35 protein-coding genes are annotated in these 43,152 nt (G+C 41.4%); 8 read left to right on the top strand and 27 right to left on the bottom strand.

The features are described from left to right. Window positions 1-166: 166 nt before the first annotated feature. Window positions 167-2,242: a Cna B-type domain-containing protein gene (locus BU200_RS05340; protein ID WP_075099190.1), complete on the bottom strand. Its 2,076-nt coding sequence runs from the start codon at window positions 2,240-2,242 to the stop codon at window positions 167-169. A 1,766-nt stretch (window positions 2,243-4,008) separates the two neighbouring features. On the opposite strand from BU200_RS05340, the gene BU200_RS05335 reads away from it, so the two are divergent. The 8 genes from BU200_RS05335 to BU200_RS05300 all read left to right on the top strand — a co-directional run bounded on the left by BU200_RS05335 (window position 4,009) and on the right by BU200_RS05300 (window position 11,974). Beyond that, on the top strand, window positions 4,009-4,821 hold the full coding sequence (locus BU200_RS05335; RefSeq protein ID WP_075099189.1) for a Cof-type HAD-IIB family hydrolase: 813 nt from the start codon (window positions 4,009-4,011) through the stop codon (window positions 4,819-4,821). Between the two features lie 42 nt (window positions 4,822-4,863). Then, window positions 4,864-6,084, top strand: coding sequence for a peptidase T (gene pepT, locus BU200_RS05330; RefSeq protein WP_075099188.1), 1,221 nt, complete (start codon window positions 4,864-4,866; stop codon window positions 6,082-6,084). A 448-nt stretch (window positions 6,085-6,532) separates the two neighbouring features. Next, window positions 6,533-7,171 (top strand): helix-turn-helix domain-containing protein, encoded by a 639-nt coding sequence (locus BU200_RS05325; RefSeq protein WP_075099187.1) that lies wholly within the window; start codon window positions 6,533-6,535, stop codon window positions 7,169-7,171. Between the two features lie 129 nt (window positions 7,172-7,300). Continuing rightward, on the top strand, window positions 7,301-7,618 hold the full coding sequence (locus BU200_RS05320) for a PadR family transcriptional regulator (RefSeq protein WP_075099186.1): 318 nt from the start codon (window positions 7,301-7,303) through the stop codon (window positions 7,616-7,618). Next, the gene (locus BU200_RS05315) at window positions 7,615-8,199 is read left to right on the top strand and encodes a DUF1700 domain-containing protein (protein ID WP_075099185.1); all 585 of its coding nucleotides are present in this window, start codon (window positions 7,615-7,617) and stop codon (window positions 8,197-8,199) included. The genes BU200_RS05320 and BU200_RS05315 overlap by 4 nt, the downstream gene beginning before the upstream one ends. Continuing rightward, window positions 8,186-9,025 carry a DUF4097 family beta strand repeat-containing protein gene (locus BU200_RS05310; protein ID WP_075099184.1) on the top strand — a complete coding sequence of 280 codons (840 nt, stop codon included), beginning with the start codon at window positions 8,186-8,188 and terminating at the stop codon, window positions 9,023-9,025. Before BU200_RS05315 ends, BU200_RS05310 begins: the two co-directional genes overlap by 14 nt. A gap of 9 nt (window positions 9,026-9,034) precedes the next feature. After that, window positions 9,035-9,829 (top strand): CPBP family intramembrane glutamic endopeptidase, encoded by a 795-nt coding sequence (locus tag BU200_RS05305; RefSeq protein WP_075099183.1) that lies wholly within the window; start codon window positions 9,035-9,037, stop codon window positions 9,827-9,829. A 954-nt stretch (window positions 9,830-10,783) separates the two neighbouring features. After that, window positions 10,784-11,974 (top strand): cation diffusion facilitator family transporter, encoded by a 1,191-nt coding sequence (locus BU200_RS05300; protein ID WP_075099182.1) that lies wholly within the window; start codon window positions 10,784-10,786, stop codon window positions 11,972-11,974. Between the two features lie 307 nt (window positions 11,975-12,281). On the opposite strand, the gene BU200_RS05295 is transcribed toward BU200_RS05300, so the two are convergent. The 26 genes from BU200_RS05295 to BU200_RS05170 form a co-directional block, all read right to left on the bottom strand. Beyond that, a complete protein-coding gene (locus BU200_RS05295) occupies window positions 12,282-13,424 on the bottom strand; it encodes a mannitol-1-phosphate 5-dehydrogenase (RefSeq protein WP_075099192.1) in 1,143 nt (380 codons plus the stop codon). A gap of 16 nt (window positions 13,425-13,440) precedes the next feature. After that, on the bottom strand, window positions 13,441-13,878 hold the full coding sequence (locus tag BU200_RS05290) for a PTS mannitol transporter subunit IIA (protein ID WP_075099181.1): 438 nt from the start codon (window positions 13,876-13,878) through the stop codon (window positions 13,441-13,443). Between the two features lies 1 nt (window position 13,879). Continuing rightward, window positions 13,880-15,832: a BglG family transcription antiterminator gene (locus tag BU200_RS05285; RefSeq protein ID WP_075099180.1), complete on the bottom strand. Its 1,953-nt coding sequence runs from the start codon at window positions 15,830-15,832 to the stop codon at window positions 13,880-13,882. A gap of 38 nt (window positions 15,833-15,870) precedes the next feature. After that, window positions 15,871-17,634: a PTS mannitol transporter subunit IIBC gene (locus tag BU200_RS05280; RefSeq protein ID WP_075099179.1), complete on the bottom strand. Its 1,764-nt coding sequence runs from the start codon at window positions 17,632-17,634 to the stop codon at window positions 15,871-15,873. Window positions 17,635-18,016: 382 nt separating this feature from the next. Beyond that, window positions 18,017-18,850 carry an amino acid ABC transporter substrate-binding protein gene (locus BU200_RS05275; RefSeq protein ID WP_425329001.1) on the bottom strand — a complete coding sequence of 278 codons (834 nt, stop codon included), beginning with the start codon at window positions 18,848-18,850 and terminating at the stop codon, window positions 18,017-18,019. Window positions 18,851-18,886: 36 nt separating this feature from the next. Continuing rightward, a complete protein-coding gene (locus BU200_RS05270; protein WP_075099177.1) occupies window positions 18,887-19,519 on the bottom strand; it encodes an amino acid ABC transporter ATP-binding protein in 633 nt (210 codons plus the stop codon). Between the two features lie 8 nt (window positions 19,520-19,527). Beyond that, complete coding sequence (locus BU200_RS05265) at window positions 19,528-20,169, bottom strand: amino acid ABC transporter permease (RefSeq protein ID WP_075099176.1); 642 nt, start codon at window positions 20,167-20,169, stop codon at window positions 19,528-19,530. Window positions 20,170-20,631: 462 nt separating this feature from the next. Then, window positions 20,632-21,870, bottom strand: coding sequence for a cytidylyltransferase domain-containing protein (locus BU200_RS05260; protein ID WP_075099175.1), 1,239 nt, complete (start codon window positions 21,868-21,870; stop codon window positions 20,632-20,634). A gap of 11 nt (window positions 21,871-21,881) precedes the next feature. Next, the gene (locus BU200_RS05255) at window positions 21,882-22,511 is read right to left on the bottom strand and encodes an acetyltransferase (RefSeq protein WP_075099174.1); all 630 of its coding nucleotides are present in this window, start codon (window positions 22,509-22,511) and stop codon (window positions 21,882-21,884) included. Between the two features lie 10 nt (window positions 22,512-22,521). Beyond that, window positions 22,522-23,655: a UDP-N-acetylglucosamine 2-epimerase gene (gene neuC, locus BU200_RS05250; RefSeq protein WP_075099173.1), complete on the bottom strand. Its 1,134-nt coding sequence runs from the start codon at window positions 23,653-23,655 to the stop codon at window positions 22,522-22,524. Window positions 23,656-23,657: 2 nt separating this feature from the next. After that, complete coding sequence (neuB, locus tag BU200_RS05245; RefSeq protein ID WP_075099172.1) at window positions 23,658-24,674, bottom strand: N-acetylneuraminate synthase; 1,017 nt, start codon at window positions 24,672-24,674, stop codon at window positions 23,658-23,660. After that, window positions 24,674-26,071 carry an oligosaccharide flippase family protein gene (locus BU200_RS05240; RefSeq protein ID WP_075099171.1) on the bottom strand — a complete coding sequence of 466 codons (1,398 nt, stop codon included), beginning with the start codon at window positions 26,069-26,071 and terminating at the stop codon, window positions 24,674-24,676. The genes neuB and BU200_RS05240 overlap by 1 nt, the downstream gene beginning before the upstream one ends. Continuing rightward, the gene (locus BU200_RS05235; protein ID WP_075099170.1) at window positions 26,061-26,972 is read right to left on the bottom strand and encodes a glycosyltransferase family 52; all 912 of its coding nucleotides are present in this window, start codon (window positions 26,970-26,972) and stop codon (window positions 26,061-26,063) included. The genes BU200_RS05240 and BU200_RS05235 overlap by 11 nt, the downstream gene beginning before the upstream one ends. Before the next feature lie 40 nt (window positions 26,973-27,012). Further along, the gene (locus BU200_RS05230) at window positions 27,013-28,173 is read right to left on the bottom strand and encodes an O-antigen ligase family protein (protein ID WP_075099169.1); all 1,161 of its coding nucleotides are present in this window, start codon (window positions 28,171-28,173) and stop codon (window positions 27,013-27,015) included. Between the two features lies 1 nt (window position 28,174). Beyond that, entirely contained in the window at window positions 28,175-29,143 is a 969-nt protein-coding gene (locus BU200_RS05225) for a glycosyltransferase family 2 protein (protein WP_075099168.1), read from the bottom strand. Next, window positions 29,144-30,097 carry a glycosyltransferase gene (locus tag BU200_RS05220; protein ID WP_075099167.1) on the bottom strand — a complete coding sequence of 318 codons (954 nt, stop codon included), beginning with the start codon at window positions 30,095-30,097 and terminating at the stop codon, window positions 29,144-29,146. It lies immediately after the preceding gene. Further along, window positions 30,088-30,543 (bottom strand): acyltransferase, encoded by a 456-nt coding sequence (locus BU200_RS05215; protein WP_158015105.1) that lies wholly within the window; start codon window positions 30,541-30,543, stop codon window positions 30,088-30,090. The genes BU200_RS05220 and BU200_RS05215 overlap by 10 nt, the downstream gene beginning before the upstream one ends. An 89-nt stretch (window positions 30,544-30,632) precedes the next feature. After that, window positions 30,633-31,478 carry a glycosyltransferase gene (locus tag BU200_RS05210; RefSeq protein ID WP_075099165.1) on the bottom strand — a complete coding sequence of 282 codons (846 nt, stop codon included), beginning with the start codon at window positions 31,476-31,478 and terminating at the stop codon, window positions 30,633-30,635. Continuing rightward, window positions 31,475-32,695 carry a DegT/DnrJ/EryC1/StrS family aminotransferase gene (locus BU200_RS05205; protein WP_075099164.1) on the bottom strand — a complete coding sequence of 407 codons (1,221 nt, stop codon included), beginning with the start codon at window positions 32,693-32,695 and terminating at the stop codon, window positions 31,475-31,477. Before BU200_RS05205 ends, BU200_RS05210 begins: the two co-directional genes overlap by 4 nt. An 8-nt stretch (window positions 32,696-32,703) precedes the next feature. After that, window positions 32,704-33,393, bottom strand: a complete 690-nt coding sequence (locus tag BU200_RS05200) for a sugar transferase (protein WP_209307160.1) — start codon at window positions 33,391-33,393, stop codon at window positions 32,704-32,706. A gap of 2 nt (window positions 33,394-33,395) precedes the next feature. Next, a complete protein-coding gene (locus tag BU200_RS05195; protein ID WP_075099163.1) occupies window positions 33,396-35,198 on the bottom strand; it encodes a polysaccharide biosynthesis protein in 1,803 nt (600 codons plus the stop codon). Window positions 35,199-35,664: 466 nt separating this feature from the next. Next, window positions 35,665-37,122, bottom strand: a complete 1,458-nt coding sequence (gene cpsA / locus BU200_RS05190) for an LCP family glycopolymer transferase CpsA (RefSeq protein ID WP_075099162.1) — start codon at window positions 37,120-37,122, stop codon at window positions 35,665-35,667. Between the two features lie 223 nt (window positions 37,123-37,345). Continuing rightward, window positions 37,346-38,764 (bottom strand): alginate O-acetyltransferase AlgX-related protein, encoded by a 1,419-nt coding sequence (locus tag BU200_RS05185; protein ID WP_075099161.1) that lies wholly within the window; start codon window positions 38,762-38,764, stop codon window positions 37,346-37,348. Window positions 38,765-38,781: 17 nt separating this feature from the next. Next, complete coding sequence (locus BU200_RS05180) at window positions 38,782-40,224, bottom strand: MBOAT family O-acyltransferase (RefSeq protein ID WP_158015103.1); 1,443 nt, start codon at window positions 40,222-40,224, stop codon at window positions 38,782-38,784. Window positions 40,225-40,660: 436 nt separating this feature from the next. Further along, window positions 40,661-42,649 carry an excinuclease ABC subunit UvrB gene (uvrB, locus tag BU200_RS05175; RefSeq protein WP_075099159.1) on the bottom strand — a complete coding sequence of 663 codons (1,989 nt, stop codon included), beginning with the start codon at window positions 42,647-42,649 and terminating at the stop codon, window positions 40,661-40,663. Window positions 42,650-43,017: 368 nt separating this feature from the next. Continuing rightward, window positions 43,018-43,152 (bottom strand): transposase (locus BU200_RS05170; protein ID WP_211268957.1); only part of this gene is annotated, 135 nt, incomplete at its 5' end.

Genomic DNA, 43,152 nt, shown 5'->3' with positions numbered 1-43,152 from the left:
CCAATGTGACCTTAACCAACTTACTCTACAATATCTGTCGTTTTGAGCAAATCAAACGACTGGGATTGCCATCATGGGCTTAGTGCGCCCAAAAATAGGAAAATAAGCAAAAAGTAAGCTTCGAAAGTGAAGCTTACTGGAATTAATGCTTACAAATAGGGCTTACTTAACAACTACTTGAAGTTTTTAGAGGTGCCCGAATATATCTTATTTTAGCAAATCTATCATCATCATATTCACTATCTTCTATTTCAATGTTAGAAAGATAGCCCGGCACCGTCAGTTCTTTCACTGTATAGTCAATTGGTTGCCCATTTTCATAAATGGGAAGATCTGTCCAGTTATATCGCCAGTAGTTCTGTTCATTTAATGTTTGAGGAGATCCAAGAGGAACACCGTTCGCGTATAATTGCACTTGAATGCTTTGTAGTCGTTTGTTTGACACATTAAAGAGTGCTGGCATGGCGTCCAAATTTGTAGGGATTGCACCAGTATTCTCACCGTCATTCCATGTTTTATACACCATAACATCCATACGGTCAATGGCATTTGTAACGGTAAATCCTTGTGCCATATTTCCTGAAATCGTACTTGTATATTCAGGAACGCTTACTTCTTGAACGGAATAGTTGATTTCTGCTCCGTTATCATCATATTTATTTAAGTTTTCAAAAGTATCTGTCCAATGATTGCCAGCATGAAGCATCAAGGTTTTGTTTGCAACCGCGACTCCATTTGCCAATAATTGAATCACAACATTTTCTGGACGTTTACCGCCCTGATCATCACTGTCATCCCATACTTTGGTGACGGGGATAGAAATCTTTTCTTTCGTATTCTTAATGGTACGAATGACACCATTTTGTCCGACCGTCACTTCGATCGGTGTTTTGTCTAGGGCATAGCCCTTGGGTGCCTTGACCTCAACAATGGTGAATTTCCCCTTGGCTACTTCGTCAGCTGAATAAACCTTGGATTGACCAACACCATCTTTTTCGATTTTAACGATCTCTTTCTGACCACTTGGTGAAGTGATTTCAAATTCCGCTCCGTTCAGCAAGGCTCCTGTTTCTGCATCTTGCTTATACAGAGTGATACAGTAACCAGTTTCTAATTGGATCGTCCCTCCTGTTGTGATTTTCGTTGAACGTGTCACACGGTGGACTGTATTTTGTCTTTCCGTACTCGTTGTGAGATCTGTTTCTCCACCTTTCATGGATAATTCATTGATGACATCTGTTCCATTTGCAGGTGAGCTTGTTGAATAGTAGACGTTATAAGCAGCTGGTTTCCCGTTTTTAGCCATTCTGCTAGCAGTATTCAATAATTTCAAGGTATAAGTCGTATAGGCACTGTTATAGTCGATTGTATAATCTTTTCCTGCTTCAAGTACAGTTGACTCCGTCAAATTCAAGTTCGCATTAAAATAGCCTGCCAAAACCTTCACCTTTTCAGGAATAAATTGCATAGGTGCAGAATCATCTGGGATCGTATCCTTTAGGGTGATTGTCTCATAACTCGATTGATTGGTATTGACCCGTAAAACCCAGTTATGGATATAGTCACCACTTTTGCCTAGGGTCTGCGAGGTCCATGACTCTTTCGTCATCACTCCGCCAATCTTAACAAAATTTTCTTTTTTTATCCCTTCTGTATAGTCATGTGATGTTCGTTCTTTCACTGAAATAGAATGGGTAATGGTTTTATTGGTCTCCGTAGACGGATAGGTGAGCGTTTGTCCGTCAATTAGTTGGCTCACTTTGAAATCGGTATAAAAGGTTCCCTTTACTCCTTGGACTTGGCTACCACCTTTCTTTTTGAGGTATTCTTGTAGATCTTTGAGAGTAACTCTCACTGTTCCACCCTGTCCTTCTCCATTTGAAGTTACAAGGGCTGTTCCGACAGCAACATCTGTCTCCTTATCTTTCAAATCAAAGTTAGTGTTGTCAATGGTGATGGGTGCAGGTATCGTGAATGTAAAATAATCTCCATCTGCTAGATTTCCATCATACTTTGATAAATCAAAATTGGTCTCAAATCGGTAGGTGACATCTTTTATCAGCTGATAAGAATCTGAACCACCTATCCTAAGATGTTCTCCATTATTGATATCCCATAACTTAATATCTGTTAGTACATTTTGTAGTTCTTTTGCTTGAACGGCCGTCGCACTTGCCCCAATACCTAATAATGTGACAAGGGTAGCTAAAAGCAGGACGAACCACTTCTTACATTTATCCATTTTTGTCCTTTCTATTTATAAATCATTCGCTGATTTATAACTTATACTCTTCGAAAATCAAAATGAAACGTTTTTAAAAGTCGTGATGAATGACCTTCAACCCCTTGTGAAAAAGGGACATAGCTGTTCTAGTTCCACTAGTTACAGATCTGGCTCCCTTTAGGGGGACATAGCTGTTCTAGTTTCCACTAGTTACAGATCTGGCTCCCTTTAGGGAGACATAGCTGTTGCAACTTTAGTTGCTTATGGGTCTTTTTGATTTTCATTGAGCGTTCTCATTTTTTCGTAGACCGGCATGCCTCCAATAACGGCGGCTACAAATACCACTACAAAACACCGTTCGCCTATCGAGAGTGCCCTTTTCCGTCACCACTTGACGCCCACATCTTTTGCAGGTAAACGTACGGCTTTCATAAAAATCAATTCGTTTTTCCATGACTACTTTACCTCCCTTTGCTGAACACTTCCTCTCTAAATGATGAGCATCTTAACTCCTTTTCAATCGCTGGCTTTCTTGCTTCTAGCCTGCTTGCTCTGATTCTAAAAACTTCTACGCTCTTAGATCCGAGAAAAAACGAGATACACGACAGTCTCAATCTTCGGAAAATCTACCCACCATCCCAGCCCTTGTCCGCTATCGCTTCGCTCAAGAAAATTTGAAGATGAACATTCGTTCGCTCATGCAGCATTCTTTTCCCTCCCTTCTAAATCTATCACACTAACAAGCTCTCTTTTATATAGATATATGGTCTATACCAAAGAATAATTTATTTTTATATGCATTATTATTTTTGGTATTTCTAATTCTTTATCAAAAGACTATTAGTATAAGGTTTGACTTGTAGTCAAACCTTTGATATACGTAGTATATCAAAGACATTTATATTGATGTTCTTCCTTTTATCTTTCTTGAACCAAAGAAAGGTGGATGCTTCTTTCTATTTTCATAGAAATCAATCATAGACTAGGTTCGCAAAGGGCAATCAAGAGATAAGGTTCCTTAAAAACTCAAAGTCTACCCAAGGATGCTGTTTCTGTAATCAGCTAAGATCATCTCTTTTTTCAGCTTTTATTCTGGTTGCAGTTTACAGAGGCAGATTGTTATAGTTGTTTGGCTTACGTTTATACTAGACAACGAGTTAAAGGTAGTAATGGAGTACCTCAAGACAAGTTAACGAAATAATGAAAATAAACGAAACAACTATACAGTAGTATTTTGAGCTTCCAAGTGCATAAGGGCAAAGAGAAAAGGGATGGATTATCGAAACTATTCTGCATGACGAAATACCGTTTCTTACCAAACCTTTGTCTCATATATTTAGAATATCTAATATATAGCATTTGTAAAGGTCTTTACTCTAATTTGTAGATATTCTTTACACTAATCTTGGAAAAATCTAGGTACAAGCACAACTAAATTCTTGAAGTAAGTCCACATAAAATAGTAGAAACATGCTTGCTGCTTCGCTAGATCCCTAGAAACTGCATCAGCGTCACCTCGGTGTACATCAATCAATGCAGCCCGTTAAAACTCACAGCCATCATGAGTAAGATTGTCGCAACTTATGGATTGCCTCGCTAGACCATTTTCTAGCTCGGGAAAAAACAAGACACTGGATTGTCGCCTCGCTATCTCATTTCTTGACGCGGGAAAAAATAAAACACTGGATTGTTGCCTCGCTAGACCGTTTCATGGATCGAGAAAAACAATCCAGTGTTTTGTTTTTTTATGCTATACTAGTCATAGAACACTTGAGGAGGAATCTATGATAAAATTACTTGCCCTTGATATGGATGGGACTTTGCTCAATAGTCAGAAGGAGCTGACAAAGCCACAAATTGAAGCCATTCATAAGGCTGTTGAAAATGGTGTCAAGCTAGTTCTTTGTACTGGTCGGATGTTGACTGGGGTGAGACCCTACTTTGACCAACTGGGACTTGATGCAGAAAATGAATACGTCATTGTCAATAATGGCTGTTCGACCCACCAGACCAGCGATTGGAAGCTCATTGACTGGGCAGAGCTATCGCCTGAACAAATCAAGTACCTTGCAACTTTCTTGCCAGAAAGTGCCATGCAATTAACCCTATTTGACGAGGACCACTACTATGTCCTTGAAGACGAACCCAACCAATACTCACGCGCAGATGCCAGTCTCGTCAGTGTCGAACCTACCATTTTAAGTATGGAAGATGCGACCAATCAGAGCCGTCACCTTTTCCAAGCCATGTTTGTCGGCACAGAGGAGGCAACCGAAGCCTTTGAACGCAAGCATGCCGCAACACTTCGCAAGGATTTTGATGTCGTCCGCTCTCAAGATGTCCTGCTGGAAATCTTGCCAACAGGTACCAATAAGGCTTCTGCCCTGAAAACACTAGCAGAGCGTTTGCAGATTTTACCAGAGGAGATTATGGCTATCGGCGATGCCAACAATGATATTGAAATGCTTGAATTTGCAGGTCTTAGTATCGCGATGGGCAATGCCAGTGACCGGATCAAGTCTCTAGCAGACGACATTACCGATACCAATGACCAAGACGGTGTAGCCAAAGCTATTTACAAACATATCATCCATTAAAGGTCTTGAAAGAATCAACTATTATACTATAAGGAGAAACACATGAAATACCCCACTCTTTTAGATCGCTTCCTTGTCTATGTGAAAGAAAATACACGTTCAGACGAAAACTCAACAACGACACCTAGTACGCAGAACCAGGTAGACTTTGCCAAAAATATCCTGCTTCCTGAAATGGAACGGATCGGACTTCAAAATGTCCACTACCTACCAAATGGATTTGCAATCGGAACTCTACCTGCCAACGATCCTAGCTTAACCCGCAAGATTGGCTTTATCGCCCACATGGATACAGCTGACTTCAACGCTGAAGGTGTCAGCCCACAAATCATTGAAAACTATGACGGCAAGCCAATCGCTCTTGGTACATCTGGTTTTGAACTGCATCCAAAAGATTTCCCACAGCTAAACCATTACCATGGGCAAACCTTGATTACGACAGATGGGACAACCCTGCTGGGTTCTGATGACAAGTCAGGAATCGCTGAAATTATGACAGCTATCGAATACTTGGTCGCACATCCTGAAATACGTCATTGCGAAATTCGAGTTGGATTTGGTCCTGATGAGGAAATCGGGGTCGGTGCCGACAAATTTGATGTGGAGGACTTTGATGTAGACTTTGCCTATACCATGGACGGTGGTCCCCTAGGTGAACTTCAATATGAAACCTTTAGCGCTGCTGCTGCCAAGATTGACTTTATTGGGCGCAACGTTCATCCAGGCTCTGCCAAGGATCAAATGATCAATGCTTTCCAACTCGCAATTGACTTCCACAATGCCCTACCAGAAGCGGATCGTCCTGAAAAAACAGAAGGTTCCCAAGGCTTCTTCCACCTGATGGATCTGGCTGGAAGCGTGGATCAAGCCCACAGCTCTTATATCATTCGTGACTTTGAAGAAGCTGATTTTAATGCCCGTAAACAACTGATGCTGGATATTGCCGAAAAGATGAACCAAGAGTTTGACACACCACGTGTCATTGTTGATCTCCACGACCAGTATTTTAATATGAAGAAAATTATTGAAAAAGACATGACACCGATTACTATTGCAAAAGAGGTCATGGAAGATCTTGGCATCCAGCCGATTATTGAGCCAGTCCGTGGTGGAACAGATGGCTCTAAGATTTCTTTCATGGGCATTCCGACACCTAATATCTTTGCGGGCGGTGAAAATATGCACGGACGTTTTGAATTTGTCAGCCTTGAAACCATGGAAAAAGCCGTTGATGTTATTTTAGGGATTGTTGGACATCAATAAATAACCATACAATCCTTTATCCCACCAAATATCAAAATGGACGCGAGTTATCCCTTTTGGACATCTACAAAGTCCATTATAGTCATTTAGTTTATATTTTTATTACTTCGTTAACTCGTCTTGCTGTACCCCAGTACTACCTGCGACTCGTTGCCTAGTACTAAAAATAAACTAAACGGCTATAAAAACTCAAAGCGTACCCATCTGTACAACGAGCAGGCTCGTACAGCTACGGCAAACTAGGAAAGCTGACGCAGAAACTAGCTAAAGCTAGAACACCTGCGTCTCTTTTTACACAGCTCTTAGCCCGAGTTCAAATATAAAAGATAAAGGCAACAACTATACCGCCTGTTTTCCTCACTTTGCAACCAAGAGTAGCAAGATGTAAAGGAGGCTTTCTTGGCAAGAATCCCTCCATTTGCTAGAGTATAGATAAGGAGGTGACGCCATGTTACTGCATGAAAAAATTCGTCTCATTCGGAACATTCATCAATTATCACAGGAACAATTCGCTGAAGGATTTAGCGTTAGTCGTCAATCTGTCTCCAAGTGGGAAAATGGCACTGCCATTCCAGATCTTCAAACCCTCATCCGAATCGCTGACTTTGCAGACATCAGTTTGGATCAACTGGTCAGAGAGGAGATTGATTTCCCGATCCAGCAGGAGGCAGGACAAATACCCGCAGAAAGCAAGGAGCCGTCAGATACTACTTCTTCTATCCAATCCTATCTAGGGAAGGTCTGCGATGTCTCCCTCAATACTATCTGGTATCAGGTCTTACGAAATGTCAAGATCGTTGGGATCTACCAAAAGATGGTTTGCTTTGAGAAACACCAACGCTACGGCTACTTTCATCTCGATCGCTGTCTGGATATTCTCGTCAAAAATGAAGAAGCCTATACGCCCTGCAACCAGATCTTCCTCGGAAAATGCAAGGTCTACACTAATACCAATCAATTCTGGGGCGGCAATCACTATCTCTTTAGTCAAGTGACTGCCGTCAACGAAACCGGTATCGAACTCCAAACAAGAAATTTTACTACTGCCATTCCCTTTGATAAACTGGTCGTTCTGATGATGAAATAGCCTACCAAGCACTTTTTTCGGTGCTTGGTTTTTATTATGTAAAAAATTTATATATAATACTTGACATTGGTTCTTGATATGTATATAATTTATATATAAAAAATTTACACATGAACGAGGTGAAGAGTTATGTACTATCCTGTTTCCTCTGTCTTAATTGAATTTCTAATTCTATCCATTGTAGAAAGACAGGATTCCTACGGGTATGAGATTAGTCAGACCATTAAGATTGTAGCTGACATCAAGGAATCAACCCTGTATCCAATTTTGAAAAAACTTGGAAAATCAGGCTTTGTGACCACTTATTCTCAAGAATTTCAGGGGCGCAAACGGAAGTATTATAAGATTACCGACCACGGTCGTAGGCAAATCATCTTTTTGCAGACGGAATGGACGGAATACAAGAACAATATTGACGGCATTATAGAAGGGAATCTACGAAAATGACACGCAACGAATACCTCGCACATCTGCAAAGATATCTCAAACGCCTACCGGCAGAAGACTATCAAGACGCAATGGAGCATTTCAATGAGTACTTTAATGAGGCAGGACCTGAACATGAGATGCAGGTCATTGCTGAACTAGGAAGTCCTAAGCAGGCAGCACGGGAAATCCTTGACCAACTCTATGAAAAAAAGACCGAGACGGGCACTGCTACACCGCACAACACCATTCTCATTGTTGTCCTTAGTATCCTAGCAGCTCCGATGGCATTTCCTCTGGCAATTACCCTGCTCTCCCTCTTTTTTACAGCTATTCTCGTGATATTCAGCCTCCTGTTAGCAATGATCTCTGTATGGATCAGTGCTCTTGCTGTGGGCTTAAGCTTTGTCATTTCTGCCTTTCAGATTTTCTCACTCTCTTGGACCAGCTCCCTCCTCTCTGTTGGACTAGGACTGGTCGCAATCGCGCTGGGGCTACTGGGCGTACAGATAACAATCGTCCTTGGCAAAAAGGCTCTATTTGCCCTCATTCGCTTCATTCAAGAAAAAGTTATTAGGAGGAACCGCTATGACATCATTTAATCGCTTTACCAAAATCTGCCTAACAGTTCTATTTATCGGGCTTAGTCTAGCAGGAATCGGATTCTTACTCGGAGGTTGGACAGATCTGAAGCACCAAGCCACTGCCAATCATAAGCTTGAAACCATTGACTTTGACAAAGTGGATACACTCGATATCCAAAGCAATCTTATGATTGTTCCCTCAAAAGATGATCAATTTCACTTGCATTACCATCAGGAGGGCAGAAATCGAACTGCTCCACTTAGCTACCAGCTAGACGGGAAAAAACTAACGATTCGCGATCATCAGTCCAAGTCTTCCATCAATGTGAATAGTCTCTTTGATCTTCTGCTTCACCTTAGCCAGCAGAATTTGATAGAAGACCGTATTCCCCGTCTTGAAGTCCCAAGGAAAGCAATCCTAAAAGAAGTGCGGGGAATGGTGGATATCGGAGAACTAGACTTAGAAGGGGTACAGATTGACCGAGCGCAATTAGAGATGAATGTGGGTTCGGTAAGGCTAAGCAATGTTCACATTAAAACGCTCCATTTAGAGCTTGATACAGGAGACGTTCAGCTGACCGACGTCAGCCTAACTCCTGAAAATGAAGAAGGTTCTGTTCGGCTGAATCTTGGAACGCTTACTGCTAACAACCTCAGTCTAAGAGGGAAAAACAGCATCTTTACTGACCTAGGCAACATTGACCTCCAGCTCAATCCCAAAACAGCCATCACCATTGAAGCAGATACAGATCTCGGAAGCGTGTCAAATACCTTTAAGTCCCAAGCCAACTCCCAAGGTCTCCTTGTCCTTGAAACCAGTACAGGCGATATTCGGGTGGAATAGAGGTGACTGATGAAAAAAGTAATCTCTGGAACCTTGCTGGCTATCCTAGCGCTTGTCATCAGTCAGGCAGCTGCCTTCCTCCTCTCTCGTCCGTTTCATCAGCCTATCGTTCAACAAGTAATCATGGGGCTGCTGTATCTAGCCACTTGCCTCTTTCTGGTACAAATCCTATCCAGATCTTATTTCCAAAAGGATCTTTCTTTTCTCTTGGGACACCGAAGAAGACTTCAACCAATCTGGCTGCTAGTGGGGATTCTTTTGCCAACAGGTGTCTTGCTTTTCTATCTCCTAATCGGAGCTAGTATCCACTTCAACCAGGATATTGCCATTGGCGATTCGCTCGTCAACGCTATCCTTCTAGGAGGTGGCGCTGTGGCATTTGCTGAGGAGCTTGTTTTTAGAGGATTTCTGCAAACACTCTTCCAAGAACACTTTGGAAAATGGACAGCTTGTTGGCTCCCATCTCTCATCTTTGCAGCACTTCACCTCCTCAATGGTAACCTCACCCTCGGAACAGCCCTCCTCTTATTGGTCGCTGGAACCAGTGTCGGTAGCATGTTTGCCCTTGTTAGGATAGAAAGCCACTCCCTCCTCAATAGTTGGATCTTGCACGCTATCTGGAACACTATCACCAGTCTAGTAGCCCTCGATACTAGCAGCAATACAGAGGCTCTTGCAAGACTGATTATTCCATCTTCTAATCCCCTCCTTACAGGAGGACACTATGGGATTGATATTGGTCTACCAGCCATAGGTGGCTACCTCCTTGTAGCAGGGCTCGTCTGGAGAAACATACTGATATAGTCATTTAGTTTATATTTTTATTACTTCGTTCACTCGTCTTGTATAACTGAACTCTGACTAAGCACTGGGTGAAAAAGAGACGCAACTGTTGCAACTTTAGTTGCTTACAGGTGTGGCTCCCTTTAGGGATAAATACTCCTAGCTCTAAAGGTATAGTATACCTTTAGAGGCGGAAGATAGAAGTTTGCGAAGCAAACTCTCTCTAATCTCTTCGTCATGTTTCCTAATTTTCGGTCGCTTTTTTAACGTCCTCGTATCTTGGGTAATTGAGTTCAGCCTAAAACCTCGGAAAAAAGATAGACTTCCTTGTGTTCATCGAACACCTCGTCAGTCTCCTATTTTTCGTTCGGTTTTTTAACGGCTTCACATCTTGTTTAACTGAACTAGGGCTACGAGCTGTGCGAAAAAAGAGACATGACTGTTTCAGCTTTAGCTGATGATGGTTCTTTAGGAAATAGACTGAAAACCTCCACTGGAGCTTTTCACTCGTCAAAACTCCTATTTTGCCGTAGCTGTTACGAGCTTGCTCGTTGTACAGATACGGTATTAACAGTCAGGGAAGTGACTGTTAATACATAAATGGGGTATGCCTTTGCTCGCTTCAACAGTCTAGGAATAGACTGTTTTGATGAAAACTTCCTTTTCTTTATTTCCCACCTCAAACAGTCTCTCCCCAGACTGGTTTGACGAAAACGTCGTTTTCTTTATTTCCCACCTCAAACAGTCTCTCCCCAGACTGTTTGAGCTAGTACTAAAAATAAACTAAACGGCTATAAAAGGAGAGGGAATTTCACAATTGAGATGGGAAGAGGCGTAGAAATTAAGAAAGCCAAGAACTCATGGAGTGGGGAGAGTCGAGACCTCAAGATCACGACCTCCGAGCCACTCCTCTTTTTCTACCCTTGAAAAATCCTGCCCATTCTGCTACAATGAAGCCATTACAAAGGAGAGATTATGAACCAACAAGCATACAATTTAAAGCTGGCTGAACGTGGTGCCATCTTATCAATTATCGCCTACCTACTCTTATCTGGTGTCAAGCTAGCGGCAGGCTCCCTCTTTCATTCAGATGCCCTTACTGCAGACGCTTTTAATAATATTTCAGATATTATCGGAAATATCGCGGTACTGATTGGACTGAAAATGGCGCAAAAGCCTGCGGATACTGATCATAAATTTGGCCACTGGAAAATGGAAGATCTGGCAAGCCTCATTACCTCATTTATCATGTTTGTCGTTGGTTTCCAAGTCCTCCATAGCACTATTCAAAAACTCTTCAGCAAGGAAGTCGTCGCAATTGACATCATGGGGGCAACTATCGGAATCATTTCTGCGGTCGTCATGTTTGCCGTCTATCTCTATAATAAACGCTTGGCAAAAAAAGTTCGCTCCAAAGCCTTAGAAGCAACAGCCAAGGACAATCTCTCTGATGCCGTGACCTCTATCGGAACCTCTATTGCCGTCCTTGCAGCAGCCTTTCAATTTCCGATAATGGATAAGATTGCTGCTATCATTATCACCTTCTTTATTTTAAAAACAGCCTACGGGATTTTCATGGAGAGTTTCTTCACTCTGTCGGACGGCTTTGATGAGGAATTGCTCCATAAATACGAGTTGGATATTCTCAAATTGCCCAAGATTAGTGCGGTCAAGTCCCAACGAGGTCGCACCTACGGAGCCAATATCTACCTTGATATCGTCCTTGAAATGAATCCTGACCTATCCGTCTATGAGAGCCATGAGGTGACCGAGCAGGTCGAGCAACTCTTGATTTTAAAGCATGGTGTCTTTGATGTGGACATCCATGTTGAGCCATCTGAACTGCCTCATGATGAGATGTATGAGCATGTCTTTGACAAGCTCTACCGTTTTGAGGCTGAAATTCAAGCCCACGAAAAAGGCTATCAAGATTTAATCGGGGACAACTACCTGCTAATTGATGAACATGGACACTGCCTCAATAAGGAGCAGATGTTACAGGCGCACCCTGTCCAATCAACCTATCTGACCAACTTCCAAATGGTCTCTGTCAGTCAGAAATCAAAACTGGTCACGTTTGAAATAGGCGACCAGATCCATACTTCCCTCTGGCGCCGTCATGAAGTCTGGCAGGTCGTCTTTCACCAGATTACAAAACGGAACTAGCTGATTGCTTCCATTCAAAAGAATGTTTTTAAGAATTTGTCTTACATCATAGCCAAGGATAGGATTGCCTTTGAAACTCCAAGCCAATATTAGCCTGCCTTGCTCTACTATAAGAAAAGTAACTACTTTTCTTACCTAGCACTTGAAGTGTTTATCAACTAAACAAGTGCCTGTGACTTTTGATGAAAACCAACGACTATAAGACAATAAAAAAATCGGGAACTCTTACCAGTTTCCAATTTTTTATATTCAATGAACATCAAAAAGTAACAAAGTATTCTTTTGATGTTCGTAGAGTATTATTTTGCTATCCTTCTACTGCTGCAAGGAGTTCTGCGACAAGGCTAGGGTCTGTTACTCCTGTCACCTTTTGGACCACAGTGGCAAGTGGTTCTTGAGCCAGCAGCTCTTGCAGTTCAACCGATTGGGCATCTGTCTCATCCCTGTATTCAAAGATATAGCGAACGGTTTCGAGGAGGGCTGCGTAGCTCAAACCGCGCTCACGCAATTCCCGAATAGGACGAATAAAGCGCTCATCATAGCCAAGTTTACGGATTGGAGTTCGGGCAACGCGCGCCACATCATCTACAATAAATGGATTTTCAAAGCGGCTGATGATAATCTTATGGTAGTCTTCCAATGCTGCTTCCTCAAAGCCCCATTTGGCAATAAGGAGGCTACGAATTTCAGCAAGCACAGCTTCAACTTTTGTCTTGACCGCTGGATTTTCAAGAGCTTCCAAAATCGTTTTGGCTCCGAAGTGCGCTCCTATATAAGCTGACGTTGCGTGTCCAGAGTTTACAGAGAATAATTTCCGTTCGATAAACGGTTCAAGGTCTGCTTCATAGTGGACTTTTGCTAACTTCAAATCAGGATTTTTCATGGCATGGGTTTCAACGACCCACTCATTGAAAGGCTCCACCACGACAAAGAGAGGATCTTCGTGACTTTGGGCAGGAACAATACGGTCTACTGCAACATTTGGAAACCCGATATACTCTCCAGCAAATGCCAAACCTGCTTCAGACAAGTGTTTCTGCACTTCTTCATAGAGGAAGCGAGAAGCACCAATCATATTTTCACAAGCAAGGATATCAAGTGGTTGGGTGTTGCCCGCTACCTGACGTGCTTCAATCCCTTGCGCTATTAAGCCTGCAATAAAGGGAAGAATGTTGGGACCGATAGCTGTGGTCACCAAGTCAGCCTCTACAATGGCTGCCACCACTTCCTCGGGGTGGGTGCCATTGTTGATCCCACGTACGCCTGAAACGCGAATATGGCGCTGACCTTCTTCTGCTATCTCGATTTCGTAACTATTACGTTGATTAAGGGCATTGATAATCTTTTCATTGACATCAACAAAGGCGATTTCAAAATCATTTTCAAATAGGATCTCACCGATAAACCCTCGCCCGATATTGCCTGCACCAAAGTGAACTGCTTTTTTCATCATTCTACCTTCTTTCTTATCCAACACTGTTTAAGAGAGTGATCACTTCTTCTTTTGAAGCTGCATCTGCTAGTTTGACCACATTGTCTACGTCTGCACAGAAGACGGAGATTTTTTGGATGATGTCTAAGTGGTCTTCTCCAAGACCCGCTATCCCAAAGAGGATAGTCGCAATTTTCGGATCAGCTTCTGTTCCAAAATTCACCCCTGCTGGCACTTGAACAATCGTAATTCCTGATGAAAGAACCTCTTTTTTGGCTGCGTCGGTTCCGTGTGGAATGGCAATAAAGTTGCCCATATAGACAGATAATTCTGCATTGCGCTCAATCATAGCCTCAATATAGGCTTCCTTGACGTGTCCGGCATCTACTAATTGACGACCGCAAAAGCGAATCGCTTCTTCTTTTGTCTCAAATGCTTGCTTGAGTTGAATCAATTCTTGTTGAAGTTCCATGTTAATTCTCCCATTGTTTGATTTTTTCATTAAAAATTGAATTCAGGAGCTGGTAAATAATTTCCTGATTTCCTGTACGATAAATTTCTGTATAAAGGTTGTTTTCGATAATAGACTGGCTGATGGCTGTCATCAGTTCTCGGATTTCTTCCTGCTCACCTAGCTTGGTCAACATGACCAAGACCCGCTGAATGGTTTCGGGCTGATTGTTCATGGACAGGGCAGTAACTGGCTGATGTAGGGCAACGATTTGAAATTGGCTCTGGTTTACCTGACTGGACTGGGTATGGATCAGTGCCAGATTGGTATTTGGAATAGCAAGAGGGCTCATCTCAAAGCGTGAGATCAACTTTTTCGCCAAATAATGCCGATCCTTGACAAAGGACAACTGATCGACAATCTGCATGACCGTTTCTTCAAAACTTGGTCGATTCTCTAAGTCGTAGAGGGTGAAATGTTCCAGCAAATGACTGCTCCCTTTCAGATAGGCCTGTAAATCATAGTGCTGATTGACCACGATCTCCTCACGAACCGCCACTGTCCGGTACTCTTGAATCAGCTGCAATCTCTCCTGTAATTCCAAAATTTCCTTGGTATTGGGGAAGGTCGAGATCACCTCAATATCCATCTGTGGAATCGGCTTCGTTGCAAGGCAGTAATCATACTGCTCAAGGTTTAACTGTCCAAGCTTGGTCGTACTCTGTACATCTATCCAACCTACAAAGGGGGCTACGCTTTTAATCTTGGATACAAGAACGCTCGTCGTCAAGGGGCGCTCATCTGTCACCAATAGTAGCCGAATGGGGTAGATGTCAGGACTGCGCCTAAGGCTCGAAGCAAAGTGGAGCGTCACCAGTTCATATTCATATTCATTGTGGATATAGCTTGGGAACAGATCCTGCACGACCAGACTTACAACACTATGCAAGAAAGGATTTTTCTGGGTCGCCAGATAGGCGATATTGGTCGTTGTACGGTCTGGAAAAAGGACAGGTAGAGCCAAGCTCAAACGAATATGGTGAAACAGTAAGGGAAAGAGCAGGCGATCTTTCACAAAGTCGATCTTGGTAAAGCGTGACACACTGTCTACCAATTGGGATATACTGTAATAAAAACCGCTGTCAAAACTCTCACTGAATAAGGGTACTTCCTGCCGCTTGATAATGACCTCATCCAAGATGGCAGCAAAATAGATGATTTCCTGAATGCTGTAAAATTGCTTGCTTTCCTTGGCTAGGTCTGTAAAGACTTTTTGAGCAAAATCAAGCGCCACCTTAGACACACTGACCTGCTGGGTCAACTCTCCTTGATTATCTGCTAGCCCTAGCAGGATCATCAGAAATTCCTTGAGTTTTGCATCTAAATCCCCCAGCAAACCTTGGTGGCGTTCAAAAACCTGCCGTACCTGCCCTATCCGATCCACCTGTAAAATTGGAAAGTCGGGATAGTGATCCGCCCAAAAATCTTGAATCGAAATGGTATTGGCTAGCAAAATAGCTAAAAAGCGTCGCTTCTGACTGGACGAACTGTCTATCCGATACCCACGCTGACGCACCAACTGTAAGCCAAAGATCGTCAGTCGCCGTTCAATTTCTGCAATATCTTGGATCACAGTAACATTGGATACCAAAAATTGCTCTTGAAATTGCTCATTGGTCACAACTTCCTTACTGGTCAATAATTGATAGGCCATCAAGGTCTGGCGCTGATTGGGAGCATAAGCCGTATCTGCCTGATAATCACTCAAGGCAGAAAGGTTTCCCGAAAGGTAGTATTTCTTGCCATCCTTGATCAATTGAATCTGTTCTCCGGCAAGACTTTCTGTCAAGTCTGACAAGGTCCGATAGACTGTCCGTGAAGAGACCTGCAAAATATCAGCCATTTCCTTTAAGGAAAGCTTTCCTACCTGGAGGAAAGCTTTCATCAGTTGTTCTTCTCGTTTGGTTAGTAACATATATTCATTATACTATAACTATTGTGAATGATGGAGTATTATTTGCGAAGGCTAGCTACCAATTTGTCATATTCTGGTGTTGTGACAAGGCTATCAACAACCAAGAGTTGCGCATGTGGTGCAAGAGCCTGTACTCTCGCTTGTTCAACCACAGTTGTTACAATCAGACTGGTCTGAGCGTTGGAATCGGATAAGTCGGCATAGGATAGGCTGACAACTGGTATCTCAATCCCCTTATTTTTGAAGATGGCACTCAAGGTTGCCTGCCCCATGGTTGCTGATCCTTGAGCAGCCCCATAAGCAAAAATGACCTTTTCTACATTACTCAAATCTGGTGCCAAACCTTGAACTTGAGCTTCTACTTGTGCTGAAGCATGTGGCGCTGTTTGGTTGGTCAATTGGGCAATGATTTCATCATATTTAGGTGAGGTCAGAAAATTATCTACCGCTACATGGAGGGCACGAGGTGTGCGTTGTGCTGCACGTTCTGCCAGCTCTTCTTGCGTGATAATCAGCGTGTGGTCTGTATCTTGGAGATTCGCAATCGCTTTATTGGTCACAGGGATATTCAAGCCTGCCTTTTTCACCTTATCACGGAGCAAGGACGCCCCCATAGCAGAACTTCCCATACCTGCATCACAAGCAAAGATGATTTGGTGGACATTATCTGTTGTGACATCACTTGATAGGGGAACCTGAGCTTGACCTTTTGCGACAGCCTTTGCAGCTTTAGTAGCTGCTTGTGCTGATTCAAGTGAAGCTCCTTCTGATTTGTCGGCTTTCAAGATGATAGAGGCAACGAGGAAGGAAGCGATCGCTCCTGCAAATACACCACCCCACACAGCTAAAAGATTGGCAAAGTAGTTTCCTTCTTTTGGTACAAGACCCGTAATAGCAATAATGGAACCCGGCGAAGATGCCCCTACAAGACCTGCATTTAACAATTGGAAAGTAAAGGTACCAGACACACCCCCTGCAATCGCAGCTAGGAAGAGGGCTGGTTTCATCATCACGTATGGGAAGTAGATTTCATGAATCCCACCTAAGAAGTGGATAACCATCGCCCCCCATGAAGAAGACTTGGCAGAACCCTTGCCAAACAAAGCATAGGCAAATAAGATACCAAGACCAGGTCCAGGGTTTGCTTCCAACAGGAAGAGAACTGATTTTCCGACTTTCAATACTTGCTCTGTTCCAAGTGGAGTGAAGATACCGTGGTTAAGAGCGTTGTTCAAGAACAAGACTTTAGCAGGCTCAATAATGATATTGGCTAAGGGCAATAGCTTCATATCCACAATTGCTTGCACACCATCTCCGATAGCCGTTGTCATGCTCGATACGAAAGGACCAACTACTTTAAAGCTGATAAGCATTAGGACAAATCCGATAAGACCTGCCGAGAAGTTGTTTACCAACATTTCAAATCCCGGACGAATCTTTTCTTGGAAAGCTTGGTCAAATTTCTTGATGACCCATGCACCAAATGGTCCAACGATCATAGCGCCGATGAACATAGGCACTTCTGAACCAGCAATGACCCCCATGGTCAAAATCGCACCGACCACACCACCGCGCTGACCATACACATTATAACCACCAGTGTAGCCAATCAAGAGGGGCAATAAATACTTAATCATTGGACCTACAATGGTTGCAAAGGTTTCATTTGGCAACCAGCCAGTTTCAATGAAAAGCGAGGTCAAGACCCCCCAGGCAATAAATGAACCAATATTTGGCATCACCATATTTGATAAAGTCGTTCCCAATTTTTGGATCCGAACCTTTAATGAAGCATTTTCCATATTTCCTCCTAGCACTCTCTAAAAACCAAGGTCACCAAGTTTGGACATGATTTTTATGAGCATCACTTTTTCTGACTTTATTATACAATCTCCTGTGGCAGAAAAAAACTCAAATCTTGGCACAAAAATTTTGACAAAATGACTGTCATACTCTATAAAAATCAAAATCTGGAACTGGCTAAAGCTGAAACAGGTATGCCCCAAAGGGAGCCACACTTAACACGAGTGCCACTCGTTCTATTTCCAACCCTCAACAGGCTAAAAACCTCCACTGGAGCTTTTTACTCAGCAAGGCGAGTTAACGACGTCAAAGCTTGATGTTTGATGACTATAAAAAAGAGACTTGGACGACATCCTAGGTGTCTGTCCAAATCTCTTGCTTTTATGGAGTGGTAATTGCCTCTGTCGCGACATCTTCTCCAAACCATTTATCGGAGATCTTCTGGAAAGTTCCATCCGCATACAGTTCTTTGAAGCTAGCATTGATTTTCTCTACTAAGGTCGTATCTGCCTTGCGGGCACCGACGGCAAAGGCTTCTTTTTCAAATCCTGCATCAATGATATTGTAGTCCTTGATGAGGTCTTCCTGTTGCAGGTAATAATTAGCATAGACACGGTCAATCAAGAGACCATCAATGCGATCATTTTTCAAGTCGATCAAGGCTTCATTAAAGGTTGCGTATTGGGTTGCTTCATTATTTTTAACTAGGTCTTTTAAAATCGCAGGCTGTGCTTCAAAGTCTGCATAACCAGACGAACCAGCTTGGGCACCGAGTACCTTATCTTTCATAGCTGCGCTCGTTTCAATCGTTGATAATTTTTTCGTCACCAAGACTTGAAGATTGGCCATGTAATCATCTGAAAACAGCACCTTTTTCCTACGCTCATCTGTTGCTGAATAGCCGTTCCAAATCAAGTCAATGTTCCCATTGTTTAATTCTGTTTCTTTTAAATCCCAGTCAATCGGCTGCCACTCAATCGCAATATCATATTTATCAAATACGGCTGTTGCTAGGTCAATATCAAAACCGGTATATTGGCCGTTTTTTTCTTCAAATCCCATCGGTACAAAGGTTTTGTCAAAGCCAATCGTAATTTTTTTACTTTCTTCATAGCTAGACCAGTTGTCTTTTTTCGCGGCCGATTCACTAGCACCACATGCTGCAAGGGCAAGGCTTGCTAGCATTGCTAATCCACTGACTACAATTGATTTCATTTTCATATTCTATCCCCTTTTCTGCTGGTAAGCACTCTAATGTTTAGGCTCAATCTTAATAATCTCATCAGCAATATTTTCAGCAAATTGCATGTCATGAGTGACCACGATTTGCGTAATGCCAGTCCTGCGATTTTCAAGAATCAGCTTCTCCACTTCTTTTCGTAACTCTGGGTCAAGGGCTGAAGTTGGTTCATCATAACCAATCATTTCAGGATCAATCATCATAGCACGCGCCAAGGCGACACGCTGCTTTTGCCCACCTGATAAGGAGTGAGGGTAGGCATCTGCATGACCAGCTAAACCGAGAGTTTCAAGTAATTGACGGGCTTTGCTTTCAGCCGCTGCACGAGAAGTATCCTGCGTTTTAATGGGCGACAAGATCAGGTTTTCCAACACTGATAAATGCGGGAATAACTGAAAATCTTGGAAAACAAAGCCCAACAAATGTCGTTTTCTCAACTCCTCTAATGGCAGTTCTTCTCCATTATAAATCAGCTGTCCCGAATCAATCGTTTCAAGACCTGCCAACATCCGCAGCAAGGTTGTTTTCCCACCGCCAGACTGACCAACAATGGCAACAATTTTTCCTTCGGGAATTAGGAGGTCATAGTTGGAAAAAATCTGCTTATTAGCAAAGCGTTTGGAAAGATTGCGTAATTCTAACATAAGACCTCCTATTTATAATAATCAAATTTTTTCTCAATCTTATTGGCAACTAGGGTCACAAGTCCTATCATTACCAAGTATAAGGCTCCTGCAATAAACATTGGTGCTAGACTAACATCACGGTTAGCCGCTGTCCGACTAGCAAGAAGCAAATCATTCACTCCGAGCGCATAGATTAAAGAGGTGTCTTTGACCAAGGTTGTCACTTCATTGAACACACTCGGTAGAACGATTTTTACCACCTGAGGCAAGACGATATAACGAATGGTCTGTACGGGCGTGAATTTCAATACTTTTGCCGCCTCATACTGACCGGCAGGAATTGCCTCAATCCCTCCGCGGAAAATTTCCGAGAAATAGGCAGCATAGTTCAAGGTAAAGGTAATAATCACTGCAGGCATTCGATCAAAGGTGATGCCCACGCTTGGCAAGACATAGTATACAAAAATCAACTGGAGCAATAAGGGAGTGCCTCGCATAATGAGCACATAAAAGTTCAGAAACCAAAGCAAGGGCTTAAAGGGAACCTTCATCAAAAATGCAACAAGTGCCCCCAGAGGAAGAGACAGGAGCAAGACAAGTACAAAGACTTGCAAGGATACCAAAGCTCCACTTAGTAAGCTTGGTAAAATTTCAATCATATATCCCATAATCTCCTCCAAAATAGTAATTAACCCCTAGTATAGCAGAAATTTCAGAAAAATAAAAGACATTTTTATGTATTTTTATAAGATATTATGCAATTTTATGCCATTAAATTGCACTTACTTTTTATAGTATAGAAAAATCAATATCTAGCTTGTCAGGAGTAGCAAATTTAGAGGGATACTCTGTGAAAAAGAGCCATGATTGTTCCAGTTTTAACTGCTTACAGCTACGCCTCCCTTTCGAGAGGCACAATTATGTCACTAGAGTCTTCGCTCGCATGTAATTTATCGAGCCAAGCTGACAAAGGGGCACTTTGACCTGCAGAGAGCCAAAAAAGAGAGAACAGCTCGTTCTCTCTAGCTTAGCTTTTCTTCAAGTCTGATAGTTGCTATCTTCAATATAGCTGGTGATTAAGGCTCTTACCACATCAGTCTTATCAGCAAGCTTGACAAGTCCGACAAAGATTAAGATGGATTGATGAACTGGATTAGATCCTCCAAGAACTGTTGGCTTCCTTGCTCGTTAAAATGAAGGCCATCAGAAGTATAGGCAAATTTCAAGTGCCCCTCATGTGAAAGTGTCTGGTTGACATCTAAAAAGGGGATAGCTTCCTTAACACAGTAGTCTTCTAACCACTTATTGATCTCTTCTACACGACTGTTATCTACACTATCTCTAAATAAGGCATAGGCAATACTTGTCACAAAAATTGAAATATGCCGCTCCTTGAGTGTTGTAAACAGGTTTCGGTAATTTCTCTTGATCTCCTCGATACCATAGGATGTAATAATATCATTGATTCCTAGCGAAACTAGAACAGAAGAAATCGGTCGCTGCAAAATCGTATCACTGTTTTCTACTACTGTTGCTAGGGTTACTCCTCCTATACTTAAATTGGTATAGGAGGGGAGAGAAATAGGGAGGAGACGACTATCGCCTAAAATAATATTGCTTTCCCAGTCTGATTCTAAAAATTGCTGATAGAGCATGCGATAATTGGACTTGCTCCTATGCTCGCGTTTTGCATAATCAAAATAGATACTGCCGATAATTTTAAGAAAATCTTCTCCATCATCCACATCTACTGAGGAAGTTTTATCCATTAGATAGGCCTTGGTCTTTGGTGAAAAGTAGGTCTTATAGTTTAGATAAACAGCCTTTGAAGAAATGTAGATAGCGCCATTTGGCATGTATAATTTTTTAGGATCATTTTGCCGCCGGTAATTGCCTCCCACTCCAACGATATCCTTGGCATAGCCACTTTCATCAAGTTCTGTAAATAAAATAGGAGATTTATCTACTTTCACAAAACTGACAACATTCTCTACATCTTCCCGTTCATACATCTGTAAGGCTTCTCTAATATGAGCGCCTGTTCGTAAAGGAGAAGTGACTTGCAGAAGGACAAAGACTTGGTCATCATCAAATTCTTTTAAAAAGTCTTCGTTGACCTCGTAAGATGTCGTTGTGTCTAAGGCTAATTCCTTAGACCTTAATAGAACCTTTATACCCTTTGTTTCGCAAATTTCCTTGTAAAGAGGGGAGTCGGTACTAACATAAATATCTTCCTTAGCAAAACAGCCTGATTCAATAGCCGCATCAATAGTATGGAAGATCATTGGTTTCCCATCTAAAAATAACATGTTCTTATTTGGCAGACCTTTAGAGCCCGCTCGAGCTGGAATGATACAAACTGGTTTCATCTTCTTCTCCCTTATTTTATCTTCTTAGCAGGAACTCCCACATAAGTCCCTGATTCCAAAATCGACTTAATCACAACTGTCCCAGCTCCTAATACTACATAGGGAGCAATTGTCAGATTTTGAATGATGATACTACCACTACCAATATAGCTCCCCTCACCAATGGTACAAAGACCGTTGATCGTTGTTCCGGGAGTAATATTGCAATGGCTCTGAACTAGGGAATGGTGCTCAACGATAGCGCCCGTATTGATAATACAGTTATCATAGATTTCAGAGTCCATACCAATAAAACTACTAAAACCAACAAAAATCCCTCTTCCTTTGATACTATCCTGTGAAAAAATATTGGCCTGCTGACTGATAATATTGATCAAGCAGCCGTAGTAATGTTCAGCGATTTGATCAAAAATTTCTTTTCTTTTAATGTTATCACCGATTGTGATAAAGACACAGTCCACTATCTTTTCTCTTAAAAAAGCAATGATATTAGAAGTATCACTAAAGACAGGATAGCCTCTATATTCCGTAATCTCCTTATCGTCAAAATAGCCCACAAACTCGTACTCTTCTTGGTCAATCCAAGGCAATACGCCATCCGAAAAGCTACCTGCTCCAATAAAGGCTAATTTCTTTTTCATATTCAGTCCTCTACATATCTGAAAATATTTTAACTACCTGACCATTATTTTTTTCCAGATAGTCTAAAATAATCGCAACAGCCTTATCCGAAGAATGATCCTGTTCATAAGGATTGCTATAATCCTCAACAGCCTTCATTTGTTCTAAGCCGATTAGAATATCTTCCATATTCGGTCGAACGTCAATCACACTTTTCCCTCTTAGGCGTCCTAATTGACGATTCCCAATATTCAAAGTTGCCACCTTTAAAGACGGAACCTCAATCAATCCCGAAGAAGAATTACCGATCAACCCTTTAGAATGCTTGATTAAAGAATGATACCCTTGTGTCGTTAGAGAAGTAAACTGATGACAATTCGGGTGTTGATGTAGGTAGTCCCTGATTAAATCATGGATACTATCTGAACCTGTGTCAGAATTTGAACCGATAAAAATACACTGCTGCTTCACCTTATCCAAGGCCTTTAATAATTGCTGTACCTGCTCCTCTACGCGACCGTCCTCTAAGGTTACTGGGTGGAATAGAACGACATAGTAGTCCTTTTCTAATGCTATCTGTAAGGTCTGCTCTAATTCTGCTCTGGTTAAAAATGTTTGGGCTAAAACATTTTCAACCCCTAGGGCGCCTATCGTATGAACCTTTTCTTCTTGTTCCCCTAATTGAAGCACTCGCTTACGAAATTCATCACTTGCCACAAGGTGAAGATGAGACATTTTGGTAATGGCATGGCGAATAGACTCATCAAAGTTGCCCAATGTTTTTTCCCCACCATGGATATGACAGACAGGAATATTATAGATTAACGCAACATTGGCTACTGGCAGCATTTCATATCGATCGCCCAAGATGATGATTAAGTCATAACTATTCCGTGAAAAAATGTCCCCCAATCGTCCTGTTAAGAGAGACATTGATTGAACGATCGTTTCTTTAGAGGTATCCTTTAAATCGAGGGGAACTTTTATCAATTTAAAACCATCAGCCTCGATTACCTTATAGGTATACCCATACTTTTCCTCTAGGTGCATGGCTGTTGCGATCACTTCCAGCTGGATATTTGCTTGAGCATCTAACTTCTTCAGCAAGCTCCTCATGATACCATATTCTGCTCGTGAGCCCGTAACTACACAAATTTTCTTCATTTTTACTCCTGCCAATCAAAGTCCGAATGCTTGATCAACTCATCCTCTATGAAATCATATTCACTCCTTTGCCCTAGCACGTCATACCAAGACATTGGAGAGATACCATTCCCTGGACGTTTCACTGTAATATTTTCTTCTGTGAAGCGTTCTCCCTTTTGGATCGGTTTCTTGGCAATAATGGATTTTCGAGCAACAATCTTGTTCTTGATTTCTACTGCAACAGGTTCTTTTACGTCGCTTCCTAATGATTGCTCAATCACACGTACCCCTGATACCAATTTTTGCAGAACATCTGGTGTCGCACTCGCTTTATGATCTGGTCCCGGCATGTTCTGATCCAAGGTAAAATGTTTTTCAATCATTTCTGCACCTAAAGCTGTTGCCGCAATCGCTACTTCATATCCAATGCTATGATCCGAAAAACCGATCTTATATCCCTTAAATTCTGCCTGTAATGTAGACAGCACTCGTAAATTTAAATCTGGATACTTGGTTGGATACTCTGTCGTGCAGTGCAAGATTGTGATATCACTTGTTCCATTCTTTTCTAAAATATCTACTGCTTGATGGATCTCCTCCATTGTAGCCATACCTGTTGACAGAATAACCTTCTTCCCTTGCTGACCAATCTTTTCTAAATAGGGTAGGTTGGTAATTTCTCCCGATGGAATTTTATAAACAGACATTCCTGTTCCAATTAAAAAATCGAGCGATACATCATCAAAGGGAGTCGAAAAAACATCTACCCCTTTTTCCTGACAATAATCTCTTAATTCTAGGTACTCGTCAAAACTAAGCTCCAACTTCTTCGTCATCTCTAGCTGACTATCTGCCTCGCCTGTTGTCTTTTTTTGGTAGTCTGCCTTAGGAGCAAATTTAGAAATCAATAAATCTGCTTTAAACGTTTGGAATTTGACTGCATCAACGCCACAGTCAACAGCAACATCTACCATTTTTTTCGCCAAATGAAAATCTCCATTATGGTTACAACCAATTTCTGCGATAAGATAAACCACTATTTTTTCTCCTTCTTAGCAATAAATTTTAAGATATAATCTTTGTAATAATAGGCATAGCCCAATAGGACGACCAAGCCTATTGACCAGCGTAGCCAGAGCCACTGGCTAAAAGTTGTCATTATCATGGCATAAACGAAACTTACCATAACGAATACTAGATAGGTCTTTTCACTAACATCTTTGTATCCATATTTTTTCTTAGAGACCAGATGGTGTAACAACAATAGGAAAAAATAAGATACTAGGGTGGCATAGGCGGCTCCATTGATTTCAAACAGTGGGATGAAGACTAGATTCAATAGGAAGTTCAGTCCCGCTGCCAATAAAGTACCTAGTGGAATCATTCTGGTATCCGCATAATAAAACTGAATATTCACTGGAAAGGTGTAAAGAAACACAAAGAAATAGCTGATGACGATCAAGGCAATAAAACTATTCCCCTGCTGATAAGCTGTCCCGCCTAGTAATAAGGAAAGCTCTGGGAAAATGGTTAAATATCCTAGGGTTAAAAATAGACCAATCGATAGATATTGTAAAATCACCTGTTGCAAATTTTCAGATTGTTTCTTCCGGGCTTCAAAGAACCATGGCACCCATGCAGTATTTAGACTTCCTAGGACAATCTGAATAACTAGACCAACATTGTAGCCAAAACTATATAGGGCCACTTCTTTCGTCGTCATCAACTTGCCCAGCATAATCCGATCCAGCTGATTTAATAGCTGATGACCTACATTATGAAAAATCAAGGGAAGGGATACAGCTAAGATAAAGCGAATATACTTTCTATCTAGTAGTGGCTCCCCTCGGCTATACAAGAAAAAGATTGCGATGAGCGCCACTAGCAGGCTAGGAGCAAAATTACCAATTACCCGAGCAAGAAAGTCATCTTCCAGCCGATAGATAAGTAGGATCGAGAGGATCGTATTTAAAATAGCGCTGACAGCTGAAAAAAACAAGGTCGCTGTTGCTTTTTGATCCTGAATAAAATATTGTCCTAAAAAACTAACGACATACTGAAAGTAGCTTTGACTAACTAAAACAAGGGTCATAGTCGGGCTTAATTCTAACACCAAGGCAAGATAGTCCCGAACAAAGGTAGTCAACAGGAGCACAACAATAAAAAAGATATTGGAAAGGGTAAAGGCGCTCACTGCATAGCGATTATATTCCGCTTCCGAATACTTAACCCTAGCTGAACTTAGGGAACCTGCTGTTTGTAAACCGATAAAGAGCGAAAACAAGCTGACCCAAGCCAGATAGAGATTAAATTTCCCGTATATCTCTGGAGAAATGATACTAGTATAAATAGGCAAGGTGATAAAAGCTAATCCTTGAATCAGTAAATTTCCCAATGTAAAGATAAAACTTGATTTAAATAACTTACTTTTCACTCATCTTCCCTTTCATATCACACAATACTATTTTCTCACCCACACAGCTTAGATACTCCAAGGCTGTAGAAGAGTGAGTAATCCCTGTATCAAAGTAATAATTTCCTACAAATTCGTATAATTCCATAGGCACATCTTGCCTTAAGAAAACAACATCTTCTATGGCCGAGTAATCTATCTCGTCTCTAGGATGAACCTTAAAATAGATTGTCCTTTCCTGCTTATAGGAATCAACGATCTTTTGATAGAAGGCAAGCTGCTTTTCAGCTGTTTCAAATCCAGCTAGCCCATCCTGATAAAGGGGCTGTGTCAATACCAAAAGAGTGTCTTGGGAACGGACCTCGATCGGTTTCACTGCAAATAAGGATAGCAAGCGCTCCTTTTTAAGGTCCGAGAGGTTTGAAAATAATGCCAGCCTTGGTACTTCCTTACACTTTTTCCTGCGCTTGTCCGTATCCTTTAGTACCTCTAGGCTATTCAATTCTATTTGCTTAACATATTTACTATAACCTAAAGGTAGACTGTTCCTAAAGATACAATGGTAAATCTGTCTTAACCTAGAAAATGATTCTGGATAAGAGTGATAAGCATAGTAGTTATAGCCATCTTCAATAAGAGAATAGGATTGTTTATTACTCCGCAAATATTGCCCAATATAGGTCCAATCATTAAATAGGTAAATCTCATCAAAATCTTGTAAATCATATTGAGCATAGTCCGTACAGTCTTTGGCCTCAAAGAAGACAAGACCTGTATAATTTAGCTTCCTCAATCTCTTCACTAAAAGCTCCCTATCACTAATGGTATCAAACAATAAAAGATGGCTATCTTCACAAAAATCTAAGTGACACATGGTAATCAATAGATGATAGACTGTGTGACAAATATATAACTTTTTCATTCTCCCCCATTCATTGAATATACTAAGTGGTTAACTTGTCCTATTCGCTGTGTTCTAGTTTTCCTTGTCTGATGCTAGTATCTGCTTTACCTACTATTACGAAATAAATGAGCGGAATAATAAAGATCAAGGAGGTATTTGCTTCGATCAATATCATTGAAAATACAAAAGCAAAAATCATTCCTATATAATCCTTTGATACTTTTAGCAATCGACTAAAGATCTGCAGGAGTTGCCCTATAAACGCAATAGTACCGACAATACCAAAATGGATCAAGTACACTAAGAAAGAATTATGGGCTGTCATGCCCTGCTCAAACTTACTAAGCAATCGAATCGGAGCCACCATTCCTTGTCCCAGAATAGGTTTCTCTAAGAAAATCTCGAAGCCCAATCTCCACTCACTAAAACGTCTAATATTGCTTCCATCAGTCATATAGGATTTTGCAAAGAACCTCTCTCGTAATTCATTCGGAATAAAAAAGAGAGAAAGGAGCAGAATGCCTATAAAAATCAAAAGTTGCTTGAAAGTAATACCTTTTTTGGTAATCAACTTATACAGTAGTACCAGAATAATCGGTACAACTGCTCCCCGAGAGCCCGTCATGATGATGGGAATACTAATCATGATCCAGACCAGCAGATAGATTTTTTGCCCCTCTAAAAATCGATAGAGGGCAATTAAATTCGGAATAATTAAATAGGCTGCTGTGAAGTTGATGTCATAGAACTGCTGGTCGTCAAAAAAGATACCATATCTCAAAAGATTATATTCTTCGTAGGGAAGTCTACGCTGAACGAGCATCACAACCGAGAAAATAAGGGCAGAAAGTAGATAGGATTTTGTCAACCATTCCACTTGCTCTTTCGAAAAGGAAACTGCTGTTACCAACAGTAAGGTCACAAGAATGAGACCATAGGCTTTTAAGGCGTCTACATCATAGGGGCGAGTAGCAGCTGATAATAAAACCATCAGGAGCGGTAGGCTATAAAGCACTAAGTCACTGCGTTTTAGATCAAATTTGAAGTGATTCACTGCAATATAAAGTGCCGCTACAACCACCGCTAAAAGGAGAAAGAGGTAATAGGCTCCTAGATGAAAAAATTTTGTTCTAGCTGCTATCAAGCCAACCATATTCAATGATAAGGCAAGTGTCACTATCCATGAAAGATATAGTGACCGATTCATCCAATATTTCATTCTAGCTCCCCCTTGTTAATAACGAATGACTATATGTCAAGCACCTTAACAGTCCATAACTCCTATGATGTACTGCTCTTAAAAATACTTTTTTGCTAATCCCTAATGAATGCTTATACTGATTATGATACCAATTTGGATATTTTTCGACAAAGCGGTCTACAAACTGGAAAATCGAGGCAGGATTCTCTCCTGATTTGATGGCATTTAAAACAGCTCCATATAAGACGATCTTAATCCCTAGGTGTTCCACTTCTTCTCGAAATTCGCTATCACAGTTTTCTTCAATAAAAGAAAAAGCGTCTAGCATATCGTGCACTGTACGAATAGAAACCGCATTAGATAGCGAATTTTGCCGTTGATAATAGTAATAAGTCGGTCTTCTTAATAGATTGATCTTCTGCGCCTGTAACAAAATAATAGGTACCAAGGCAGCATCTTCACAATTATATAAATGAGGTATGGATAACTTCTTGAGAAGTTCTGCTCGGATAACCATTGACCAAAGAGCTTGTGAAGCAAAAGCGATGATCTCTTTTTTACTAGAAGAATGGCTCAACTCCACAGGTAGAGCTACCTTTATGACACGCTTATCATGATAGAACTTATAGTGTTCACTTAGGACAACATCACTATCATGTTCAGTCAGGACTGTCATAGTATTTTCTAAAAAATCTAGTGTATACCAGTCATCTGAATCTAGGAATGCTACATAATCTCCTGTCACTAAGGAGATCCCAATATTTCGCGAATCTCCCGGACCAGAATTCGTCTCTTTCTCAATTATTCGATAAGATATAGAAGACTTCTCCAAATATTCAGAAGCTACCTTGACTGTATTATCTGAAGAAGCATCATCTACCACCAATAGTTCATAGACGGGATAGGTCTGCTCCAGAACTGACTGCAAACATCTCTCAATGGTCTCTTCGCTATTATAAGTTGGTATAACAACTGAAAATTTTACCATCTAAGTCCTCCCTACCTTTCCTATTGATTCAACAGCTCCACGTTTAAAGTAGCCGATTAACCAATACCGTAATCGTGCACTGAACGATAGTCGTTGACAATACGCCAATCGCTGCTCTATTTTCATATTGCTCAATTTATAGTGTCTCACTACTCCAAAATACTGGGTCAACAGACAACTTTCCAAAGCCTTACTTTGAATTTGATTCTTTTTCTCGTATTCTAGGAGCCTATCAATAATATACAGTTTATTTAGACCATTGATCCTATTTAAGCTATTAGCCATAATAGAATTAGCTCGACTACGATAAAGGTAAAATACATAGGGATAATATTTAACAAGTCCAGCCTTCATAAAAGCAGTAAAGGTAAATAGGACATCTTCATGCAGTAGACCGTCTAAAAAATGCAGATCATTCTCTCTTAGGAAAGAGTGCTTATACAAATTTGCCCATGCTTCTACTCTCACATTATTAGATACAGGTTCTAGAAGGTAATCTGCCATTACTAAGCCCGACATTTTCTCCTGCAATCTTGGATGGGAGAGACGCCTCTGAATACTTTTACTTGTAGAACTTTTTCCGTCAATAAGATAATAGTATTCTCCCAGAGCAATATCCACCTGATCCGCTTGAGCTCCACGTAATAATAATGCAATCTTAGCTGCTTCTACGACATCATCACTATCCACAAATAATACATAGTCCCCCTTAGCGACCTGCATCCCACTATTTCTAGCAGCTGATAGCCCTTGATTATGCTGATGGACAACTCTTGTCTTCTCAGCATAACGTGCTGAATAAGAAACTATGATACTTTCGCTAGAATCTGTTGAACCATCATTGACAAGAATCACCTCATACTGGATAGTATCATCAAGTTGATACACACTATCCAGACATTGGGAGAGGTAATCTTCCACATTATAAATGGGTATGATAATGCTTAGTTCCATTCCATCTCCTCTTTGATAACCATTCGTTCTGGAGCTGTTAATAACAGTTGCTTCTTCTCTTCTGCTGTCAAATGGTCGACATTAAATCCATATTTCTCTACATAAGCAGACGAGTCTGAAATCGGTTTGATGATTCGAGCAGGATTTCCTGCAACGATAACATTATCTGGAATGCTTTTGGTGATGACGCTACCTGCACCAATGATAACATTGGAACCAACCCTTACTCCCGGTAGAAGAATGGCTCTAGCACCGATAAAGGTATTGGAGCCTATTTTTATCTTACCAAAAGTATCTGTATAAGCTGCATCTAGCTTACAAATACTATTGTCATGGGTAATCAACTGCACTTCAGTCGAAATGGTGACATCATCCCCTATTTCAATCAGGTAGCTCTCTGGCGTGGTGATATCAGAATAAATCTTACTATTTTTGCCAATAAGCATTCCCTTTTTTCTAAAATAATGGTTTAGTATCTCTGGGTCTCTTCCCAAAAGTACATATTTTATTTTTGTCAATAAATATTTTAAGTTCATCATTCTACTGCTTTGCTTCTGAGTAATTTCTCAAAAATAAGGGCACGTAGTTGAGGGGGTACCAGAGCAACTACCACCTGAATAGCAACTGTCTTATAGTAGTCGAATCGACTAATAAATCCAGTCTCTAGGATCTTTCTACGGCCATCACAATATTTTTTCAAATAGGCCAGACCGCCGCGTCTTTCAATCATACCAGCGCCTGTCCGAACATCCACCAGATACTCATCAATGTTCATTCCCTTAGCACCCGAGAGTAACATTCTGACCCAGAGCATATCATCCTCCATCAAGGGCGCATCCTCATAGTTTCCAGCTTTCAAGACACTACTTTTCTTAAACATCACCGTTACATGATTAAAGGCACTCCGACTTTTCTGATAGCGCATAATCTCATCATGATTTAGTGGAACCTTACGAACTGCATTGGGATGCTGAGGATCTGTATCAAACTCTCGAATATGACTACCACAGATATCTAGATCCGGATCCCTCTCAAAACAAGCGATCTGCTTCTCGAATCGTTCTTTACCTGCAATATCATCTGTATCCATCCGCGCAACCAATTCATAACGACAATGTAGCATCCCCTCTCTTAGCGCCAGACCTAGACCAACATTTTTCTCCAAAGGCACTCGCTTGATTAAGCCTGGGTATCGTTCTTGATAGGAATCCAACACTTGATAGAGTTCTTGAGAAAGTGGGCCATCTTCAACAATGACCCATTCTGCTGCCGGCCTTGTTTGACTTAATAGACTGTCAAAACACTCCTGCAAATAAAGAGGGTTTTCTTTGACGTATAACGAGAGTAAGACACTAAACTTTTTATCTACTTCCCCTATCATACATTTCCTTTCACACTCGCTACGATCTCTTTTAGATTGTCTGTAATATATGCCACATCCTCATCACTCAATTGGGTGTGAAGGGGCAAGGTGAGAGTCCGTTCAAAATAGTGATATGCATTGGGATAGTTCTGAATGTCAAATCCCATGTTGGCATAGGCTGTCAAAAGCGGTAATGGCTTATAATGCACATTGCAGGCGATACCGGCTTCCGCCATTTTCTCAATGACTTGGTTGCGCTCTTCTATCGTAATACCTTCAATATGGGTAATGTAGAGGTGCATAGAAGAGGTGTAGTCCGTGTGGATATGCTGCAAGGAATGGATCAGTGTGCCTTCAAATGCCTGATGATAGGCTGCGACAATTTCCGCTCGCCGTGCCAGCAATTCTTTGTAGCGTTTCAATTGAACGAGACCAATGGACGCCATAATATCGGTCATATTGCATTTAAATCCTGGAATGACAATATCATACTCCCATGACCCCAACTTGGTCTTTGCCAAAGCGTCTTTCGTCTGTCCATGCAGCGAGAAGATTTGAAATTGCCGATACAAGTCTTCATCATCCAAGTTAGGATGAGATTTCCATGTTACTGCTCCACCTTCTGCCGTTGTCAAATTTTTTACAGCATGGAAAGAAAAAGCCGTAAAGTCTGCGACATTTCCAATTTTTCTCCCCTTATAGGAAGCACCCAAAGCATGGGCGCTGTCTGACAATACAACAATCCGCCCAAAGACTTCTTGGAGGGGAGAGGCTGCTACAAATTTAGAACGATGGTTCTCTACAATCTCATAGATCCGATCATGGTCACAGGGAATCCCTGCTAATTCAACCGGAATAATGACTTTGGTCTTATCCGTAATTGCTCTTTCTACCGCAGCATAATCCATTTCAAAATGATCTGCTTGAATATCGACAATCACAGGGGTTGCACCGACATGTTCAATAACACTACATGATGCCGTGTAGGTCATGGCAGGAACAATGACCTCATCTCCATGCCCCACCCCTAGCACGCGCAATACCAACTCCAAGGCTGCAGTAGCTGAATTTAGGCAGACTGTTTTATTGGTCTCGGTATAGTCTGATAATGCTTGTTCAAATTGTTTGGTCTTTGGTCCAGTTGTAATCCAACCTGAACGAAGGGTATCTACAACCTCTGCAATTTCTTCCTCTGTAATATCAGGAGGAGAAAAGGGAATATTTTTCTTTTTCATTATTGATCTCACTTTACTACTTTAACGACTGTCTGCACCATAATCCGAAGATCATTCCAAAATGAAAAGGTGCGAATATAGTCTAAGTTATACACCATCTTAGCAGGCAGTACTTTCTGCACATAGGCCTCATCAGCAGTCATCCCCAGCGCCATGTATTTTTCCATCAGCCTATCTTCGTCTTTATAGGCAATACTAGCTGGTGATGTAATGCCTGCTGGCAATAGCAAGGTCGCATTCATTTCATCAGTGTAACAGTTCGTATATTTTTCAACCTCTGGTCTCACGCCTACAAAGCTCATGTCTCCTGCCAGTACATTCAACAATTGTGGAATTTCATCTAAGCGATACTTGCGAATCAAACTTCCTACTCGCGTGATACGGCTATCATTTCCAACCGTCACCAAGCTACCTTTTTTATCGGCATCTGCTACCATTGTCCGAAATTTATAGATTCTGAATTTTCTTCCATGTTGGGTTATTCGCTCTTGGCGATAGAAAACAGGTCCCGAACTATCTAATTTGATCCAAATAGCAAAAAACAATAATAGGGGTGAAAATAGGATGATGAGGATCAGAGCCATCACCCTATCAAAGACATATTTGCAAGCCAAATCAACTGTTTTACTTGCAAGAATTGCTCGATAAGGTGCCAGCACGTCCTTTTCATCACTATCCATCAAGATCTCCTTATTCATTCTTACTCCTGTTTTGCAAATTCTAGCAATCTGTTTTTTAGCGTTTCAGAATCATCATCCAACAAGGTGCTGATAAATTCTTCAATTTCTTCTGGTTTTCGATAGGCGACACGTCCCACAAAAATCTTTTCATAGATTTGCTCTGTCGTGCGTTCCTTGGTCGCTAGAAGCTCCTCATATAGCTTTTCTCCTGGTCGAATACCACTTTCAACAATGCCAATCTCTTCTTCTGAATAACCGCTGAGCGAGATAATCTTTTTAGCAAGGTCGAGAATTTTAACAGGCTCTCCCATGTCTAAAATGAAAATTTCCCCACCGCTCATCAAGGCTCCTGCCTGAATGACCAAGCGACTAGCTTCTGGAATGGTCATGAAAAAGCGGGTCATGCGAAAATCGGTCACCGTTACTGGACCGCCCTTGGCAATTTGTTCTTTAAACAGTGGTACAACGCTACCACGGCTTCCCAAGACATTCCCAAAACGAACAGCAGCAAAGCTGGTTTTGCCAGGCTCGTTAAGACTGGTGACGATCATTTCTGCCACTCGTTTGGTTGCTCCCATGATATTGGGTGGATTCACAGCCTTGTCTGTTGAAATCATGACAAATTTTTCAACACCGTATTCCTTGGCTGCTTCCGCCACATTCTTTGTCCCGTAAATATTATTCTTAACAGCTTCTTTGGGATTATACTCCATCAAGGGTACATGCTTATGCGCTGCCGCATGATAGACCCTGTCTGGGTGATACTGCGCCATAATTTGGAAAATCCGCTCCCTATCCTGAATATCTGCAATAATAGGAATGATTTCAATATTATTCCGGTAGCTCATTGACAATTCTTTATGGATGAGGTAGATGGAATTTTCTCCATGTCCCAGAAGCAACATTCTTGCAGGCGAAAAACGAATCAGCTGACGGCAGAGCTCTGAACCAATCGAGCCTCCTGCTCCTGTCACCAAGATCGTTTTGCCCTGAATATTGGAGTAAAGACTGGATTGATCCAGCTCGACTTCTTGACGTCCCAGCAAATCAACAATATCAATTTCACGCAATTTGCTGACGCTCACTTGACCCGATAGAATATCCTCCTGTTTCGGAATAGAATAAACCTTGACCCTTGTTTGTTTACAAATATCGTAGACCCGTGCATATTCGTCCGAATTCAAGGATGGAATGGCGATCACGATTTGCTCGATTTCATAATTCTTGACAATCTCTGGGATTCGTTCCTCTGAACCGAGTACACGAACACCATGTAGTAGGGTTTGCCACTTGACTGGATCTTTATCGACAATACCGATAACATCCATATCTTTAAAGGAACGAATGGCTGTTTTTAAGAATAAATCAGCCCCCTGTCCTGCTCCGACCACCAGTGTTCTTTTAGCCTTGGCGGACTTGTGACCTAATAGATTCATATCCTTAAATTCATAAGTCATCCGCCAGATCAACCGTGAAGCACCAATTAGTAATAGAGAAAAAATATAGCTAAGCAAAATAAAGCGATAGCTAAAGACAATTCTTTGACTAAAGATAACAACTACTGAAACGACATAGCTCAACAAGAGATTCTTTGCCATCTGCCAGAGTGCAATGTAATCTGTAAAACGATTTAGGATGGAATAGACATGTGTCGCATAACCACATATAAGATAGACCAACCAAATCGCCGTCAAGAACACCAACATTCGTTGTAAAGATAGATCGATATAATTATCTAGGAAAAACTGGGTGATAAAACCACTCATATAGATAATTAGGGCATCTACCATAATTAAAATAAAACGTTTTTGACCACGTGTCAATTTGTATTCCCCCTCTTACAGTTTCAGGACATTCACAAAGATACGAGGGCGTTAAGCAACTCCTAGACAAAATAGGCAATTGAAGCAGGGTGGCTTGCACCCAATGAGATTGATCTTTTTGTCAGTGAGTTGTAGCCCGAGTTCAATTAAACAAGATACAGGGCGTTTGACACGAGTTGCACTCGTGTTATTTCCCACCTTCCACAATCTATTCCCAGACTGTGGAAGCAACTCCTAGACAAAATAGGCAACTGAAGCAGGGTGTATTGCACCCAATGAGATTTATCCCTAAAGGGAGCCATAGTAGGTCTGGTCGATTTCCTTACTTTTAAATGAATCGCTTTCAATTTTCACCTTGGAGAGATGCATTCATTGCTTTCTACATATAACGAGTTAAACTTTCCCGCTATTAAAAGAAGGGAAAGTCTAACTTGAACATCCATCTATCTGCTCACACACCTAGTATCTAGTTGCCTGCCATCACGTCTTGAATAGCTGCCTTGGCTGCATTCAAACTTTCCTGATCAACTTCCATCATGTAGAGGGTCGCATCAGGCATGGCATAAGAAGGCAAGCCCATAACACCCGTTCCAGTTAAAGCTTGAGAAGTGACGTTGTAACTTCCGCCAGATTCCAATTGACCATTGATTAAGGTAACCATGGTTTCAAGACTCATATTGGTTTGAACAGAATCTTGAATACCGTTTAGAATCTCATTGTAGTTTTTCAAGACGGCTGGTGAACTTAATTTCTTAATCAAGCCTGCAATCACCTTCTCTTGGTTCTTACCGCGATCATTATCGCCACCTTGTAAAGAATAGCGCTCGCGTACAAATTCCAATGCTTGATTAGAATTGAGATGTACTTCTCCCACTGGGAAGAATGTGCCATCATAGCCTGTAAATTCTTGGTCATTGGTAACATCTACTCCTCCAACCACGTCAATGAGTTTTAGAAAGGAGGTAAAGTTCAAACGAACATAATAGTTTGTCTTAATGTCATAGAGATTTTCAAGCGTATGAATGGAGGCTTCAACTCCATAGATACCTGCATGTGTCAGCTTGTCATTCTGATTATTGCCACCATCTGCGATTGGAACATAGGCATCACGCGGGGTGGTTGTCAACAAGACCTTCTTGGTCTTGAGGTTAACTGTCATAATGATGTTAACATCTGAACGAGAAACAGAAGAAATGGGACCGTAAGTATCAATACCACTGACATAAATATTGAACGCGTCACCACTAATCTCTGTACCTTGGACGCTTTCTACCTTTTTGCTCACTTTAAAGGTGTACAGTTTTTTTATTTTTGAAGCATCATAATCTGCGATAATGTCCTCAAAGACACTGTTTAAAACAATCGCTTTTGCCTCTTTATTCATCAATGCTTGATAGGCTGCTAAATAAGATGGGGCAGCGTCTACTGTCAGAGATACTTGCTTCTCTTTCTGGAGACTTTCTGTTAGCTTGGTAATATTTTCAGCATCTGTTCCAGTCGGTGCTAGGACATTCGTTACCTGACTAATATCGGTAATGTCACTATCCGCAAGTACAATGACACTCATTTCATATTCTGAATATTTAGCAGTTGAATTGAGCTTATCAGAGAAGCTCGTTACTTCTCGGATCGCAAACAAGATTGTCCCGCTCATTAGAATAGATAGAATCAAAAATATCAATGTGAAGCGTGGGGCTTTCTTTTTAAGGGATAGTCCACCCAATAGCAAGACAGCAAAACCTAAAATAGCCGGCACTATGATATTCAAATTGCGAAAAGCCAGTAGATGGTAACGATAAATTGCAAACAAAATAAGCACCGTCATGACCGTGAAAATCGCTGCAAGCACACGATTCACTATGCTAAGTTTTCCACCCTGCTGTTTTTCTTTGTATCTTGTTGTTCTTCGCGAACGCTGTTCCATTTTTTTACCTCCAAACTGGTCTTATCACTACTATTCAGTATAGCACATTTTTTCTTTTGTCCATCTACAAAACAAGGGGTTTTCCTTAATTGCTATTGAAACCTTTTGTATTTTATCATATTTTACCGTGGTTTGCCACTATTTACTGCTTATTTTATACCAATGCCTCACAGAGAGATCCGAAAACTTCTTTCATAGGACTTCCTCTCCTAAAGAGGCTATCCTAGTGTCCATTACTGTACCAGACAATATATTGATCATCTTGGGCTATCAATTCTATTTTGGGATTTTCTGAAATATTTTCAGAAAGAAGTGTCACTGTATAGCCATTGTCTACTCGCTCCATGTCGTATACTTGTTCATCTAGCATGAACCAGACATGCTGATATGTAGGATTTGTCTGCCAGTCAATCTTCGCCAAGGCCTTTCCTTTCTCTATCCTGATGTCATTGGTAGGCAAGGGCAATCTTGTTGTAGACGCATCTGTATAGCTAATAGAAGAAAGTGGCGGATTCATAGCTAATTGTTTCATCTTATCATACTGGAAGTAGTCGTTTGAGAATGTATATTCAGCAACTTCCAGAATCACCATATCTGGCCTAAAGATATTGTAGTAATAAGGAAAGTTCAAAATATTTTGATAATCATGAACAGCGATATATTCACCGAAAGCATTCGCTAGATATTTATAGCCGAATTTATTCATATAGCTCCCCTGAAACATGAGAACCCGTGGAAACTCTTTGTTACTGTGTGATAGATTTTGATAGTAGGCAAAAGCCTGATAAGCCGGATCTAACTGTAACTCATCTTTGAACAGTTCTGTTTTACTTGTTACAATATCTTGGATAGGGAGCCGAATAATCGGAACCGATTCATGGATAGGAAATTGCGAAACAGGTAAGGAGCTTTCCAACTGACTGGATACTTCAAAATCTTTCAGTTGATTCATCTGTACACTCGGAAAGTCCTGTTTTACTTCAGATAAAATAGCGTTCGTTCCATAGAAAGCCCCTAGGTCATTCCAATGATTGGCGTCATATTTTTGATTGAAGACGACATTGCCTCGTTCCGTTTCTTTCCGCAGAGTGATAGTATTGTCTACATAGCAAACCTTTCGCTGATCAAGAGCAGCCAGAAAATTTTCTACCCAATCGCGATTATAGTCAATACCAGCAGGAATGTATTCTGGTAATACAGCAGGTTTGGCTGGATTTAAGACAAATAAGAAAGGAATGTTTCTTTCTTCACAGTACTCTTGAATACTTTTCACCATGTTGGCGAACTGCTCATGGTAGTCATCATATTGATAGGCAGGTGTCGTCAGACCAGCGCCAAAGACATAGCCTTCTTTTCCATATCGATAGCTTGGATGAACCATTTTCCCAAACAAGCCATCATTCAAAATCGTATAGGCTAAAATCATTTCATCGCGAAAACCAATTCGGTCATTTACATATTCTTCTATATTATGGGTAAGATCTGCTTCACTATCTTTCAGTAATTCTTGTGAAAATGAATTTTCAGCTAACATTCGGTTATCAATCTCGGAGGAGATATGGGGAGCCGAACGAAAGGTGACGACCGGGATGAGTATGATGAGTGAGAATACAATGATCGTCAGAATTTTTATAATTTTCATCAATATCTCCGCTTCTTTTAATATTGGAAATAGATAAATGGACTATAAGTAGAATTTATCATGAATAGGATAGCCACGATAAAAATAGCAAGTAAGATGCACTCTTGAAGTAAATAACCAACGGTTGTAGAACGAAGAGCTGTGTAAGATTTTTTCACTTTCTCAGAGCCCAATAAAGTTGCACCTACTATACCGATCACAGTAAGTGAAATAATCTTGAAGTCGTAGTAATACTGCCATGTATAAGCGATTGGCTGACTCACTCCCTTTCCAACGACCGCTTTCAAAACCGTTGCGACATCAGAAAGATTTTGAAATCTGAAGAATTGCCACGAAAGGAGAATGATGACCATTGTCACAATGTATTTGACCGCAGCTGGCGCTTTTTGGACATACTTATGATCGTGAGTAAGGCGCTCAATGACTACAAACAGGGCATTGATGCCTCCCCAGAGAATGTAGTTCCAGCCCGCTCCATGCCAAATACCGGTAACAGCAAAGACAATGGCTAGATTGTAGAGCGTTCTTTGCTGCCCCTTACGGCTTCCACCTAGTGAAATGTAGATGTACTCCTTAAACCATGTTCCTAATGAAATATGCCAACGTCTCCAAAATTCAGAAATGGATAGGGAGCGATAAGGGAAGTTGAAATTCTCTTTACATTCAAAGCCGAAGAGTTTAACGAGACCAATGGCAATATCAGAATAGCCCGCAAAATCGTAATAAATTTGCAGCATGTAGAGCAAGAGGGTGCCAAATGCTGTCAGCTGATCCATGGAATGAATAGAAATTTGAGCCAAGCAAGCACCGAAAGTATCTGCTAGTATAACTTTTTTAGCAAAGCCAATCATGATCCGATTAAGACCTTCGGTAATGGAGGTCAAGGACATGCGACTCTGTCCAATCTGCCCTTGAAACTCTTTCCATAAAATAGTCGGCCCCGAAATTACTTTTGGGAAAAAGGAAAGGTACAAAAGACAGTCCAGAAAACTCCCTGCTGTTGCCTGTCCTCTGTATATATCTGTCAAATAGGAAATACTAGAAAAAGTAATGAAAGATATTCCTAAAGGAGCCAGCAAGGACTTAAAGGGAAGCTGATCACCGAATAGACTGTTCCAAGACTGAATCAGAAAATTGGAATAATTGAAATAAATCAAGGGGAAGGTCACTAGGACTATCCCAATCCATAATGGAAAGAAACTTAGATATAGCCTCTTTTGGTTCGTGGGAGATTGATAAAGGGTCAGATAGAGACCTTTTGCTCTGCTAGTTGCAATCCATACACCCATTACATAGACGACAACGATGTAAAAGAATAGGCGAAAGACATTATCGAATGACGACCACATGTAAAAAACAAAGCTACTTCCTATCAGAAACAACTGATTGAGCAATCGGATGTTTGGTAGGAGGCGCAAGCCCTTGATCGAAAGGATGGCATTTGTGAACATGTAGCCCATAATAGCGAGCGGGAAGAAAACGAACAAAAATATTTGTGTTGAAAACAGCATGTTAAAGCCTCAATAAATGATTAAATAATAGTCTACGATACACTATTGAATGTACCCAATTTATTATGACAGTTACCGCATTAAATGTCAAGTCTATTATAGCATTTTCTTATAACCAAAGCAGGAGGATAGGTGTCACGAGTACCACTCCTTTTGTCTCCAGCCTCTCCCTAGACTACTGAAGCAACTAAGGTAGGAAGAGAAAGTCCTGCTTCCTAGTGAGTTCCGCACAAGGCAACTAGACTGGCACGCTGACGAGTCAGAGCCCCAGAGAGTTTGCTCCGCAAACTTCTATTTCTCACTTCAAAATAGCTCTTGCTGTAAGCTGCTGAAACGGAAGCCCTGCGCTCTCTTTTGCATTGCGCTAGACCTAGACAGGCTTATTTTAATCCAAGGCCTTTATTTCCAAAATCATATCGCGGATTTGAGCGGCTAGTTCAAAGTCTAAGAGACCCGCTGCTTCCTGCATTTGCGCTTCTAATTTCTTCACCATATCACGGCGCTCTTGCTTGTTGAGGCTTTCAATATCCACCTTTTCTTCCTTATCCGGAAGGACTGCTTTTGTCACGCTAATCAAGTCGCGGATTTCTTTCTTGATGGTCTGCGGAATAATACCGTGTTTTTCATTGTATTCCATCTGAATCTGACGACGACGAGCGGTCTCATCCATAGCCCGCTGCATTGAGTCGGTGACTTTATCTGCATACATAATCACGTGGCCTTCGCTATTGCGGGCTGCCCGTCCAATGGTCTGAATCAAGCCGCGTTCGTTGCGCAGGAAGCCCTCCTTGTCTGCATCCAGAATAGCCACTAGGCTCACTTCTGGCACATCAATGCCCTCCCGTAAGAGGTTGATTCCGATAAGAACATCAAAGACGCCTAAACGGAGATCCCGAATAATCTCTGTCCGCTCCAAGGTCTTGATGTCACTGTGCATATACTTGACCTTGACTCCCATTTCTTTGAGATAGTCTGTCAAATCTTCTGCCATTTTCTTGGTCAAGGTGGTGATAAAGGTTCGCTCTCCCTTTTCTACGCGAGCGTTAATCTCACCTAGCAGGTCATCCATCTGTCCCATGGTAGGACGAACTTCAACTTCAGGATCTAGAAGCCCTGTCGGACGGATAATCTGCTCGACAATCGTATCTGTCTGTTCTGCTTCATAGTCTCCCGGTGTCGCAGACACATAAACAATTTGATGAACATGGCTTTCAAATTCCTCACGGCGCAGCGGTCTATTATCCAAGGCACTCGGCAGGCGGAAACCGTAATTAACTAGCATCTCTTTACGCGAACGGTCACCGTTATACATCCCTTTGATTTGCCCCATTGTCATGTGGCTCTCATCAATCATGATTAGGAAATCTTCTGGAAAGAAGTCAAGCAGGGTGTAAGGTGGCTCACCCTCACTCCGCCCGTCCATGTGGCGAGAATAATTTTCGACCCCATTGGTGTAGCCCATTTCCCGTAGCATTTCAATGTCATATTCTGTCCGCTGTTTGAGGCGCTGGGCTTCGAGAAGTTTCCCCTCTTGTTCAAAGATCGCCAGTTGTTCCGCCAACTCTGCCTGAATCTTGCTAATGGCTGTTTCCATATAGTCATCACTGGTCACAAAGTGGGTCGCTGGGAAAATCGCCAAGTGATCCACTTCTCCTAAAACGTGACCTGTCAAGGCCTCAATTTCTCGGATCCGATCGATTTCGTCACCGAAAAATTCCACTCGAAAGGCATGCTCATCCCGACTGGCTGGGAAAATCTCTACCACATCACCACGGACACGGAAGCGCCCCCGCTGAAAATCAATGTCGTTGCGTTCAAACTGGATATCAACGAGATCATTGAGCAGTTTGTCCCGTGAAATCTCGAGACCCGGTCGTAGGCTGACTACGCTATCTGCATACTCCTTGGGCGAACCCAAACCGTAGATACAAGACACTGAAGCCACCACTATTACATCATTGCGCTCGAGAAGGGCAGATGTCGCTGAGTGGCGGAGTTTGTCAATCTCATCATTGACCGAACTATCCTTTTCGATATAGGTATCGCTTGACGGTACATAGGCTTCTGGCTGGTAATAATCATAGTAGGATACGAAATACTCCACCGCATTTTCAGGGAAAAATTCCTTAAATTCACCGTACAGTTGCCCCGCCAGTGTCTTGTTGTGGGCAATGACAAGAGTAGGCTTGTTGACCCGAGCAATCACTTGGCTCATGGTGTAGGTCTTACCTGTTCCTGTTGCTCCTAGTAAGATCTGGGCCTTTTCGCCCCCCTCGATATTATCGACCAAGGTTTCAATCGCCTCTGGCTGATCTCCAGATGGCTGATACTTTGATACTAATTTAAATTGATTAGTTGTTTTTCGATCAATCATACTATACCTCGCTCTTCTATTCTATCACAAATCATACAGAAAGCCGATTTGGAAATATGGATCGTCAACGTACACAAGAAATCAACCTGCTTCAACTATCGGGAGATACAGTCATTTAATTTATATTTTTATTACTTCGTTAACTCGTCTTGTATAATTGAACTTGGGCTACAACTAAACGAGAGCTTGCTCCGCAAACTTCTATTTCCCTCCTCTAAAGGGAGCCATACCTGTAACCAGTTAATACTCTATAAAACTGGAACAGCTACGTCTCTTTTTTGCACAGCCCGTAGCCAAAATTTAATTCCCAACAAATCTAGTGTTTTTATTCTTTCAAATATTAACAGTCCCTCCCCTGACTGTTATAGTTATTGATTTTTAAAATAGTACAAAAGAGATTCATTTACTGTTTTGCATGTTTTTAAAAGTTCTGTGATTGCTCTCTTCAGATTTGCCCAAGCTTTCTCAATGGGATTTAATTCTGGTGAATAAGGTGGAAGAGG

The organism is Streptococcus acidominimus, from assembly GCF_001921825.1.
Taxonomy (GTDB): Bacteria; Bacillota; Bacilli; order Lactobacillales; family Streptococcaceae; genus Streptococcus; species Streptococcus acidominimus.
Note: the sequence above shows the minus strand (reverse complement) of the source record. Positions and strands in the feature narration are given on the sequence as shown.

Excerpts from the sequence above, each read along its gene's own strand:
- BU200_RS05300 (WP_075099182.1), top strand. The coding sequence starts at position 10,784 with ATGAACCAACAAGCATACAATTTAAAGCTGGCTGAACGTGGTGCCATC.
- BU200_RS05310 (WP_075099184.1), top strand. The coding sequence starts at position 8,186 with ATGACATCATTTAATCGCTTTACCAAAATCTGCCTAACAGTTCTATTT.
- BU200_RS05340 (WP_075099190.1), bottom strand. The coding sequence starts at position 2,242 with ATGGATAAATGTAAGAAGTGGTTCGTCCTGCTTTTAGCTACCCTTGTC.
- BU200_RS05235 (WP_075099170.1), bottom strand. The coding sequence starts at position 26,972 with ATGAAAAAGTTATATATTTGTCACACAGTCTATCATCTATTGATTACC.
- BU200_RS05200 (WP_209307160.1), bottom strand. The coding sequence starts at position 33,393 with ATGAATAAGGAGATCTTGATGGATAGTGATGAAAAGGACGTGCTGGCA.
- neuC (WP_075099173.1), bottom strand. The coding sequence starts at position 23,655 with ATGAAGAAAATTTGTGTAGTTACGGGCTCACGAGCAGAATATGGTATC.
- BU200_RS05320 (WP_075099186.1), top strand. The coding sequence starts at position 7,301 with ATGTACTATCCTGTTTCCTCTGTCTTAATTGAATTTCTAATTCTATCC.
- BU200_RS05305 (WP_075099183.1), top strand. The coding sequence starts at position 9,035 with ATGAAAAAAGTAATCTCTGGAACCTTGCTGGCTATCCTAGCGCTTGTC.
- BU200_RS05185 (WP_075099161.1), bottom strand. The coding sequence starts at position 38,764 with ATGAAAATTATAAAAATTCTGACGATCATTGTATTCTCACTCATCATA.
- pepT (WP_075099188.1), top strand. The coding sequence starts at position 4,864 with ATGAAATACCCCACTCTTTTAGATCGCTTCCTTGTCTATGTGAAAGAA.
- BU200_RS05210 (WP_075099165.1), bottom strand. The coding sequence starts at position 31,478 with ATGATAGGGGAAGTAGATAAAAAGTTTAGTGTCTTACTCTCGTTATAC.
- BU200_RS05275 (WP_425329001.1), bottom strand. The coding sequence starts at position 18,850 with ATGAAATCAATTGTAGTCAGTGGATTAGCAATGCTAGCAAGCCTTGCC.
- uvrB (WP_075099159.1), bottom strand. The coding sequence starts at position 42,649 with ATGATTGATCGAAAAACAACTAATCAATTTAAATTAGTATCAAAGTAT.
- BU200_RS05270 (WP_075099177.1), bottom strand. The coding sequence starts at position 19,519 with ATGTTAGAATTACGCAATCTTTCCAAACGCTTTGCTAATAAGCAGATT.
- BU200_RS05220 (WP_075099167.1), bottom strand. The coding sequence starts at position 30,097 with ATGGAACTAAGCATTATCATACCCATTTATAATGTGGAAGATTACCTC.
- BU200_RS05280 (WP_075099179.1), bottom strand. The coding sequence starts at position 17,634 with ATGGAAAATGCTTCATTAAAGGTTCGGATCCAAAAATTGGGAACGACT.
- BU200_RS05295 (WP_075099192.1), bottom strand. The coding sequence starts at position 13,424 with ATGAAAAAAGCAGTTCACTTTGGTGCAGGCAATATCGGGCGAGGGTTT.
- BU200_RS05260 (WP_075099175.1), bottom strand. The coding sequence starts at position 21,870 with ATGAAACCAGTTTGTATCATTCCAGCTCGAGCGGGCTCTAAAGGTCTG.
- BU200_RS05325 (WP_075099187.1), top strand. The coding sequence starts at position 6,533 with ATGTTACTGCATGAAAAAATTCGTCTCATTCGGAACATTCATCAATTA.
- BU200_RS05205 (WP_075099164.1), bottom strand. The coding sequence starts at position 32,695 with ATGAAAAAGAAAAATATTCCCTTTTCTCCTCCTGATATTACAGAGGAA.
- cpsA (WP_075099162.1), bottom strand. The coding sequence starts at position 37,122 with ATGGAACAGCGTTCGCGAAGAACAACAAGATACAAAGAAAAACAGCAG.
- BU200_RS05335 (WP_075099189.1), top strand. The coding sequence starts at position 4,009 with ATGATAAAATTACTTGCCCTTGATATGGATGGGACTTTGCTCAATAGT.
- BU200_RS05285 (WP_075099180.1), bottom strand. The coding sequence starts at position 15,832 with ATGTTACTAACCAAACGAGAAGAACAACTGATGAAAGCTTTCCTCCAG.
- BU200_RS05255 (WP_075099174.1), bottom strand. The coding sequence starts at position 22,511 with ATGAAAAAGAAATTAGCCTTTATTGGAGCAGGTAGCTTTTCGGATGGC.
- BU200_RS05230 (WP_075099169.1), bottom strand. The coding sequence starts at position 28,173 with ATGAAATATTGGATGAATCGGTCACTATATCTTTCATGGATAGTGACA.
- BU200_RS05215 (WP_158015105.1), bottom strand. The coding sequence starts at position 30,543 with ATGCTTATTGGCAAAAATAGTAAGATTTATTCTGATATCACCACGCCA.
- BU200_RS05180 (WP_158015103.1), bottom strand. The coding sequence starts at position 40,224 with ATGGGCTACATGTTCACAAATGCCATCCTTTCGATCAAGGGCTTGCGC.
- BU200_RS05225 (WP_075099168.1), bottom strand. The coding sequence starts at position 29,143 with ATGGTAAAATTTTCAGTTGTTATACCAACTTATAATAGCGAAGAGACC.
- BU200_RS05290 (WP_075099181.1), bottom strand. The coding sequence starts at position 13,878 with ATGGAACTTCAACAAGAATTGATTCAACTCAAGCAAGCATTTGAGACA.
- BU200_RS05315 (WP_075099185.1), top strand. The coding sequence starts at position 7,615 with ATGACACGCAACGAATACCTCGCACATCTGCAAAGATATCTCAAACGC.
- BU200_RS05265 (WP_075099176.1), bottom strand. The coding sequence starts at position 20,169 with ATGGGATATATGATTGAAATTTTACCAAGCTTACTAAGTGGAGCTTTG.